Origin of the sequence: Komagataeibacter rhaeticus (assembly GCF_003207855.1) — a bacterium.
GTDB lineage: Bacteria > Pseudomonadota > Alphaproteobacteria > Acetobacterales > Acetobacteraceae > Komagataeibacter > Komagataeibacter rhaeticus.
In genome coordinates this window covers 1-57,671 of record NZ_NKTZ01000014.1, presented here as the reverse complement: position 1 = coordinate 57,671, position 57,671 = coordinate 1, and the positions used below count along the sequence as shown (strand labels likewise).

Genomic DNA, 57,671 nt, shown 5'->3' with positions numbered 1-57,671 from the left:
CACGATTTTCCCGACTATTATCATTTCTTTTCTGAAAAAAGCTTCCGCTACAACAAGATATCGCAGGAAAACCGCAACGTGCTGGTGGTGCGCGGCGTGGCCGATGGGCTCAAGACCGGGCATACCGACGCGGGCGGCTTCGGCCTGTGCGCCAGCGCCGAGCGTGGCGGCAACCGCGTGGTCATGGCGATCAACGGCCTGCCCAGCAGCAATGCCCGCGCACAGGAAGGCGAGCGGCTGTTCGAATGGTCGTTCGTCAATTTCGAGAACGCGACCCTGGTCCATAACGGCGCGGTGGTGGACAACGTGCCCGTATGGCTGGGGCAGGCCGCCACCGTGCCGCTGGTGGCCACCCGTGACATAACACTCACGCTGCCCCATGGCTGGCAGAACCGGGTGCATGTCAGCGTGGACTATACCAGCCCCGTGCCCGCACCGGTTGCGGCCGGGCAGCAGCTGGGGGAAATGGTGATTGCCAATACCGGCCTGGCCGAAATCCGCATCCCGCTCATTGCCGGGGCGGCCGTGGGCAGGCTTGGGCTGGTGGGGCGTGCCTCCGCCGCGCTGGGGCGCAAGCTGGGGCATGGCTAGCGCATGCGCGGGCTGTTCATCACGTTTGAAGGGGGCGAGGGGGCGGGCAAGTCCACCCAGGCCCGGCTGCTGGCCGATCACCTGCGCGCCCATGGCCACGATGTCGACCTGACGCGCGAGCCGGGGGGGACAGAGGCGGCGGAAGCGCTGCGCGACTTCCTGCTGTTTGGCGGCCATGACCTTTCGGCGCGTGCCGAGGTGCTGACCCATTTCGCCGCCCGGGCCGACCATGTGGACCGCCGCATCCTGCCAGCCCTGGCGCAGGGGCGGATCGTGGTCTGTGACCGCTTTGCCGATTCGACCGAGGCCTATCAGGGTTATGGCGTGAGCCATGCCGATACGGGGCTGCTGGACATGATCGGCCAGCTGCGCGCAATGCTGCCCGTGCAGCCAGACCTGACCTTCGTGCTGCAGGTGCCCCCCGACGTGGCCCGTGACCGCCTGCGCCAGCGCGCGGACGGGCGCGCGGACCGGTATGAGGCGGAGGATGCGGCCTTCCACGCCCGCGTGGCCGCCGGGTTCGACGCGATTGCCCGACGCGACGCCGCACGCTGCCACCGTATTGACGCCAGCGGTGATGCCGGGGGCGTGCAGCAGGCCATCCGCGCCGTGCTGGCACCCCGCCTTGCGGGGCGGGGCGGTTGATGGAGGACCCGCGCACCTGTCGCCAGTTGGTGGGGCATGACGCGGCCTGGGCCGAATTCCTGTCTGTCATCCGCAGCGGCAGGCTGCACCATGCCTGGCTGCTGACCGGGCCGGAAGGGGTGGGCAAGGCCACGATGGCCTTCATGATGGCGCGTACGCTGCTGGGCGCGCGGGACCATGCCAGCGCCGTGGGCCGTCGTGTCAGCGCGGGCACCCATGCCGACCTGCTGGTCATTGCCCGGGGCGTGAACGAGAAAAGCCGCAAGAAAAGGAAGAAGGGCGCCCCGCCGCCCCTGCGGCGCGAGATCGTGGCCGATGACATCAGGCCCATCGGCACCTTCCTGCACCGCACGGCGGCGGAAGGCGGGTGGCGCGTGGTGATCGTGGATGGCGCGGACTACATGAACCGCACGGCGGCCAATGCCATTCTCAAGATACTGGAGGAACCGCCCGAGCGCGCGATCCTGATCCTGACCGCCGCCATGCCCGGCCGCCTGCTGCCCACCATCCGCAGCCGCTGCCGGGTGCTGAACCTGGCACCCATGGACAATGCGGCCATGCATGCGGTGCTGTCCGCCATGCCCGACGCCCCGCCCCCCGACCGGTTGGACGCCATCATACCGCTGGCCCATGGCGCGCCGGGCCGGGCGCTTGAACTGCTGCATGGCGGCGGTGCGGTGCTGGCGGGGCTGGTGGAACAGGTCATGGCGGGGCAGGTGACACCGGCCGGGGCCTATGACGTGGCGGCGATGGTACAGGAAGAAAATGGCTTTTCCGTCTTTTTCGATCTGCTCTGCGATGCCATATCTGACAGGGCCTGTGACCTGGCCCGCAATCCGGTCGCGCCGCAGGCGCGTGATCTGCGCCCGGCCCGCATGGCCCTGCTGTGGCAGGACATGGCCCGGCTGCGCGCCGAGACCGAACAATTCAATCTGGACGAACAGCAGGCGATCCTTACGGCGCTTGCACGGGTGAGTGAAACATGACACGGCGCTACTACGTCACAACACCGATCTATTACGTGAATGGGGCGCCACATATCGGCCATGCCTACACGTCCGTCGCGGCGGACGTGATCGCGCGCTTCAAGCGGCTGGCGGGGTTTGATGTCTTTTTCCTGACCGGAACGGATGAGCACGGGCAGAAGGTGGAGCAGGCCGCGCAGGCGGCAGGCATGACCCCCATCGCCTTTGCCGACCGGGTCGCGGCCGATTTCCGTGACATGTATGACACGATGGCCATTTCCTATGATGACTTCATCCGCACCACCGAACCCCGCCATGTGCAGGGCGCGCAGGCGCTGTGGAAGAAGCTGGAGGAAAATGGCCACATCTATCTGGATGCGTATGAAGGCTGGTACGCCACGCGCGATGAGTGCTTCTATGGCGAGGAAGAACTGATCGACGGGCCGGACGGCAAAAAGGTCGCGCCCACGGGGGCCGCCGTGGAATGGGTGAAGGAGCCGTCGTATTTCTTCGACCTGTCCAGATTCGGTGACAGGCTGCTCGAACTGTATGAAACCCGGCCCGGCTTTATCGAACCCGCCAGCCGCCGCAACGAAGTGATCAGTTTCGTAAAGCAGGGCCTGCGCAACCTGTCGGTCAGCCGCACCAGCTTCAGCTGGGGCATTCCGGTACCGGGCGACCCGAAGCATGTGATGTATGTGTGGGTGGACGCGCTGGCCAACTACCTCTCCGCCGTGGGCTATCCCGATGCGGGGGCCGCGCGCTGGGGCTTCTGGCCCGCCAACCTGCATCTGGTGGGCAAGGACATCCTGCGCTTCCATGCCATCTACTGGCCCGCGCTGCTGATGGCGGCCGGGCTGCCGCTGCCCGATCGCGTGTTCTCGCATGGCTGGTGGACCATCGAGGGCCAGAAGATGAGCAAGTCGCTGGGCAACGTGGTGGACCCGCGCGACCTGGTTACGGAGTTCGGCCTTGACCCGATCCGCTTCTTCCTGATGCGTGAGATGCCCTTTGGCGGGGACAGTGACCTCAGCCGCCGGGCCATCATCTCGCGCATGAATGTCGAACTGGCCAATGACCTTGGCAACCTGGCCCAGCGCACGCTGTCCCAGATCGCGCGCAACTGCGACGGAAAGCTGCCGCCGCAGGGCACCCACACGCCGGAAGACACGAAGCTGCTGGCCCCGGCCAGCCTGCTGGTGCAGATCATGCACGAACAGATCGACCGCCAGGCCCTGACCGATGCGCTGGAGGAAGTGTGGAAGCTGATCCGCGCCTGCAACGCCTATATCGACCATCAGGCCCCGTGGAAGCTGAAGAAAACCGATGCCGCCCGCATGGGCGACGTGCTGCGCGTGCTGGCCGATGCGCTGCGCATCATCGCCACAGTGCTCCAGCCCTACATGCCCGGCAGCATGGACAGGATGCTGACCCAGCTTGGCGTGGCGGAAGGCGAGCGTACCTTCGCATCCCTTGATGTCCCGCTGCCTGCGGGCCGCGCGCTGCCGGCCCCCCAGGGCATCTTTCCCCGTTATGTCGAACCGGAGGCTTCATGACCCGCACGGGACTGACCGACTCCCACTGTCATCTCGACCATTTTTCCGCCGGAGAAATGCCCGAAATCCTGGCCCGCACGCGGCAGGCCGGGGTGGATGGCATGGTGACCATCGGCACCCGCCTGTCGCACGCGGACCAGCAGAAGCGGCTGGCGGAACTGGACAGCCCGGAACTCAGGGTCTGGTGCACCATTGGCACCCATCCCGACCATGTGGATGAGGAAGTGCTGCCCGAGGTTACAGAACTGGTGGCGATGGCCGATGACCCGCGCGTGGTGGGCATCGGGGAAAGCGGGCTGGATTATTTTCACGGCCAGCCCGAAATCAGGCCGAAGCAGCACGAAAGCTTCCGCGTGCATATCGATGCAGCCCGCCGTACCGGCCTGCCGCTGGTCATCCACACGCGGGAGGCCGATGACGACACGCTGGCCATTCTGCGGGACGAGACGGAAAGCCGCGGGGCGTTCCCGTTCCTGATCCACTGCTTTTCCTCCGGGCCGGCGCTTGCGGCGGGCGCGCTGGAGCTTGGGGGGTATATCAGCTTTTCGGGCATCGCCACCTTCAACCGCGCGCAGGCGGTGCGGGACGTGGCGCAGGCGGTACCCGCCGACCGCCTGCTGGTCGAGACGGATTCGCCCTATCTTGCCCCCGTGCCCCGGCGCGGCAAGCGCAACGAGCCGGGTTACGTGGCCTATACCGCACGCAGGCTGGCCGAACTGCGCGGGATGGAGGACGCGGCCTTTGCCGAGATGACCACCCGCAATTTCAGCCGCCTGTTCAGCCAGGCGGTCTGACCGGCATGGAGATGATCATCCTTGGCTGTGCCGGTTCGGCTGGCGTGCCCATGCTGGGTGGCCCCGACGGGGCAGGGGACTGGGGTGAGTGCGACCCCGGCGAGCCGCGTAACCGCCGCACCCGCTCATCGGTCGTCATAGATGACGGGCCGGGCCGCCGGCTGCTGGTCGATACCGGGCCGGACCTGCGTGACCAGCTTCTGGCCCAGCGGATCGGCACCGTGGATGCGGTGGTCTATACCCATGCCCATGCCGACCATATTGCCGGACTGGACGAACTGCGGACCATCAACCGCATCATTGGCGGCCCGCTGCCGGTTTATGGAACGGTGGAGGTAATGGACGAGATCAGCGTCCGCTTTGACTACGCCTTCCGTCCCTGGACACCGCCGCGTATTTTCCGCCCCGTGCTGGATGTGCATCACGTTGCCCTGCCGTCCACCCGCACCATGGCCGGGATGACGGTGCAGCTGTTTGCCCAGCGTCACGGCCGGACCGAGACACTGGGCCTGCGTGCCGGCCCCATGGCCTACTGTACCGACGTGGCGGAACTGGATGATACGGCGCTGGAGACGTTGCGCGGCGTGGATACGTGGGTGATCGGCTGCTTCCAGCGCGAGGTCCACCCCTCCCACGGGTGGGTGGCGCAGGTGCTGCGCTGGCGCGACATCATCCAGCCGCGTCGCACCGTGCTGACCCATATGGGGCCGGACATGGACTGGGGCTGGATGCAGGCCAACCTGCCCGAAGGGGTGGAGGCGGCGTATGACGGTTTGCGCCTGCATGCATGAGAACGTGTCTGGACCAGCCAGGCAATAAAAGCTTTTGGGTGCCGCCTTTTTTCAAAAAGGCGGCTTTCTTTGAAGCTTTTTGAAAAAAGCTTCACCAAAAACGCTTTTCTGATTTTAAGGGGGCAGGGGGCATTTTTGCCCCATCCGCACAATAAAGCGCATCGGGCATGCGCGTAAGGCTTGCAAGCGGGCACGCCGCCCCCTAAGAGGGAGCGCCAACGGTCGGTGACCCGAGGCGCGGGGAAGCCGCCATCTGCTGACGAGGCCCCTGCATCATGTCTTCCATACCGAAAAACACATCCGCCCCCCGGATCGAGGATCGCATTCGCGAGGCCCTCGCCTTTGATGACGTGCTGGTCGTTCCCGACGAATCGAACGTCCTGCCCGCGCAGACATCGACAAAAACCCGGCTGACCCGCACGATCACGCTGAACATTCCGCTGATCTCGTCCGCCATGGACACCGTGACCGAGGACAGCATGGCCATCGCCATGGCCCAGAATGGCGGGCTGGGCGTCATCCACAAGAACCTGACCGTTGAACAGCAGGCCGAGCAGGTCCGGCGCGTCAAGCGCTTCGAATCGGGCATGGTGGTCAATCCCGTCACCGTCTATCCCGACCAGACGCTGGCGGAAGTCAACGCCACCATGTCGCGCCACGGCATTAGCGGCCTGCCGGTGGTGGAACGTGAGACCAACCGGCTGGTCGGCATCCTGACCAACCGCGATGTCCGTTTTGCCACCGACCCCGCCCAGCGTGTGTATGAACTGATGACGCGCGAGAACCTGGTGACCGTGCGCAACAATGCCGACCGCGACCAGGCCCGCCAGCTGCTGCACCGCCACCGGATCGAGAAGCTGCTGGTGGTGGATGACGAGGACCGCTGCATCGGCCTGATCACCGTCAAGGACATGGACCGCGCCGTGCAGTACCCGCAGGCCAACAAGGACAGCCTGGGCCGCCTGCTGTGCGCCGCCGCCACCGGCGTGGGTGAGGACGGCGTGGGCCGTGCGCGCGAACTGATCGCGGCCGGCGTGGACGTGGTGGTGATCGACACCGCGCATGGCCATTCCATGGGCGTGCTCAAATCCATCGAGCAGGTGCGGGCGCTGAAGCCCGATATCCAGATCATTGCCGGCAACGTTGCAACGCCGGAGGCCGCACGCGCGCTGATTGCCGCCGGTGCCGACTGCGTGAAGGTGGGCATCGGGCCGGGTTCCATCTGCACCACGCGCATCGTGGCCGGTGTGGGCGTGCCGCAGTTCTCCGCCGTGATGGAAACATCGGCCGCGTGCCATGAACTGGACGTGCCCGCCATTGCCGATGGTGGCGTGCGGACGTCGGGCGATATCGTCAAGGCCATTGGCGCGGGGGCCGACGTGGTGATGATCGGCTCGCTGCTGGCGGGCACGGAAGAAGCGCCGGGCGAGGTGTTCCTGTACCAGGGGCGGACCTACAAGTCCTATCGCGGCATGGGCAGCCTGGGTGCGATGTCACGCGGGTCGGCGGACCGCTACTTCCAGCAGGACATCAAGGACACGCACAAGATGGTGCCCGAAGGCATCGAGGGCCGCGTGGCCTACAAGGGCGCGATGGGTGCGGTTGTGCACCAGCTTGTGGGTGGCCTGCGCGCGGGCATGGGCTATACCGGCTCCGCCACCATTGCCGACCTGCAGCAGCGCGCGCGCTTCCGTCGCATCACGGGGGCGGGCCTGCGTGAAAGCCATGTGCATGACGTGTCCATCACGCGTGAAGCTCCCAACTACCAGCAGGACTGATCCTGCCGGTCTTTCCACAGTAACGGTTCCCTGATCCATGACACCCAGCGCACGGCTTTCCGCCGCCATTGACCTGCTTGCCGCAATGGAGGCCACGCCGCAGCGCCCCGCCGATGCGCTGGCCAACGCCTTCTTCCGTGAACGGCGCTATATTGGCGGCGGCGACCGCCGGGCCATATCGGCGCGCGTGTGGCGCGTGCTGCGCCACTGGCGCAGGCTGCACTGGTGGATCGCGCGCGCGGGCGGGCAGGGCACGCCGCGCACACTGGTGCTGGCCATGATGGCGCTGGAACCCGATGGCCATGAAACCCCGCACACCCTGTTCACCGGGGAGCGGTACGCCCCGCTGGGGCTGATCGGGCATGAAAGCGCGCTGTATGACCGGCTGCGTGGTCAGGGAATGGTGCATGCGGACATGCCGCGCGCGGTCCGGCTGGAGGTACCCGACTGGCTGCTGCCCCGGCTGGAACGCACATTCGGCGACGGGCTGGAGGCCGAACTGGCCGCCATGGATGGCGAGGCCACGCTGGACCTGCGGGTCAACCTGCTCAAGTCCGACCGTGCCACCGCGTGCGCGGCGCTGGACAGGGATGGCATCCGGGCGGAGGAGACAGCCCTTTCACCCTGGGGGCTGCGGGTGGCGGGGCGCCAGCCGGTTACCTCCAGCACCGCATTCCGCAACGGACTGATCGAGATACAGGACGAGGGCAGCCAGCTTGTGGTTGCCGCCGTGGGTGCCCGTCCCGGCATGCGCGTGCTGGATTACTGCGCGGGGGCGGCGGGCAAGACGCTGGGCATGGCCATGACCATGGAGAATCGCGGCCACATCGTGGCGTGCGATGTATCCGAACCCCGGCTGGAGGGGGCCGTGCGCCGCCTGCGCCGCGCGGGCGTTCACAATGCCGAGCGCCACCTGCTGGTGGCGGGGGACCGCTGGGCGCGCAGGCGCAGCGGCAGTTTTGACCGCGTGCTGGTCGATGCGCCATGCACCGGCACCGGCACATGGCGGCGCAATCCCGATGCCCGCCTGCGCCTGCGGGAGCAGGACCTGCTGGAACTGACCGCCAAGCAGGCCGAAATCATCGACCGCGCGGCGGCGCTGGTCCGGCCTGGTGGACGGATGGTCTATGCCACCTGTTCCGTGCTGCGCGAGGAGAACGGGGACCAGATCGCCGCCTTCCTTGCGCGCAATCCCGCCTTTTCGCTGGTGGCCCCCGACGGGGCGCACGATGACCTGCCGCCCGGCCTGAGCACGGACGGACAGGTCAGCCTGACACCACGCCAGCACCATACCGATGGTTTTTTTGCTGCCATCATGCAGCGTGATGGCTGATATACATATCGGTTGAACGGATACGCCATGATCGCATTCCCTGCCCGTGAACGCGCAGCTGGCAGGCGGCTGGGGCGTTTGCAACAATGCGGGATACGGGCATGCAGGCAACCAACCTGGCAATAGGAATTCTGTGCGTTCTGGGCGGCGGGATCGCGGCCCAGTGGGTGGCGTGGCGCTTCAGGCTGCCGGCCATCGTGCTGCTGTTCGCCCTCGGGCTGATCTACGGGCCGGGGCTGGGGCTCCTGCACCCGGCGGCGGCGATCGGGCCATATTTCCACCCGCTTGTGTCCATGGCGGTGGCCTTCATCGTGTTCGAGGGCGGGCTGGCGCTGGACCTGCGGCAATGGCGGGAATCGGGCGAGGGCGTGCTGCGCCTGACGGCGGCGGCCCTGCCCATCAACTGGGTACTCGGTTCGATCGCGGCGCATTATATCGGCCACCTGCCGTGGGGCACGGCGTGGCTGTTCGGCGCGATCGTGGTGGTGACCGGCCCCACGGTGGTGCTGCCGCTGCTGCGCCATACCAAGCTGCGGCCACGGGTGGCGGCGTTCCTGCGGTGGGAGGCGATCGTCAATGACCCGATTGCCGCCATCCTGGCAACGCTGGTGCTGGAGTGCCTGCTGCTGCGCCCGTCGCACACGGCGGGGATGTCGCTTGCGGCGGTCGAGATCGGGCCGCACCTGCTGTTCGCCACCATGTTCTCGATTGCCTGTGGCGTCTTTCCCGCCATGCTGATCAAGTTCCTGTCCGCGCGCGACCTGCTGCCCGAAATCCTGCGCATTCCCATCATCCTGGCCTTTGCCATGGGGGTCGCGGCATTCTGCAACCTGATCATGCAGGGGGCGGGGCTGATGGCCGCCACCGTGTTCGGCATGGCGCTGGCCAACCTGCAGGTCACGGGCATATCGGAACTGCAGCGTATCAAGGAATCGCTGGGCGTGATCGTGGTGTCCTGCCTGTTCGTGCTGCTGACGGCGGACCTGCAGCGCACGCTGCTGGCCCAGCTTTCGCTGCCCATCATGGCCCTGACATTCACGGTCATGTTCGTGGTCCGGCCGCTGGGCATCTTCCTGTCCACCATCGGGGCCAGCATGTCATGGCAGGAGCGGCTGTTCGTGGGCTGGATCGCGCCGCGCGGCATCGTGGCGGCGGCGGTGGCCGGTGTAGTCGGGCTGCAGCTGCGTGAAGCGGGCTATCCCGGCGCCAACCTGATCACGCCCGCCGTGTTCGCACTGATCGCGTCCACCATGATCCTGCACGGTTTTTCGCTGCGGCCGCTGGCGCGCGCGCTGCGGCTGACACTGTCCGATGAACCGGCGCTGGCCATCATGGGGGCCAATGCCTGGTCCACCAACCTTGCGCGCGTGGTGCATGACCAGGGCATACCGGTGCTGCTGGTCGATACCTATGCGCCCGCGCTGAACAAGGCGGCAAAGCTTGGCGTGCCGATCCTGAGTGCCGAACTGCTTTCGGACGCGGGGCAGGAAAGCCTGGAGGAACGCCCGGCGGACTACCTGATCGCGGCAACGCCCGATGCCATCTATAACGGCCTTGTCTGCGCGCGCATGGCGCCCGATCTCGGGCGCCAGCGTGTGTTCCAGGTCAGTCCCGGCATTGCCCGGCTGGACCTGTACCATGGGCTGAGCCGGGATTCACGCGGCAAGGTCCTGGGGGAGCCGGGGTGGAATTTCTCGATGATCGACTCGCTTTACGCGCAGGGCTGGCGTTTCGCCAGCCACACCATGCGCGCCGATATGGGCGAGGAGCAGCTGCTCCAGGGTCCGGCCATGCTGTTCATGATCATCCGCAAGGGTACCGCGATCTGGATCTGCTCGGCCGAGGACGCGATTCCCGCCGAGGCCGCGGCGGGCGATATCATCATCCGCCTCGTGCCGCCCGATGCGGCGGCGGCCCGTCCCCCCGCCGGGCAGCGGGGCGTCATGCCGGCCTGACCTCGATTTCCCCCAGCCCCGCCGCCAGAAGCTGGCGCAGGAGCACTTCGGCCACGGCAACGCAGCCTTCGGTCGGCCGGCCGCCGCGTGGGGGCAGATGAAGGAAAATGGCCGAGCCCCGGCCCGATTGGACGGGATCGTCGTTATAACCAAGAACCACAAGAATGTCATAAACGTGATCATCGCGCCACAGCCGTTCGTGCCGGGCGGGGTGGGGCAGGGTGATGTGGCGGTTGTAGTCGGGATGCGCGGGTTCATCGCACCATCCATCGTGCGGGCCCAGGGGTTCCACCGGCAGATGACAGACAGGTGATGGCACCCGGTCGGCGCGGTAGAAGACCCGCCGCAGCGGCCAGATCCCGGCAGGTGTGGCGTGATCCCCCTCGATCTTGTGGTTTTTTATGCCGCCCGCGCCGATAATCGCGGGCATGTCCGCACCCATGCAATGCAGTCGTGCATCCAGACCTGTATTCGTTTGTAAAATAGCGCGTATCATGAATTCCTCTGGATCGGGTCTTGTGTATGGTATCTGCAGCCTGATTCGACTGCACGCGGCATGATGGCCGTCGGGTCATGGGCCGGACGGGTTGCATGGCGGGGCATGAACGGCAAGACAGAAACCGGCCCGATAATGGGTCGGAACTAAAGTGATAAAGAGGGTTCGATGGCAGGAGCACGTCCCATACTGATAGCGGACGACGATCAGACTTTACGTCAAATGCTCGTTGAACAGCTACAGATTGATGGTGAATTTGAAGCGATCGAGGCAGGCTCCGTCGCCGAAGCGTGGGAAAAACTGCAGGTGCCGGGTGCCCGGTTCGATGCGATCATCCTCGACGTTTCCCTCCCTGACGGGGATGGCCGTGATTTCTGCGCCGATCTGCGGCGCAAGGGCAAGCGCATCCCCATCATCATCCTGACTGGCTCGGATGACGAGACGGATGTGGTGCGCGGGCTGGATGCGGGGGCCAATGACTATGTGGCCAAACCGTTCCGTATTGCCGAACTGCTGGCCCGCCTGCGCGCGCAGATGCGGATTTTCGAGAACAGCGAGGACGCGGTCTTCGCCATCGGGCCATATATCTTCCGCCCGTCCGCCAAGCTTTTGCAGGAAACGGCAAAGAACCGCCGCATCCGGCTGACGGAAAAGGAAGCGGCCATCCTGAAATTCCTGTACCGCGCGGGCACGCGCCCGGTGCCGCGGCAGGTGCTGCTGAACGAGGTCTGGGGCTACAACGCCGCCGTGACCACCCATACGCTTGAGACGCATATCTATCGCCTGCGCCAGAAGATCGAGCCTGATCCCACCAATGCATCCCTGCTGGTGACGGAAGGTGGCGGCTATCGCCTGGACCCCGAAGGGGGCAAGCCCGCCCTGGCCTGATGGCAGGGATGGCGTGACGGCTTTTCATGACGGGCCGCCCGGTTTCGGGCGGCCCGGTCGTGTTTATGGGGCGTGCATCCTGCACACGTCCTGCCCGTCATGCGGACGTGTCCGGTAACGTGTTTTCCAGAACGCTACCGGCATCCGGGAACGTCCATGTTTTCCCATGAATCGTTTTCAGACAATTCCCGCGGGGGCAGGACGCTCAGGCGTCCATATCGACAATGACCGGCACATGGTCGGATGGCTTGTCCCAGTCTCGCGCGGGGCGGAGCACCTGCATGCCGCGCAGCGCGTCCCTCAGGTCGGGCGTGACCCATACATGGTCCAGCCGCCGCCCCCGGTCAGAGGCACTCCAGTCACGGTTGCGATAGGACCACCAAGTGTAAAGCTTCTCCGCCGGGGGTACGAAGTGGCGCATCGCGTCGATAAAGCCGGTCTGCTGCCATGCCAGCAGGCGTTCGGTTTCCGCCGGGGTGTGGCTGACGATCTTCAGCAACTGCTTATGGCTCCACACATCGTGTTCCAGCGGGGCGATGTTCAGATCCCCCACCAGCACCGTACGCCGCATGGCGCGGGCGGAAAACCAGTGGCGTGCCTCTTCCACAAATGCCAGCTTGTGGGCGAATTTGGGGTTTTCATCCGGGTCGGGAATGTCACCCCCGGCGGGCACGTAGAAATCATGCACGTCGATGGCCGTCTCCCCGCTGCCATGGCGTACGGCCAGGTGGCGGCAGTCGCCCCGCGCGCACCAGTCCGGCGTATCCTCCAGCACCTGCACCGGCTGGCGTGACAGGATGGCCACGCCATTATATCCCTTCATGCCGCGATAGGCGACATGGCCGAACCCCAGCGCCCGCACCGCCTCCAGCGGGAACAGGGCATCGGGCACCTTGGTTTCCTGCAGGCAGACCATGTCGGGCGCCGTTTCCGCGCAGAGACGGGCGAGCAGGGGCATCCGCAGGCGGAGGGAATTGATATTCCAGGTTACGATACGCATATCGGGTGCATTGCCGATCCGGGCGGGGCTGACAAGAATATTTTTCCGCCCCCGCCGGGCCGTGCAGGACAAAAACAGGAACGAATTGCAAAAGGCGGCTGATATTTCGTGCAAAAAGGAAACCGGACCCCGCCATCACACTGATGCCACAATTTGTCCACCTGTGGGGTTGACAGGCATGAATCTGGCCAATCAGGGGTGGGATTTTTTTTCCGGCTGCGGGGTTCCCAAATATAATTGTTATAAAACAGTAGGTTATCTTTAGTGATGTTTTTTTGGGCAATCCAGTTGCAGGAAAGGAAAACCGCCATCCGCACGTTTTTTTCTGCTGCTGCTCCACAGACTTATCCACATCATCGGTGGATGAACGGCCACCAACCATGACAACGGCCATTTCAGCCCCCCCGACCCGGCCCGTGGGGGTGGCGGCGATCCACCATGCCCTGCAGACCATGCCGCAATCCCCCGGCGTGTACCGCATGCTGGGGGCAAAGGGTGATGTGCTGTACGTGGGCAAGGCGCTCAACCTGAAGAAGCGCGTGACGTCCTATACCCATGTCAGCCGCCTGACCGAACGGCTGCGGCGCATGGTGTCCGAAACCCACGGCATGGAAATCGTCACGACCCATACCGAGGCCGAGGCCCTGCTGCTGGAGTCCAACTACATCAAGCGCATGCAGCCGCGGTACAACATCCTGCTGCGCGACGATAAGAGCTATCCGTGGATCATGCTGACCGACCGGCATGAATTCCCCCAGATCAGCAAGCACCGGGGCAAGCCGGTGAAGGGGGCAAGCTACTGGGGGCCGTTCGCGTCCGCCTGGTCGGTCAACCAGACGCTCAACCTGCTCCAGCGCACCTTCCTGCTGCGCTCATGCTCCGACAGCGAGATGCAGGGCCGCACGCGCCCGTGCCTTCTGCATCAGATCCACCGCTGCTCGGCCCCCTGCACCGACCGCATAAGCCGCGAGGACTATGCCGGGCTGGCCGCCCAGGCACGCGACTTCCTGGCGGGCCGCAACCCTCATATGCGCGAACAGCTGGGGCGCGAGATGGAGGAGGCGGCAGGCGCGCTGGAGTTCGAGCGCGCGGCGGCGATCCGCGACCGCATACGGGGGCTTTCGGCGTTGCAGCAGGATTCCAGCGTCATCAATCCCTCCACCGTGACGGATGCGGACATCATCGCCATCTGGCAGATCGCGGGGCAGTCCTGCATTCAGGTGTTCTTCATCCGCGCCGGGCGCAACAACGGCAACCGGGCGTTCTTTCCCAGCCATGCGCGTGACGAGAACGCGCCCGACGTGCTCGCCGCCTTCATCGGCCAGTTCTATGACGACAAGCCGCCGCCGGCGCAGGTCCTGGTCAATCAGGACCTGCCGGAACTGGACGTGCTGACCGCGGCGCTGGGCCTGCGGCGGGGGCGGAAGGTGGAGATCATCCACCCCCGGCGTGGCGAAAAGCGCGGCGTGATCGAGCATGCCGAAATCAACGCGCGCGAAGCGCTGGAGCGCAGGATGGCGGAAAGCGCCGGCCAGGCCCGGCTTTTGCAGGGCGTGGCCGACCTGTTCGGGCTGGCGGAACCCCCGCGCCGGATCGAGACCTACGACAACAGCCACATCCAGGGCGCCAATGCCTATGGCGTGATGGTGGTGGGCGGGCCGGAAGGGTTTGACAAGCGGGCCTACCGCAAATTCTCCATCAAGGGGCCGGTCACGCCGGGCGATGACTTCGCCATGATGCGCGAGGTGCTGGAACGCCGCTTCCGCCGCGCGCTGAAGGACCGCGAGGAGGGCGTGCGCCCCGAGGACTGGCCCGACATCCTGCTGATCGATGGCGGTGCCGGGCAGTATACCGCCGTGCGCGGCGTGCTGGACGAACTGGGGGTCACGGGGGTGACGCTGGTGGCCATTGCCAAGGGGCCGGACAGGGATGCCGGGCGCGAATGGTTCCATACCGAAGGCCGCGCCCCCTTCCAGCTCCCGCCGCGTGACCCGGTGCTGTACTACCTCCAGCGCCTGCGGGACGAGGCACACCGCTTTGCCATCACCACCCACCGCGCGGGCCGTTCCAAAACGCTGGTGCGCTCGGAACTGGACGATATTCCGGGCGTTGGACCTGCACGCAAGCGTGCGCTGCTCAAGCATTTCGGCTCGGCCCGCAGCGTGCGCCAGGCGGGTCTGGGGGAACTGGAAAATGCACCCGGTATCAACCGTGACATGGCGCGTGCCATATACGGATATTTCCATCCCGACTGGACAGGGGACTGATCGGCTGTCATGCAGATGTGAGCATAGAACCTGCCTGACAGGCGTTATCAGTATTTCGGCTTTTCCCCATCCTTGGCTATAGCAGTATCAGCATGCTTACCGACCTGCCCAATCTCCTGACCCTGTCCCGCATCATTGTGGTTCCCCTTGTTGTCGGGCTGGTTGTCCTGCACACCCCCCAGACCGACTGCGCTGCCTGCGTGCTGTTCATCCTGGCGGGGATTACCGACTACCTGGATGGCAAGCTGGCGCGGGCCTGGAACCAGAATTCCGACCTGGGCCGCATGCTGGACCCGATTGCCGACAAGCTGCTGGTCGGTGCCTCGCTCATGGTCATGGCGGGGCTGGGGCGGCTGCCGTACGGCTGCCTGTACCCGGCCATCATCATCCTCTCGCGGGAGATCCTGGTCAGTGGCCTGCGGGAATACCTGGCCGCAACCCGCGTGGGGTTGCCGGTAACCCGGCTGGCAAAATGGAAAACCGGATTCCAGATGACCGCCATCGGCTTCCTGCTGGCGGGCGACAGCACGGCGGGGCTGCTGCATATCGGCTGGCTGCCCGTCAACGCGCTGGGGGCCATCATGATGTGGATCGCCGCCGTCCTGACCCTGATTACCGGGTGGGACTACCTGTCCACCGGGCTGCGCCATGTCAGCGGCGCCGGGGCGGGGGCGACAAAATTATCGCCCTGATTACATGAAAAATTAACGCGCGGCGTGGTTGCTCTCTCCTGTGGGCTGACGGGTCCACCTTGTGCCGGACAGGCCGGGAAAGGGGAGAACACGGTGCGTAACGCCATGCTGCTGTCATTGCTGCTATGTCTGGCCGGATGTGGCGGCTTTGGCAAAATCCTGTCCGACAATACGGAACTGCCGGGCAGCCTGCCCAACACCCCGCGCACGGATGTGGAAAACATGCGCCGTGTAGCAGGCAGGGTTGCCCGGGTCCCGCCCATCGTGGCGCAGGAGCATAATATCTGGCCGGTCCTGCCGTCCGGGCAGATGGCGCTGGACGCCATTGGCGCGGGGCCGGACGGCCCGGGCAATGCGGCCGCGCGCTCCCGTCTGGTCGAGCGTGAGGTGGACCTGCCTGCCGGTGGCGAGATGCAGATCGGCAACGATCCGGCACCCGATGGCATGCAGGCGGAGGCACTGCCTGTTTCCGCATTGCCCTTGGCGGGAGAGGCGACGCATAAGGGCGTGTCGGATTCAACCATCATCGTGCCCAATGGCGATGGCACCAGTACCCTGGTTGGCGCCGATGGCACGGTTCACGAACAGCAGGCCCCCTGAGGGGTGGCTCCGGCCATCCGTCAGTCATGGCCCGCAGACAGGGAGATGAAACCGGAATGCTGCGCATTCTCTATTTTGCATGGCTGCGGGACCGGCTTGGCCGCCCCGGTGAGACACTGCCCCTGCCACCGGGCGTGGACTCCGTGGCGGGCCTGATCAGCCAGTTGCACGCCCGTGGCGGCGCGTATGCCGAGATCTTTGGCCGGCCGGAACTGATCCGCGTTGCCGTGAACCAGAGTTTCGCCACAAACGCGGCCACCATTGCCGCCAATGACGAGATTGCCTTCTTCCCCCCCGTTACCGGAGGCTGACCGCGCCATGTCCCGCGTTACGATCCGCGTTCAGGCGGAAGCGTTCGATTCCGCCCACGAGACCACGGCCCTGCTGGCAGGGCAGACGGAAGTGGGGGGAGTGGGCGCGTTTACGGGTTTTGTTCGGGGCGGCGGCGGCCTGGTGGCGCTGGAACTGGAACACTACCCCGGCATGACCGAGACCATGATGCGCCAGATTGCCGAATCCGCCTGTACGCGATTCGGGCTTGTGGGCTGCACCATCATCCACCGTGTGGGCCGACTGGCGGTGGGCATGCCCATCGTGCTGGTGCTGTGTGCCTCGGCCCACAGGGGGGGCGCGCTGGGGGCGACGGAATTCATGATGGACTGGCTCAAGACCCACGCACCTTTCTGGAAACGCGAGGAATTTGCCGATGGAAGCACGGCCTGGGTCGCTCCGCGCGCCTGTGATGACGCGGCAACCGCGCGCTGGGGCACGCTGGGGGCGTGAGGGGCGGGCATGCCGAATTTAAAAAAATAAAAGATGCCTTTTGCATACTTGACGCAAGCTTGCCCGCTGATTCGGCGCAACGGTCCACATTTTGTCCCCACACATTATGTAGTGCAATCGACAGCAGTCTGATCCATATATGGGGTCATATTACAAATGGATGCTCCACCCGCACACAGGACCCGCCCGGTCCTGTGTGCGGCTGTGAGCGGGTTATGGAGAATGCAAATGGTCCTGGACGGTGTATCCGGCGGCATGGTCGATGGTGCTGCCAGCGGCGATGGAATCGTCCAGGGAAAGGACAGTGCCACGATGCCTGAAATGTCTGACATGCTGGACAATGTGGTCCAGTTGCCCGGCCACCATCCCGTGCGCGTGGACCACAGCCGCGACGCGCTGCTGACGGCGTTTGGCAAGGCCACGCTCGATAACCGCTACCTGCTGCCCGGTGAGAGCTACCAGGACCTGTTCGGTCGTGTGGCGTCCTATTACGGTGCGGACGCGGCCCACGCGCAGCGGCTGTATGACTATATCTCACGCCACTGGTTCATGCCCGCCACCCCCGTGCTGTCCAATGGCGGCACCACGCGCGGCCTGCCCATCTCGTGCTTCCTGAACGAGGCGAATGACAGCCTGCGTGGCATCGTGGACCTGTGGAACGAGAATGTCTGGCTGGCGTCCAAGGGTGGCGGCATCGGGTCGTACTGGGGCAACCTGCGCTCGATTGGCGAGAACGTGGGCCGCAATGGCAAGACTTCCGGCGTAATTCCGTTCATCCGCGTGATGGACAGCCTGACGCTGGCCATCAGCCAGGGGTCGCTGCGCCGGGGGTCGGCCGCGGTCTACCTGCCGGTCTGGCACCCCGAGATCGAGGAATTCATCGAACTGCGCCGCCCCACCGGCGGTGACCCCAACCGCAAGGCGCTCAACCTGCACCATGGGGTGCTGGTGCCCGACGCCTTCATGCGCGCGGTGGCGGATGATGATGAATGGGCACTGCTTTCCCCCAAGGACAACACGGTCATCCGCAAGGTCTCGGCACGCGCGCTGTGGATCCGCATCCTGACCGCGCGCATGGAGCAGGGCGAGCCGTACATCATCTTTTCCGACCATGTGAACAATGCCCGCCCCGAACACCACAAGCTGGCGGGGCTGGAGGTCAAGACTTCCAACCTGTGCGCGGAAATCACCCTGCCTACCGGCATGGACCAGCATGGCCGCGAGCGCACGGCGGTGTGCTGCCTGTCCTCGCTCAACCTGGAGACGTGGGAGGAGTGGAAGGACAACCCGCAGTTTATCGAGGACGTGATGCTGTTCCTCGACAACGTGCTGCAGGACTTCATCGACCGCGCGCCGGACGACATGGAACGCGCCCGCTACGCCGCCATGCGCGAGCGTTCGGTGGGGCTGGGGGTGATGGGCTTCCATTCCTTCCTGCAGGCCAACAACGTGCCGTTTGAAAGTGTGGTGGCCAAGGGCTGGAACCGGCGCATTTTCAAGCATATCCGCGCGCAGGCCGATGCGGCATCACGCAAGCTGGCCGAAGAGCGCGGGCCGTGCCCGGATGCGGCGGATTACGGGGTGATGGAGCGGTTTTCCAACAAGATGGCCATCGCGCCCACGGCCTCGATCTCGATCATCGCGGGCAATGCCAGCCCCGGCATCGAGCCGATTGCCGCCAACGTGTTCCTGCAGAAAACCCTGTCCGGCTCGTTCACCGTGCGCAACCGCCACCTTGACCGCCTGCTGACCGAACGCGGGCAGAACACGAGCGAGGTCTGGTCCTCCATCACGCTGAACAAGGGCAGTGTCCAGCATCTGGACTTCCTGACCCGGCAGGAGAAGGACGTGTTCAAGACCGCGTTCGAACTGGACCAGCGCTGGGTGATCGAGCATGCGGCCGACCGCGCGCCCTATGTGTGCCAGGCGCAGTCGATCAACATCTTCCTGCCCGCCAATGTGCACAAGCGCGACCTGCACCAGATCCATTACATGGCGTGGAAGCGCGGGGTGAAGTCATTGTATTACTGCCGCTCGCTGTCCATCCAGCGGGCCGATGCGGTCAGTGACGGGCAGGAGAAGCGCGACCTGTCGCACAGGGAGGGGGAGGACGCCGCCGGCACGGCGGGGCCCGCGACCACGACCGATTACGAGGAATGCCTGGCCTGTCAGTAACAGGCCAGGCAGCCCCATGCTCTCGCGGCCTGACGCGGGAGATTCCGATCATGCTTCCGCTGCCGGGCCTGTGCCTGGCAGCGTCATTTCCGTACAGGACAGCACGGCCATGACCGATACAGCCGCCCCCGTCGCACAGCCCCCCATGGAACAGAGCCTGCTGACGGCCAATCCCGTCTACAAGCCGTTCCGCTATCCATGGGCCTATGATGCCTGGCTGACCCAGCAGCGCGTGCACTGGCTGCCCGAGGAAGTCCCGCTGGCCGATGATGTGAAGGACTGGCACCGCACCCTGACCGAAAGCGAGCGGCATCTGGTGACCCAGATCTTCCGCTTCTTCACCCAGTCGGATGTGGAGGTGAACAACTGCTACATGAAGCACTACAGCCAGGTGTTCAAACCGACTGAAGTGCTGATGATGCTCTCGGCTTTTTCCAATATCGAGACCATCCATATCGCGGCCTACAGTCATCTGCTCGACACTATCGGCATGCCCGAGACCGAGTATTCCGCTTTCCTCAAGTATAAGGAAATGAAGGATAAATATGACTACATGCAGCAGTTCTCGGTCAGTGACAACTACCAGATCGCCCGCACGCTGGCAGCCTTCGGCGCGTTTACCGAAGGGCTGCAGCTTTTCGCGTCCTTTGCCATCCTGCTGAACTTCCCCCGGCACAACAAGCTCAAGGGCATGGGGCAGATCGTGTCGTGGTCGGTGCGGGACGAATCGCTGCACTGTGATTCGATGGCCCGCCTGTTCCGCGTGTTCGTGCAGGAAAACCCCGAAATCTGGACCGATGCCCTGCGCGATGACATCCGCCAGATCTGCCGCGACATTGTCGAGCACGAGGATGCCTTCATCGACCTGTCCTTCGAGATGGGTGCTGTGGAAGGACTGGATGCCGGACAGGTCAAGCGCTACATCCGCTTCGTGGCCAACCGCCGCCTGGGCCAGCTGGGGCTGGACGGGATCTATGACATCGCCACCAACCCGCTGCCGTGGGTGGATGAGATGGTCAATGCGGTCGAGCACGCCAATTTCTTTGAAAACCGGGCAACCGAATACAGCCGTGCCTCCACTACGGGCACATGGGATGAAGCTTTCGGCGACTGAATGACAGGGGGAAGAAAAGGCTTTGGGCGCCGCCTTTTTTCAACAGGGCGGCGTTTCCTGACGCTTTTTGAAAAAAGCGTCACCAAAAACTTTTTCCCGTTGTTTTTCAGGCACGAAGCGCTGCACCATCCTCCAACACCGCACGCGCGGCGGGGGTGAAGCGGCCATCCGTTTCATGCAGGATCAGGCCGGGCAGCATTTCGCTGCCCGCGCGCGTGTTGGCGCGTCCCTGTACCAGAACGATGCGCGCGGCCTGCCCGGCCCGGGGCCAGAACGGGAAAATCCTTATGCCACCCAGCCGCACGGCCTCCATGGCGCTGATGCCCGTCGCCAGCAGGGCAGCGGGCAGGGCCAGCGTCAGCGTGCCATGATGGCGCAGCTGGGCCGCCAGCACGCGCGTCCACTCGCGCAGGGCACCGTCGGGCAGGCGGTGGGCCAGGTCACGCTGCCTGTGGGGCGATGGCGTGGAATCGTGCCCGTGCCAGGGCGGGTTGGCAAAGGCGTGGTCGATCCGGCGCGTGCCGGGGCCGGACAGCAGCGGGTCATCGGGCAGGGCCGGCAGGGTGGCGGCGCGGATCCGCAGGCCGTCGCGCGCATTGATCTGGAAATTATGGGCGGCAAGGCGGCCGGTGGCGGGGTCATGCTCCAGCCCGATTCCGGTCAGGTGTGGCACCCGATTCGCAAGGCAGAGCAGTCCGGCACCCGCGCCGCATCCGGCTTCCAACACCACCTGTCCGGGGCGTGCGGGCACAAAAGCAGCCATCAGGACCGGTTCCAATCCAGTCCGGTTTCCGGTCGGAAACTGGCGATAGAGCACCTTTCCTCCCAGCAGGGTGCCGGTCGTGACCGGGCCGCCATCCGTGGGTGGGGGGGGGAGTACCCGCGCTGTCGCACACCCCATGCCTGCGTGCTCCGGCTTGACCGTTATTCCAGCGCCGCCCATATACTCGTATCCATGTTGATACATTCGGAACCGGGAGAGTAACCTTTTGGCCCTAGCAGTTAGTCTGCCGGAATCCGACCAAACGGCAAGTCAGAAAGACAGAGGGGCTCGCCGCCCGATGGCAGATGGATCAGAAGTCGCCCTGCGCGATCTGGCGGAATATCTCGCGGATGACATGGCGGCGTGCAACCGCGCCATTGTCGAGCGGATGGACAGCCCCGTCGCACTCATTCCCCAGCTTGCGGCCCATCTGGTGGCTGCCGGTGGCAAGCGGCTGCGTCCGCTGCTGACACTGGCCTCCGCCCGGCTGTGCGGCTACCAGCCGGATGCCACGCACCAGCGCCATGTGGGGCTTGCGGCGTGTGTGGAGTTCATCCACACCGCGACCCTGCTGCATGATGACGTGGTGGATGAAAGTTCCCTGCGCCGTGGCATGGCCAGCGCGAATGCGGTGTTCGGCAACAAGGCATCGGTACTGGTGGGGGACTTCCTGTTCGCCCGGTCGTTCCAGCTCATGACGGATGATGGCTCGCTCAAGGTCATGAATATCCTCTCATCCGCTTCCGCCACCATCGCGGAAGGGGAAGTGCTGCAGATGTCCACGCAGAATGACCTTTCCACGCGCATTGATCAGTATCTGGAAGTGATTCATGGCAAAACTGCGGCGCTCTTCGCTGCTGCCTGCCGTGTGGGCGCGGTGGTGGCCGAACGGGACGAAACGGTGGAACGCGCCCTTGAATCCTACGGCACCAACCTTGGCATGGCCTTCCAGCTGGTGGATGACGCGCTGGATTACGCCGCTGATCAGGCCCATCTGGGCAAGACGGTCGGTGATGACTTCCGCGAAGGCAAGATCACCCTGCCGGTGCTGGCCGCCTATGCGGCGGGATCGGAAGAGGACCGTGCATTCTGGCAGCGCGTGATCGAACGCAGCGAGCAGCAGCCCGAGGATCTGGATCACGCCCTGCAGCTGATTGCCCGCACGGATGCCATCCGCATTACCCTGGACCGGGCTACTGAATACGCCGATGCCGCGCGGGAAGCCCTGTCCATCTTCCCGCCCGGCCACCTGCGCCAGCTGTTGCAGGATACGGCCAGCTACACCGTCAGCCGCCTGCGCTAGCGCGGGGCAGGGGCTGGCGTTATCCGTCAGCCCTTAAAGGCTGTCTGGAACAACGCATTGATAAAAGAATAAAAGCTTTTGGGTGCCGCCTTTTTTCAAAAAGGCGGCGTTCTTTGAAGCTTTTTGAAAAAAGCTTCACCAGAAACTTCTTTCAGTTTCCTATCGGGTGTGTGGCAGGGTTCTCCCCTGCCGTGAACACGGACAGGGCATCCGCCCCATAGCCCAGCCAGCCCAGGCCGGGCAGCAGGGCAGGGAAGTCGGGCGGCAATGCGGTAAAACAGACCCGTTCCCCCCCCGTGGCGCATGGTATGGCAGGCGCCTGCTCCGTCAGCACCCGTGCGGCCTGTCGTGCCACGGCGGGCGCAGGGTCCAGCCACGTTACGCCGGCTGGCCCGCTTTCGCGCAGGGCATCAAGCAGAAAGGTGTAGTGCGTGCAGCCAATGCCCACCACATCAATTGCCGCGCCGCCGGGTTGGCCGAACAGTCCGTCAAGCTCGATGGCAAGCTGCGTGCGGTCGGGGGGCAGGCCACGGAAGGCACGTTCCGCCATATCCGCAAGCCCGCGCGCGCCATGGGCCAGCAGGGTGCAGCGCGGGGCGAAACGGGCGTGCAGGTCCTGCAGATAGGGCCTGCGCACCGTGGCGCGCGTGGCCAGCAGGCCGATGGTGCCGGTGCGGGTATGGTCCGCCGCCCATTTGATGGGGGGCACGCAGCCGACAAAGGGTATGCCATAAGTCGCGCGCAGGCTGTCCAGCGCCAGGGTGCTGGCGGTATTGCAGGCAATGACCACCACGCTGGGCCGCAGGCGGGCAATGGCCTGGCCCAGCAGGGTGACGATCCGGTGCCGCAGCAGGGCATCGGGCTGCTCGCCATAGGGATAGACGGCGGTGTCCGCCAGATAGTCGATCGGTACACCGGGCAGCAGGGCACGAAGCTGGGCTACGACCCCCAGCCCGCCAATACCGGAATCGAAGGCAAGGATACGCGCCATCAACCGGCCTGTCGGTCAGGCCCCGGCGTCTCGCCTGGTTTTAAGTGCCAGGGCTTCCTCGGCACTGCCCACGCCGCCATGCTTTGCCGACCAGGCACAAGGATCTTCAAGGAAGCGGCGGACCTCGGCGGCGTCCTTTTCCGCGAAATAGGGCTTGCCCGCGCAGGCTTCCAGTACATCCCACCAGGTGCACAGCGCATGCAGGCTTATGTTCATGTCCGCCAGCGTGCGGTAGGCACCGGGGAACACGCCGTAGAAGAACACGACAAACGTGTGGTCCACGATCGCACCCGCGTTGCGCAGCGCGTTGGCGAACTGCACCTTGGACGAGCCATCGGTGGTCAGGTCCTCCACCAGCAGGGTGCGCATGCCTTCGGGCACATCGCCCTCGATCTGGGCATTGCGGCCAAAGCCCTTGGGCTTCTTGCGCACATAGGCCATGGGCGCCATCATGCGGTCGGCAATCCAGGCGGCGAACGGGATGCCCGCCGTCTCGCCGCCCACAACGGCGTCAATGCTTTCATAACCTACGTGGCGGCCGATCTTTTCCACCGCCAGTTCCATGATCTTCTGCCGCGCGCGGGGGAAGAAGATGATGCGGCGGCAATCGATGTAGACCGGGGATTTCCAGCCCGAGGTCAGGGTATAGGGATCATCGGGGCGGAAGTTGACAGCCTTGATTTCCAGCAGCAGGCGTGCCGTCATCAATGCGGCATCGCGGTCCCATGCGGTTGACCCTGTTGAAAGTCCGGCCCCGTTCCCCGTGGCGTCGTGCATACCCTATCTCCGGCCCAATAATGTCTACTGTCGTGAATGACTGCACAGACGATTAACCGCAACAGAGCCGAAAATCCATCTGTCTACGTCAGCCCGCTGCTGGAATTGCCAAAAAAAAGCCGGTATCGGAAATATAACGTGACCCGTTCAGCAGAGTGTGAGGCCACGCCTCCCTTGCCCCCACGGGGTATTCGCTCTAATATGCCAATACTGATAATCATTCTCACTAATGGATCATCGCATCGTGTCTGTTGAAAACAGTCGCATCTCTCGCAAGTGCGAGCGTGCCGTAATCACCGCCTACCAGGAACTGCGTGGCGTCGGGACCAGCGATGTGTCGGCCTTTCACGCCTGCACCACCCTGTATCGTATCCACCATCCCGAATCCTCGCTTAACGAGGCGCGGCGGCTGGTGTCGGAATGGATCGACCATCATGTCATCCAGCGGCGTCCCGGCCCCACTAACGGCTGCGAGTGCGACTGACCCGGCAGGGCCTTGCCGAAAAACCACCCTGAACAGGAAAAGGGGCAGGTCGCGGGTGCGGCCTGCCCCTTTTTATGTCTGTCCCGTTACGGGCCGTTACGCCCGGCACGGGTCCCGTCACCCGGCCGCGCGGTGCCGCCGGGTGGGGGTGCTGTCGTTATTCAGCCACGCTTGTCAAACGGCGTGAAGTCCCGCTGCGGGGAGCCGGTGTAAAGCTGGCGCGGGCGGCCGATGCGCTGTCCCGGCTCCTCGATCATTTCCTTCCACTGGCTGATCCAGCCGGTGGTGCGGGCCACGGCAAACAGCACGGTGAACATGCTGGTGGGAATGCCCATGGCCTTGAGGATGATGCCCGAATAGAAATCGACATTCGGGTACAGGCTGCGCTTGACGAAATATTCATCATGGATGGCGATCTTTTCCAGCTCGATCGCAAGGTCAAGCAGCGGATCGTCCTTGATCCCCAGTTCACCCAGCACTTCATGGCAGGTGGCCTGCATGATCTTGGCGCGCGGGTCGAAGTTCTTGTACACCCGGTGGCCAAAGCCCATCAGGCGCACGCCGCTGTTCTTGTCCTTCACCTTGGCGATGAATTCGGGAATGTTGTCCTTGTGCCCGATCTCGGCCAGCATTTTCAGCACGGCCTCGTTGGCGCCACCATGGGCGGGACCCCACAGGGCCGCGATGCCTGCGGAAATGCAGGCGAACGGATTGGCGCCGGTCGAACCCGCCAGCCGCACGGTGGAGGTGGAGGCATTCTGCTCGTGGTCGGCATGCAGGATCAGGATGCGGTCCATGGCGCGTGCCAGCACCGGATTGACCTTGTACGGCTCGCTGGGCACCGCGAACATCATGGACAGGAAGTTTTCCGCATAGGACAGGTCGTTGCGCGGATACACGAAGGTCTCGCCCTGGGTGTATTTGTAGGCCCATGCCGCGATGGTCGGGATCTTGGCGATGATGCGCAGCGCCGACTGGTAGCGCGTGGCGGCGTTCGAGACATCCAGCCCTTCGTGATAGAAGGAGGACAGCGCGCCCACCGTGCCGCACAGGATGGCCATGGGATGGGCATCACGGCGGAAACCGTTGAAGAAGTTGCGGATCTGCTCATGCAGCAGCGTGTGGTGCTTGATGGAGTTTACGAACGTGTCGTATTCCGCCTTTGCGGGCAGTTCGCCATTGAGCAGCAGATAGGCCACCTCCATGAAGGTCGCCTGTTCGGCCAGCTGCGCGATGGGGTAGCCGCGATGCAGCAGGATGCCCTTTTCACCGTCGATGAAGGTGATCTTGCTGGAGCATGAAGCCGTTTCGCCATAACCGGGATCATAGGTAAAGACCCCGGCCTGTGCCGGCAGCTTGCGGATGTCAACAACATCCGGGCCAAGCGTGCCCGACAGCACGGGCAGGGCAACATCCTTGCCATTCAGCGAGATTGTGGCGGTTTTCTCGGACTCGCTCATCTACAACACTCCTCTTGGGTGCCCCCGCTGCGTGCCCGTTGGCACGGGGCGGCACGTGTCTCCAACCTCCGGGCGGTCTGCCGTTCGTGCGGCAGTTTGTCAGTGTGCCCAAATTTTTTTACCCGGCTGCCGCTCAGGGCGCGGCTGGCATCGGGCCTCGGGACAGACGATAGGAACGAAACCCCTGCCGTGGCAATCCACCCAGCCCGCCCCGGGCAATGACATTATTGGCAATACAGGTCCCGCAGGTGAATTTCGCCATCCGTGGCGGTATTCCACGGTTTCTGTGTGCCCAGACAGGCAATCGAGGCGGGGGGAAAGCCCTGTTGCAGCGCTGGCTCCAGTGCCGTCGGGCACCGCCCGGCAGCCCAGTGCAGGACCAGTGCATACAGGCCGGGGTTATGGCCTAATATCATGATATTGCTGCATTTATCTGGAACTTCATACAGCATGTCCCGAATGGTTGCGGGCAGTGCGTCGTACAATGCGTTCACATGTCGGATATCAGGTTGCCGATCGCCATAAAATGATCCGATCGCCTCCAGCGTCTGCACCGTGCGCAGTGCGGGACTGACCAGCACCAGGTCGGGTGCGAAGTGGCGCGCCCGCAGCCATGCCCCGCAGCGCGCGGCCATGTGCTGCCCATGGGGGGTCAGGGGGCGGCGCATGTCGGCATCCTGGCCCATCTCGCCAAACGGGGCAGGGGCGGCCTGGGCATGGCGCATCAGCACCAGCTGGCGCGCGGGCAGGGCTTTCGGGTCGGTCATGGGCGGGTTCAGCCTTCCTTACCCGCGGCTATGGCCTCGTGGTGGCGGATCACTTCACGGATGATGAAGGCGAGGAATTTTTCCGCGAAATCCGGATCAAGCCGGGCGGTGGCGGCAAGCTGGCGCAGGCGGGCGACCTGCCGGGCCTCACGCGCGGGGTCGGCGGGGGGCATGTCGTTGGCGGCCTTGAGCCGGCCCACGGCCTGCGTGTGGCGGAAGCGCTCGGCCAGCATGTAGATCAGGGCCGCATCGATATTGTCGATGCTGCGGCGCAGGTCCTCAAGTTTCTGCTGCGCTGCCTCATGCCGGGCCTGGGTGCTGTTCATCGGTGTCGGTTTTCCTTTGCAAGATCGGATAAGGGGCTGGGTTTACAGGAGTGGCGGCAGGTCGATCCATGCCAGGTGGCCACCCTTGCCCGCCCCCGTATCGGTAAAGATGGCGCGGCCCCCCATGCGCCCGTGGCGGACCCATGGCCGCCCGTCGGTCGAACGGCGGTCATGCCCGCAATAGACCGTATAGCCCGCGGGAATATGGTCCACCCAGTTCAGCCTGCGCTCGGGGTAGCCATCCTTCTGCATCCGGCCCGTGGTCTCGCCAAACAGCGCGCGCGAAAGCAGGGGCGTGACCGTGCCCAGTCCCGGCGGTGGCGCCTCGCCCAGCATGCGGACATGAAAGCCCCCATGCACGAACACGGATCGCCCGATCACGATCCAGGCGGGGGCCAGGGCCAGATCGGCCAGGGCGCGCTGGTGCACGTCGGCATTTTCCTCGGCCATGAACTGGGCCAGCGTTTCCATGAGCGGGGGATCACGGCGCATCTTGCGGCCCTGCAGCGCACGGGCCAGCTTGCGGTCATGATTGCCCAGGATGAACAGGCCGCGCCGCTCGTCGATCAGCTGCTGCATGAGCCGGAACGCCCCCGCGCTGTCCGGCCCGTAATCGATCAGGTCGCCCAGCTGTATGACAAAACGGTCCGTGGCCGCTGCATGGCGGAAGGCATGCAGGTCCCCATGCACATCGCCCACCACGCGCAGCTTCCTGCCCGCCAGCAGGTCCGCCAGTGGGTGCGCGGGCGTGATCAGGGGCGCGCGCGGCGGCGCACCCTCGCGCGCCGTGGGGGACGCGGTCGCGCCATCATGCGCCATGACGGGACGGGGAGAGGGAAATCGACGTCTCAAACGAAAATCCTCTCCTGTTGCTGCTGGCCGTGCCGTGTGCGCCGCTGCCCCTTGGCTGGGTCTGGTTTCCTATTATTCACAACATTGGCCGCCATGCACTAGGGGTATGGGCAAGAATGTAGCCCGGATGCCACAAAACGGTTGCATCCGGGGAACGACATTGTACAGGGGCGGCGCGCATGTTGCCAAAAATACATACCTAAAATACCCCGCGCACATGACCGGGACACGATGGAGCAAACGTGAAAGCATGAAGCGGAGTCAGGCCCGGGTGTCACACTCTTTTGTTGTGACGTAACCGGCGGGAGGGAGAACAGATGATGGCGTCATGCTGAAGTGGAACGCACGGTCGCGGCAAGGGGTGCAACGGGAATACCCACATCCGGCGCCGGGATGCGGGCAGGGCGGGCCGGTCCGGTTCATGATAGGGGAGACGCGCCCCGCCCGGGCGGCAGCGGCCAAGGCATACGACATATCCGGCGCAGGCTACGCCGGCTGGACATAACGATAAGAGTTTGAGGGAAAGTTCATGATCGACCACACCCGAATCCGGAATGCGGCGCTCCGGGCCAAGATCACCACCGCCGAGCAGGCGGCGTCCCTTGTCCGCCCCGGCAGCACGGTCGGCACCAGCGGCTTTACGGGCGCAGGCTATCCCAAGGCGGTGCCGCAGGCGCTGGCGGCGCTGATGGAGCGCGAGCATGCCAAGGGGAATGATTACCGCATCCGGCTGCTGACCGGGGCCTCCACCGGGCCGGAACTGGATGGCGCGCTGGCCAAGGTCAACGGCATCTCCTTCCGCATGCCCTATAATTCCGACCCCGGCCTGCGCGCGCGCATCAACAAGGGCGAGACGGAATACCTGGACATGCATCTTAGCCATGTCGCCCCCATGGCCTGGGCCGGATTCTTTGGCGAGATCGATACCGCCATCATCGAGGCCACCGCCATCCGCGAGGACGGCAGCATTGTCCCGTCCTCCTCCGTCGGCAATTCCAAGACATGGCTCGACACCGCTAGGCAGGTGATCATCGAGGTCAACAGCTGGCAGGACGCGGCACTCGAGGGCATGCACGACATCTGGTACGGCGCGGCCCTTCCCCCGCACCGCCAGCCCATCCCGCTGCTGCGCCCCGATGACCGCATTGGCGGCACGTCGCTCAAGGTGGACCCGGCCAAGATCGTGGCGATTGTCGAGACCGACGCGCCCGACCGCAACGCCCCGTTCTCCCCGCCCGACGAGACCGCGCGCGGCATTGCCGGCCACCTGATGGAATTCTTCCGCCATGAAGTGAAGATGGGCCGCCTGCCGCCCTCGCTCCTGCCGCTGCAGTCCGGTGTGGGCAACGTGGCTAACGCCGTGATGGGCGGGCTGGAGGAAGGCCCGTTCGATGACCTGACCGCCTACACGGAAGTCATTCAGGACGGCATGCTGGGCATGCTGGAAAGCGGCAAGATGCGGGTTGCCTCGGCCACTGCCTTCTCGCTCAGCCCGGAAGCCGCGGAATCGCTCAATTCCCGCATGCGTGAGTTCCAGAAGAAGATCATCCTGCGCCCGCAGGACATCAGCAACCATCCCGGCCTGATCCGCCGCCTTGGCTGCATTGCCATGAACGGCCTGATCGAATCGGACATTTACGGCAACGTGAACTCCACCCAGATCATGGGTTCGAAAATCCAGAATGGCATTGGCGGTTCGGGCGATTTTGCGCGCAACGCCTATATTTCGGTGTTCATGACGCCGTCCACCGCCAAGGGTGGCAAGATTTCCGCCATCGTGCCCATGGCGTCCCATGTCGATCACATCACGCAGGATTCGCAGGTGCTGGTGACCGAGCAGGGCCTGGCCGACCTGCGGGGCCTCTCGCCCAAGCAGCGCGCGGAAGTGATCATCGCCAACTGCGCCCATCCCGACTATCGGCCCATGCTGCAGGATTACTACAGGCGCGCCCGTGCGGGTTCGTTTGGCCAGCAGTCCCCGCATCTGCTGACCGAAGCCCTGTCATGGCACCAGCGCTTCATCGAGACCGGCAGCATGATGCCGTAAAGGCAGGGGTATTCCTGTCCCAAAAGGCCCGTGGGCGCGCTGTGCCCACAGGGCCTGGATTATTGAAAAAGTCTCCGGGTGCCGCCTTTTTCCAAAAAGGCGGCAGTCCGTGAGGCATTCCGGACAAGCTTTACCAGAACGTCCCCCGCCTATCGGGCGGGTTCGCTGTCCACCATTTCGGTGGCGCGTTCCAGGTCAACCGACAGCACGCGGCTCACACCGCGTTCCTGCATGGTCACGCCATACAGCCGGTCCATATGCGCCATGGTCAGCTGATGGTGGGTGACAACAAGGAAACGCGTGCCCGCTTCGGCCACCATGTCACCCAGCAGCGCACAGAACCGGCCCACATTGGCATCATCCAGCGGGGCATCCACCTCGTCCAGCACGCAGACGGGGGCGGGATTGCAACGGAACACCGCAAAGATGAGCGATAGCGCCGTCAGTGCCTGCTCCCCGCCCGAAAGCAGCGACAGCGTGGCCAGCTTCTTGCCCGGCGGCTGGGCATAGATTTCCAGCCCGGCCTGAAGCGGGTCGTCACTGCCCACCATGCCCAGATGCGCGCGGCCGCCATTGAACATGCGCGCGAACAGGGCCTGGAAATGCTGGTCAATGCGCGAGAACACGGCCATGAGCCGCTCCCGGCCCTCGCGGTTGAGCTGGCCAATCATGCCGCGCAGGCGGCTTATGGCGGATTGCAGTTCATCGCGTTCGTGCAGGATGGTGTCGATCTTGCCCGATGCGTCCTGCGCCTCGATCTCGGCACGCAGGTTGACGGGGCCAAGCTCTTCGCGCTGGCGCTCAAGGCGGCTGACCTTGCGGCGCAGGCTGGTTTCCGCCCCCACGCTCAGGTCGGTGGGTACCACGCCCGGCGGCGGTTCGGATTCCGCCACAAGCTGGGCCAGCAGGACCTGTGCCTGTTCGCGCCTGCCTTCGGCGCGCAGCAGGGCCTCGCGCGCCGCCGCCAGCGTTTCCTGTGCGGTGCCGCGGGCCTGCTGCAGTTCGGCCAGGCGGTCCTGCGCCGCCTGTAGCGCCCGGGCTGCCGCATCATGCTGGCTGGCATGCTGTTCCAGCTCGGTGGCAATGGCATCGCGCCGCGCGCCCACCGCCACGGGCAGGGGGGCCGCCCGGTCATGCTCGGCCTGCGCATTGGCCAGCCGGGCCTGTGCGGCTTCGGCTTCCAGCCCTGCGGCTTCCACCCGGGCGGTCCACTGGGTCATGTCCTGGGCCGAGGCTTCAAAACGCTGGCGCAGGGCTGCCTCTTCGGCCTGAAGCTGGCTCAGGGCTTCGCGCTGTTCTTCTTCGCGGGCCTGCATGTCCTGCGCCTGCGTACGCAGGGCGGCCAGCGCATCTTCCAGTGCCGCGATGTCGGGCAGGGCGGCCAGATGGGTCCGTGCCTGCTCCTCCTCCGCCGCGGCGTGTTCAAGTGCCACGGTCAGGTCGGCCATGCGGGCGCGGCGTGTTTCAAGCTGCGTGCCGGTCTCGCGCATTTTCTGTTCAAGGGCCGCGCGGGTGGCGCGCGCCTGTTCCAGCCGGGTTGTGGTGGTTTCCACCGCTTCGCGCGCCTGCCGCAGGGCCTGCTCCGCCGCCGTGGCCAGACCTGCGGCCTGCGTGGCGGCTTCCTGCGCGAGGGCGGGGGTGGGCAGGCTGGCCAGGTGGGCCTGCCGGCTGGCCAGTTCCGTGCCCAGCGCATCGCGGTCGGTTTCCAGCCGGGCCAGTTCGGGCTGCATGGCGTGCAGGCGGGTTTCGGCCTCGTTATGGCTGCTTTGGGTGGCGTGCAGCGTCTGGCGGGCCCGTTCCACTGCCGCTTCGGCCTGCTGGCGGGCGGTACGCAGGCGGCTTTCCCCGGCCACGGCCCGGGCGGCGTGCTGCTGTGCATCCTGCTGGGCCTGCGCCAGGCCGGCGGCGTCCGGCAGGGCGGCTTCATGCGCGCGGGCGCGCTCCAGTGCCGATTCGGCCTCGGTTTGCGCGGCCAGTGCCGTCTCATGCCGTACGGACAGGGTATGGATCTGGGCCGCGATGGTGGCATGCTGGCGTGACAGCTCTGCTTCTTCCGTGCGGGCGGCCTGAAGCGCGTTTTCGGCGCTGACGCGGGTTTCGCGCGCCATGTCCAGCCTGCTGGCCGCCTGCTGGCGGGTGGCGGTGGCGGCCCTTGCCGCCTCTTCCAGCGCCGGGATTGCGGCGCGGACCTGTTCCAGCTCCGCCCGCAGCTCACGCAGGCGGCCCAGCTGCTTCAGCCGCAGCGCGGCCCGTCCCGGCAGGTTGGGGGCCTGCACATAGCCATCCCACCGCCACAACGCCCCTTCGCGCGTGACAAGGCACTGCCCCGGCGCAAGGGCGGCCTGAAGGCTGGCCCCGTCCATGCCTTCGGGCAGCAGTCCCGCCGCCGCCAGCGCGCGTGACAGGGCGGGGGGCGCATCCATCAGGGTGGAAAGCGGGCTGATCCCCACTGCCGGGAAGGGGGCGTGGGGAGCGGGCGGCAGGTCGTGCCATTCACGCGGGGCGGGGCCTTTTACCGCGGCTTCCAGCCCGTCGGACAGCACGACGGCCAGCGCGGTTTCAAGCCCTGTGGGCACATGCAGGCTTTCCGCCAGCGTTACGCCACCTGTCGTGGCCTGTTCCGTATCGCTATGCAGTGCGCGGGCCAGCCCGTCGGCTTCCGCCTCAAGGCCGGACAGGTGGGCGCGGGCCTGCGCCAGCTGGGCGGCGTGGGCTTCGTCCGCGCGTGTTGCGGCCATCAGGGCGGATTCGGCGCTTTCCATATCGGCGCGCGCGGTTTCCAGGGCCTCTTCCGCGGCAGTGCGCCGGGCTGTCAGGGCCTGCAATGCGGAATCGGGCACGGCCTGCGCGCGCAGCGTTTCCATGCCGGTGGCAAGGGTTTCCACTTCGTTTGCCGCGCGCATTCGTGCGGCGCTGGCCGCCCGCAGGGCGTCCTCGGCCGCCAGCCGGGTGGCGCGGGCTTCCTTCAGGCGGGCATTGGCCTGTATTTCGGCCTGCGTGGCCTGTGCGCGGGTTTCCTCCGCAGTGGCCAGTTCGGTACGGATCGTGGCAAGGGCCGCATCCGCATCGTGCAGTACCTGTGCCAGACGTGCCCGCTCGGCCTCGGGCACAAGGGCGGCGCGGGCCTGTTCCACCCGTGCGGCCAGACCGGTCACGTCGCGTTCCAGCGCGTCCAGCCGGGTCCGGATGGCGCCGGTATCCTGCGTGGCCTGTGCGTGTACCCGCGCACTTTCGGTGGCGGCATTGCGGGCCAGCCCGGCCTGGAGCACCGCGTCGGAATGGGCGCGGATGGCGTCCTCACGGGCGGCCAGCGCGGCGGTCGCGGCGGCCCGGGCGGCGGTTATGCGGGTATCAAGGTCCGTGATCGCGGCCCCGGTCGGCATGTCGGCCTCAAGGGCTGCGATCTCGGCCGCCAGTTCGCCATGCCGGGCGGCAAGGCGGGCATGGGTGGCCGTGGCGGCTTCCAGCACCGTGCGGGCCTGCGTGGTCTGGAGCTGGGCCTCGCGCAATGTGGTGGTGGCCTGTTCCACACGCGCGGCCAGATCGGCCATATCCGCCGCAAGCGTCGTGCGCTGTGTGTGCAGGCTGTCGCGCAGGGCGGGCAGGGCGGCCAGCCGTTCTGCCATCTGCGTGCGCTCGGCCTCAAGCTGCGTGAGCATGCGGGCGGCGTCCTCACGCCGGGCCAGGGCGGCCTGCTGCACGCCTTCGCATTCGGTCAGGCGGGTGCGGGCCACGGCCAGTGCGGATTCGGCGCTGGCCAGCTCATCGGCAATGGTTTCGGCACGGACCTTGAAGCGTTCAAGTGCCGTGCGGCGGGTATCGAGAACCTCACGCAGGCCCGGCAGGGTCTGGCTGATCTCGAAATCGGCGATGACCGCGCTCTCCGCCAGTTCCTCCGTTGCCTTCAGTTCGGTGCGCGCATGCTCAAGGGCGGCCTGGCTTTCGGCCACGCCCTTGTGCGCGCGGGCGTGCAGCAGGGCGAGGAGTGCGGTTTCCGCCTCCCGCAGTCCCTGTGAGAGTTCACGGTAGCGCCCCGCCTGCTCGGCCTGTTCGCGCAGGTCGCCCAGCCGGGCTTCCAGTTGCAGGCGCAGGTCTTCCGCCCGGGCCAGGTTGGCCTCGGTCGCGCGCAGTTTCAGTTCCGCCTCGTGCCTGCGGCCATGCAGGCCGGTAATGCCGGCGGCTTCCTCCAGAATCGTGCGGCGCTCTTCTGGCCGGGCATTGACCAGCGCGGATACACGCCCCTGGCTGACCATGGCGGACGAGCGCGCGCCCGATGCCAGGTCGGCAAACAGGGTCTGCACGTCGCGCCCGCGCGTGGTGCGCCCGTTGATGCGGTAGCCACTGCCGGCCCCCCGCTCCGCGCGCCTGCAGACCTGAAGCTCGTCCTGCCCCTGAAACGGGGCGGGGGCGACTTCGGCGGCCCCCTCCAGTGTCAGGGTTACGTCCGCCATGTTGCGGGCCGCGCGCGTGGTGGTGCCCGCGAAGATCAGGTCATCCATCTCACCGCCACGCAGGGAGCGGGCATTGGTCTCCCCCATCACCCAGCGCAGGGCTTCGACCACATTGGACTTGCCGCAGCCATTCGGCCCGACAATGCCGGTCAGGCCGGGCAGGATGTCAACGGATACCGGGTCGGCGAAGCTCTTGAAGCCTGCGATGCGCAGCCGGACGAAACGGGCGGTCATGTCGGGCGGGTTCCGGTCAGTTGCTGGCGGCCTCGACCTTCCTGGCGAATTCCGCGTAGGTCAGTTCCTGCGCCACCTGTTCCTTGTCATTGAAGCGGAAGGTGGGGGTGCCATCGATCTTGTACTGCGCCTGCGCGCGGTCTTCCTCGTCCATTATGGCGTGGCGCAGCGTATCGTCATGGATGGTCTGCTGGAACACGTCCGACGACATGCCGGCCAGCGCCGCCATCTTGCGGATTTCTTCCTGTGATTCCTCCGGCGTCTTGCCAAAGGCCCAGTGGTCCTGGCTGGACAGCAGGGCCAGCACGAACGGCTCATAGCGCTCGGGCGGCAGGCTGCGGGCCACCATGGAGGCGGTCAGCGCCACCTGGTCCAGCGGGAAGTCACGGAAGATGTAATAGACCTTGCCGGTATCGATCAGCCTGCTGCGCACTTCGGGAAAGATCTCGGCGGCAAAGCGCGCGCAATGCGTGCAGGTGAGCGAGAACCATTCCTCCACCCGTACCCTGGCCTGCGGGTTGCCGACCGCGCGGATGGACAGGCGCGGATCGGCGGCCTCCGCCATGGCCCTGCCGGAAAGCAGGCTGCCGCCGGTAATCAGTGCCGGGGCAAGGGCAAGCAGGGTGCGGCGTTTGATGGGCATCACGGGTCACTCTCCGGTAAGGGCTGGGGCGGGGCCATGCGCCCCGGTCATGGCATGAGTTTAGAGAGGCGGAGGGCGGGCGTAAATCCACCCCCCGCATTGTGGTGGCAAACCCGGTGCTACGGCCGGCCGGCCTGTACCGCGGGCGGCGGCTGCGGCCCCTCGCGCGGGGGCAGGCGCACGCGCACGCGGCGGATGTGACGGGCATCCGAATCAAGGATGCGGAAGACCATGCCGCCTTCATGCGTCACGACCTCGCCGCGCGTGGGCACGTGGCCCGCCAGGCGGAAGACAAGCCCGCCCACGGTCTCGATCTCGGCCTCGCGCTCTTCGCGTGTCAGCACGGGGCCGACCTTTTCCTCAAACGCCGCGACGGGGGTGCGGGCGTCCACATCCAGCGTGCCGTCGGGGCGGTCGCGCATCATGTTCACGGTCGGCTCGTCATGCTCGTCCGAGATGTCGCCCACGATCGTCTCGATCAGGTCCTCGATGGTGACAAGCCCGTCAATGCCGCCATATTCGTCAATCACCAGGGCAAGATGGACATGGCGCTGGCGCATCTGCAGCAGCAGGTCCAGCACCGGCAGCTGCGGCGCGACCATAAGCGGCTGGCGCAGCAGCGGCTCCATGCGGAAGGCCTCCGACGTGCCGACATAGGCGATCAGGTCCTTTACGTGGATCATGCCGACGATATCATCCAGCTGCGCGCGGTAGACGGGCATGCGGGAATGGTTTTCCCGCCGCATCATGTCCAGTGCCTCGTCCAGGCTGATGTCGACCGGCATCGCCACGATATCGGCGCGCGGGATCATCACGTCATCGGCGGTGATGCCGCGCAGGCGCAGCACGTTGGCCAGCAGGGCGCGTTCCTGCCGGTCCAGTTCGGAAGAACCGGGTTCCCCCTCGCTGCCCGCCGCATCGTCGGCTTCCTTGACCAGCGCGGCAATGGAATGGCGCAGTCCCTGTTCGGCGCGCCTGCGGCTGAACAGTGACAGGAATCCCTTGCCGCGCGACCCGGACGGAGGCTCGGCCCCCCCCGCGCCATCATTGACCGGCCGGCTCATGACCGTGTCCCCCGCGTGGTGGCCATGCGGCCCGCCTTCCACGGGTTGGCAAACCCGAGGGTCGACAGGATGCGGGCCTCCTCCATCTCCATCTCCCGCGCCTCGCCGGGGTGGTGGTGGTCGTACTGCGCCAGATGCAGCACGCCGTGTACCACCAGATGCGCCAGGTGGGCCGCCATGGAGCGGCCCGCCGCACGGGCCTCGCGCGCGAGCGTTTCAAACGCGATGATGATGTCACCACCCCACAGGCCACCCGGGGCGTGCGGGGCCGCGTATTCGAATGTCAGGACATTGGTGGGCCTGTTGCGCCCGCGATGCCGCCAGTTCATGTGCCGGACCGTGCGGTCATCGGCCAGCACGACCGTGACCGGCCCGTAACGGCCCGTGGCCGCCAGTGCGGCATCGACCGCGCGGGTGACAAGGTGGCGTGGCTGGCGGACGGCGCGGTTCCAGCGCCTGTCCGCCACGGTGATGTCGGGTCCGGCCGGCATGGCCGTGGGGGCGGGCATGCCGGCCCGGCCCGGTGCATCCGCGACCCCGCCCGTGCGGGCGGGGCCAGTGCTACTTCGAGGTTTCATTGTTCTCCTGCTGCGACCGGGCGCGATGGGGGCGGTTCTGTGCCCCGGCGCGCTGGTCGTATGCCTCCACTATACGCGCCACCAGCGGGTGGCGCACCACGTCACGCGATTCAAATCGCATCATGCCGATCCCGGGCAGGCCGTCGAGTGTCTCGACCGCCTCCCGCAGGCCGGATGTCACGCCACGCGGCAGGTCGACCTGGCTCAGGTCGCCGGTAATGACCATGCGCGTGCCTTCCCCCATGCGGGTCAGGAACATCTTCATCTGGGCGGGGGTGGTGTTCTGCGCCTCGTCCAGAATGACAAAACAGTGCGCCAGCGTCCGCCCGCGCATGAAGGCCAGGGGTGCGACCTCGATCTCGCCCGTGCCCATGCGGCGGATCACCTGGTCACCCGGCATCATGTCATGCAGCGCATCATAAAGCGGGCGCAGGTAGGGATCGATCTTTTCCTTCATGTCACCGGGCAGGAAGCCCAGCCGCTCGCCTGCCTCCACCGCAGGGCGCGAGAGCACGATGCGGTCCACCTGTCCCGCCTGCAGCATGGCCACCGCCTGGGCCACGGCCAGATAGGTCTTGCCCGTGCCCGCGGGGCCAAGGCCGAACACCATTTCCTGCCGGGCCAGCATGTCCATGTACTGGCCCTGGCCGACCGAGCGCGGGGCAATGGGGCCACGCCGGGTCATGATGGTGGGCAGGTCCGCAAGCGACGGGCGCGGCGGGGCGACAGGTGTGCGGATGTCCTGCATTGTGGCCATGTCCCTTGCGGCTGCGGCGGGGGGGGCGGAGAAGGCATGTGCCGCCATGCGGATGGCGGTATCGACGGCGGCGGTATCCACCGCCTGGCCCGCGCGGGCGCGGCGGTAGAGTTCGGTCAGCGTGCCCTGTGTCAGGGCCACGCGCTGGGCGGCACCCGTAATGGCGATGCGGTTGCCACGGCATGCCAGCCGGACATCAAATCCACGTTCAAGATGCAGGAGATGACGGTCGTGATCCCCCACAAGCTGCGCCAGCAGCGCATTGTCCTCGAACTGCAGGGTCACGGTGCGGTCATTTGCCGCGGCCGTGCCATGGGGGGGAAGGCGCCTGCCGCCGCCACGGCGGGGGGCGTGGAGCGTGGATTGTGTCTGTTCTCTCAAGCCCTGTCTGTCTCCTCTGTCAGGACACCACCAAGGGAATTGGTGTATCTGTGGCGGATATCCACACTGGCGATACGGCCGATCAGGCTTTCCGGGCCTTCCACGTTCACGGCCTGCAACCATGGGCTCTTGCCGGAAATCTGTCCCGGCTTGCGCCCCCGCCCGGTAAACAGCACGGGGGTACCGCGGCCTATGGTGGCATCGTTGAATTCATCCTGCTGCACGCGCAGCAGGGCCTGGAGTTCCTGCAGGCGGGCGTCCTTCGTGCTTTCCGCCACCTGCTGGCCCGCACCGGCCGCCGGTGTGCCGGGGCGGGGGGAATACTTGAAGGAATAGGCCTGCGCAAAGCCGATATCGCGGATCAGGCGCATGGTATCGGCAAAGTCGCCGTCCGTCTCACCGGGGTGGCCCACGATGAAATCCGATGAAAGGGCAAGGTCGGGCCGGGCCGTGCGCAGGCGGTCCACCAGCACGCGGTATTCATCGGCGGTATGCCCCCGGTTCATGGCCGCCAGCACCCGGTCGGAGCCGGACTGCACCGGCAGGTGCAAAAACGGCATGAGCTGCGGCAGGTCACGATGGGCCGCGATCAGGTCATCTTCCATGTCGCGCGGGTGGGATGTGGTGTAGCGGATGCGCGCGACCCCCACTTCATCGGCCAGCACGCGCGCAAGGCGTGCAAGGCCCCATGTGGCGCCGTCCGGCCCTTCACCGTGATAGGCGTTGACGTTCTGGCCCAGCAGCGTGATCTCGCGCGCGCCGGCGGCCACAAGCCGGCGGGCCTCGGCCAGCACGGCCACTGCCGGCCGGCTGCTTTCCGCCCCGCGCGTATAGGGCACGACACAGAAGGAACAGAACTTGTCACACCCTTCCTGTATGGTCAGGAAAGCGGCGCCACCAGCCGGGGCCGCGCGGTCGGCGGGCAGGAAGTCGAATTTCTGCTCAATGGGGAAATCGGTCTCGATCACCGCGCCGGCGGCACGCGCCGCGCGCGCCACCATCTCGGGCAGGCGGTGATAGGTCTGGGGGCCAAGCACGATATCGACATAGGGCGCGCGCGCCAGGATCTCGTGCCCTTCGGCCTGCGCCACGCATCCGGCCACCGCCAGCACCGTGCCCGCGCCGCGTTCGGCGCGCGCTTCCTTGACCTTGCGCAGGCGGCCCAGTTCGGAAAACACCTTTTCCGCCGCACGGTCGCGGATATGGCAGGTATTGAGGATGATCATGTCCGCGTCATCGGGCGTGCCGACCGCCCTGTAGCCCAGCGGGCGCAGCACGTCGGTCATCCGCTCGCTGTCATAAACGTTCATCTGGCAGCCCCACGTTATGACATGCAGCCCGCGCATGGAAACGGTGCGGGTATGTGGCTGCGCCACGCCGGTGGGGGGAGACAGGCTGTTCACGGGTCAGGTATCCTCAGGCAGCAGGGCGGGCCGATGCCCGCATGACGGGCGCAACACATCGTGGTTCGACTGCGCGCGGTCAAGTACCTTGCGACCGATATGCCTGGGAACACAGGGTCCGGCCATCAACGCTCCCGGTAGGTCACGGTGGGCTGCCGGGCGCGGCAACCCTTCCTGCCTGCCCCGATCATGCCCGGCGGAATCGGGGTGCTGTCAAGAAAAGAACGTCACGCTCGCGGTGGTTTGCAACACGGCCGGGCTGATTCCGGGCATCGATCCGCCATATTCGAAACTTATTAAGACCCGGACGTTAATATCGGTTTGATCGTGCATGCCGGGAATGGCAGATATCACACAGTGGGACAATAACCGCACGCGAGACAGGAACAGGGGCGGCACCGTTTGACACGATTGCGTCATCCACGCCGGGCAGGCGCCACCAGCGCGCGGGCCGGGCGCAGTGCCGGTTATGCAAGCCTGTGCGTGATCCTGACCGCCTTCGTGCCATGGGCGGCGGCACGGGCGGCCGACCCGCAGGAATATGTCACCACCCTGCGGCCCACCGGCAATGCCGATCTGGATGCGGCGCTGCGGGCTTCGTCCGACCTGCTTTCGCTGCAGAAGACCCAGGCCGTCAGCCCGTTTGCCCTGACCGGGCGCATCCATAACGACTATTCCCGCCTGATCAGCGCGCTGGAAAGCTATGGCTACTATGCGGGCGGCATAACCATCACCGTCACCGATGTGGACCCGAAGGCCGGCGCGGCAAAAGGTGCGGATACGGGCCATGACGGCCGCGACCCCGACCTGCCGGAATGGTTGCAGTCCATCCCCGCGGGCCGCAGGGCGCAGATCACCATCAGTGCCGCGCCGGGCAGCGTGTTCCGCATTGGCGTCGTGACCCTGCAACCCGATAAGGGCGACCCGCCGGTCCGGCTCAATGCCGACGAGGCCAAGGCCTTCGCGCTGGGCCATGGCGCGCCCGCGCAGGCCGATAACGTGCTGGCGGCCGGGGCCGCCCTGCAGGTGGCCCTGACGGAGGAAGGCTACGCCCTGGCCCATGTCGGTACGCCGCAGGCGTGGCTGCGGCCCGATACCCATACGCTGGACCTGGCCTATACCGTGCATCGTGGCCCGGTGGTCAATCTTGGCGCGTTTGACTTTGCCGGGCTGCAGCGCACGCACCCGGCCTATGTGGCGCGGCGCATGACCATTGCGCCGGGTGAGCTGTACCAGCCTTCGCGCATTGAACGCGCGCGTCAGGACATTGCCGCCACGGGCCTGTTTTCCGACGTGCAGGTCACCCATGGCGATACGCTGGCCAGTGACGGCACCATGCCGCTGGCCTTTGGCTTCCGTGAAGGCAAGCGCCACAGCGTGGGGGCGGAAGGCGGCTATTCCACTGACCTGGGCGGCCGCGCGGGCGTGACATGGACCCATAACAACCTGTTCGGCAATGCCGAGCGGCTGCGGCTTACCGCGCTGATCACCGGGCTGGGCGGCTCGGCGGAGCAGGGGCTGGGCTATGATTTCTATGCCGACCTGATGAAGCCCGATTTCGGCTCCCGCGAACAGAACCTGAGCGCGCGGCTGGAAGGCATCAAGCAGGAACTCTATTCCTACCGGCAGACGGCCCTTCTGGCGCGCATTGGCGTGGTGCGCCATGTCAACCGGCTGTGGAACGTGTCCTTTGGCGGCGAGATCGAGCAGGAACAGATCCAGCAGATGCGCGCCACCAACAGCTATTTCATCGTCTCCCTGCCACTGACCGCCAATTACGAGGGCACCGGGGTGGACAACCCCATCACCCCCGCGACCCACGGGGTGCGCGTGGGGGCCAGCATCACGCCATCGGCCTCACTGACCGACGGGACATCGTTCTTCGCCATCATGCAGGCTACCGTCTCGACCTATTTCGACCTGACCCATCTTGGCCTGTCGCGCCCCGGGCGCAGCGTGCTGGCATGGCGCGGGACCATCGGCAATGTGGAAGGGGCCTCGACCTTCGCCATCCCGCCCGACCAGCGGCTTTACGCCGGTGGGTCGGCTACCGTCCGTGGCTTCCGCTACCAGGGCGTTGGCCCCCAGTTCGCCAATACGCGCTATGCGGTGGGGGGCACGTCCATGGATGCGGGGTCATTTGAATACCGCCAGCGAATCCTGCAGAAATTCGGGGCCGTGGGGTTCATCGATGCAGGCCAGGTCACGGGGAACCATACACCCTTCCAGGGCACGGTACGCGTGGGTGCCGGGGCCGGGGCACGCTACTATACCCCCATCGGGCCGGTGCGGCTGGATGTGGCCGTGCCGATCAACCGCCCGGCAAAGGGCGACAAGTGGGAACTGTACGTGGGGCTGGGGGAGACATTCTGATGCCTGAACACACCCCCGCCACACCCGCGCGCGGGCGGCGCATCCTGCGGGGCGTGGCCCTGGCACTGGGCATTCCGGCCGGACTGGTGGCCGTGGCACTGGGCATGGTGCTGGTGGTGGCCAATACCGGGGCGGGCCAGCGCGCGATCGAACGCCGCCTGCCGGGGCTGACGGGCGGCAGCGTGCACCTGTCGGGGCTGGGGGGGCGCTTTCCCGATGCGCTGCGTGTCGCGCATCTGGAACTGGATGACTACAGGGGGGCGTGGCTGTCGATTGACGGGCTGCAACTGGACTGGTCGCCGCTGCGGCTGCTGGGGCGGCGCGCGGTCATTGGCAACCTGTCCATGACGCGGCTGGCCATCCCGCGCCTGAGCGAGGAGGACCCGGCCCATCCCGCAAAAAAGACGCAGGACCAGGCAACGGGCAGCATCCACATGGGCATCGACATCCGCGCGGTGCATGTCGCAAGGATCGAGGTGGGGGCGGCCCTTGCCCGCGTGCCCGCCGTCTTCCGGCTGGAGGGGCATGCCAGCCTGGCCGACATCGCGCCGGTGCTGGACCATTTTTCCGTCGCCACCCTGCCGCCCGCCAATATCGCGCTGGACCTGACGCGGCTTGACCGCCCCGGCACGCTGGCGCTGGGCACCCGGCTGGAGCGGGGTCGCGTGGCGCTGGACCTGCGGGCGCATGAAGGGGCGGACGGGTTTGTTTCCACACTGAGCCGGATGCCGGCGCTGGCCCCGCTGGACCTGTCACTCAGCCTTGCTGGCCCGCGTGATGATACGCAGCTGGTCCTTGCGCTGGTCACGGGCGCGGTGCGGGCCAGCGCGAAGGGGCGGGTGGGTCTTGTCAGTCACCACGTGGCGCTGGATGTGGCGGCCAGCAGCCCGGCCATGGTACTGGATGACACGACCGGCTGGCAGGGCGCGCGGCTTGCGGCCCATGTGGGTGGCACGATGGAACGCCCCACCGGCAACGGCACGCTGGATGTGGACCGCCTGACCAGCAATGGCGCGGGCTTTGGCGCACTGCATCTGGTGGCCGAAGGGCTGAGCGGGCAGGGGGCGGGCCAGCCGGAACATGCATCCATTCACGCCACCCTTGGCGGCCTGCGCATTCCGGGCAGCCAGCCCGCGCTGTTCGCGGCCGATCCCGTCAGTCTTGACGTAATGTGGCATCCCGATGACCGGGGCGGGCCGGTCGATCTCTCGCTTGCCCACCCGCTGGCGCGGCTGACGGGGCAGGTCCTGACCGCAGGCCCCGTGGCCGCCACCTTCCATGCCGACCTGCCCGCCCTGACCCCGCTTGCGGCGGCCGGGGGCACGGACCTGCATGGCCATGCGGCGCTGGATGGGAGCGCCACGCTGCCCACGGCGGGGCAGGACGGGCGATTCGGTCTGGATGGCCACATCGCGCTGGATGGCGGCCTGCCCATTGCCGTGGGGCTGATAGGGGATACGGGCCACCTGAATGTTGCGGGCACCATCACGCCGGCGGCGGCCCATGGCGCGCGCACGCTGACCTTCACCACCCTGCTGGCGGAGGGAAAGACCCTGCACCTGGAGGCCGTGCCCACCCGGGTCGTGACCGGCGCACCGCTTGTGGTGGACGCCACCGCGCATCTGGCCCTGTCGGACCTGCATGTGCTGGCCCCCACGCTGAAGGGGCACCTGCAGGCCGACCTGCATGCGGCTGGCCCGGTAAATGACCTTGCCGCCAGCCTGGTCACGCAGGCCAGCCTTGCCGCCAGCAACACGGCGGCGGGTGACGTGCAGGCCAGCCTGACCATGGCGCACCTGCCGCAGGTCAGGCAGGGCGCGCTGGCCATTTCCGGCACGGTGGACCGCGCGCCCGTTCAGGTCGCCCTCCATCTGGACAGCAACGCCGATGGCAGCCGCCATCTCACCCTTGAACACCTGAACTGGAAAACCCTCGCCGGTCAGGCGGACATGACGCTGCCCGCGGGCCATCTCGTCCCCTCGGGCACGCTGGACCTGCACATGACCCGGCTGGCCGACCTGCGTGACCTGACCGGGCAGGACATGGCGGGCCACCTGTCCGCCACCCTGCACAGCACCAGCGCAACAGCGGATTCCCCCGCGGCACTTGCGGTGAACGTGGACAGCGCGCTGGCCGCCCCCATCGCACGCATCGACCGGCTGGTGCTCAGGGGCAGGGTGCTGGACCCGGTGGGAACGACCCCCACCAGTGATCTGGACCTGGTGGTGGACAACGCCCGTTTCCGTGACATGAGCGCGCATGCCCATGTCACGGCAAAGGGGTCGACCGCGGCGCTGAACGTGGGTGCACAGGCCGGGCTTGATACGCCATGGACCGGTGCCGCCACCCTTGATACCGCGCTGCAGGCCAACATTCCCGCAGGCAGCATTGCCGTGCACCGGCTGGTGGCCGAGGCCCGGCGTGAACAGATCCGGCTGGATGCGCCGGTCAGCGTGACCTATGGCAAGGAGATCGCCCTTGACCACCTGCGCCTGAGCGTGACCCCGCCCAGCGGGCAGGCGGGCAGCGTGGAGGCGGGCGGGAAGATCCGGCCCGCGCTGGACCTGCATGCAACGCTGGCCCATCTTTCGCCCGATCTGGTGGCGCCGTTCATGCCATCGCTGCACGCGCAGGGCCAGCTTTCGGCGGAGGCCCGGCTGACCGGCACGCTTGACCGCCCTTCGGGCCGGATCAGCGTGAATGGCACGGGTCTGAAATACCATACGGATTATACGGCGGCCCTGGCCCCCGCATCGCTGGACGCAACCGCCACCCTGAATTCGGGTGTGGCGCGGGTGGATGCAAGGCTGGAGGCCGGCACGCAGATCAACCTTGGGTTGCATGGCACGGCGCCAATCAGCAGGGCCGGGCAGATCACGCTGCAGGCGGATGGCAATGTGGACCTTGCCGTGGCCAATGCCTATCTGGGCGCGCAGGGCATGCAGGCGGGCGGCATGCTGCAGATGAACGTGGGCGTGCGGGGCACCCCGGCCCAGCCCCGGCTTGGTGGCACGCTGACGCTGGCCAACGGGCTGTTCCATGATTTTGGGGAGGGGATACAGCTTTCCGCCGTGCACGGCACGGTCAACGCGGTGGGGGACCGGCTGGTCATTGCCGACCTTGTGGCGCAGGCGGGCAAGGGCAGCATCAATGCCTCGGGCAGCTATGGCGTGCTGGAGCCGGGCCAGCCGATTGACCTGCATGTCCATGCCGACAGTGCCCGCCCGCTGGCCAGCGACCTGATCACCACCACCCTGAATGGCGATCTGGACATAAAGGGCCAGCTTGCCAGCCGCATTGACGCCACGGGGACGATCACGCTCAAGCGGGTGGACATCAACATTCCCGACTCCCTGCCCACTTCGGTCGCCCACCTGGACGTGATCCGCCCCGGTGATGAGGCCGCCATGGAAAAGGCCGCCCATGTCTCGCCGCTGGTGGTGGGGCTGGGGCTGGACGTTACCTCGCCGGGGCAGTTCTATGTGCGTGGCCACGGGCTGAATACCGAAATGCATGGCCATATCCACGCCGGCGGCACCGCCACGGCCCCTGTGGTGACGGGCGGCTTCTCGCTGGTCAAGGGCGGGTTTTCACTGGGCGGCATCTCGCTGGATTTCAGCAAGGGGCAGGTCGGCTTCAACGGCGTGGGTGTTACCCACAAGATCGACCCGACGCTGGATTTCGTGGCCGAGCGCAGCACGAATGACGGCACGGCGCGGCTGAACGTGGGCGGTTACGCCAGCGCGCCCAAGATCACCTTTTCTTCCACCCCGCCGCTGTCACAGGACCAGATCCTGGCGATCCTGCTGTTCGGCACGGATACGCAGTCGCTTTCCCCCACGCAGATGGCATCCATCGCGGCGGCGGTCGCGACATTGAGCGGCGGCTCCGCCTTCGATCCGCTGGGCATGGTGCGCAAGACGCTGCATCTGGACCGGTTGCAGATGAGCAGTTCCTCCAACGGGTCGGGGGGGAACGACACGGGTGCGATCGAGGCGGGGAAATACGTCATGCGCCGTGTGTATGTAGGCGCCAAGCAGGCTACATCCGGCTCCGGCACGCAGGCACAGGTGCAGGTGGACCTGACCAGGCGGCTCAAGCTCAACACCACCGTTGGTACAGGCGGCAACGTGACGGGCTTTACCACGCCGGAAAACGATCCGGGGAGCAGTATTGGCCTACTCTACCAGTTCAGATACTGATAGGCCCCGATTCCCGTCCTCCACTGGCCAGAGGCCCCAGGTTTCCATCATGACCGTTCATTCTACGGTGCGCACGACGCGCCTTGTCCCCATCATGCTGGCCATTGCCAGCGGCATGCTTGCCATGGGGCTGGCGCTGCCCGCGCTGCCGCTGGAACTGCAGGCGCGATTCGGCTGCGGGACCACTGTTATCGGCCTGGTGATGGGCCTGCAGTCGGCGGCCACGCTGCTTTCACGCCCCTGGGCGGGGCGGATGGCGGACAGGCGCAGCGGGCGCGATACCCTGCTGGCGGGGCTGGGATGGACCGCGTGTTCGGGGCTGGCCTATGTGGTGGCGCTCCTGCCCGTGCTGCCGCCGCCCGCGCAGCAGGCCATGATCATGCTGGGGCGTGTTGCCATGGGGCTGGGCGAAGGGCTGATGGTGACGGGGGGCGGCATATGGGCGGTTGCCATCGCGGGCCGGGAGCGGGCCGGGGCCGCCATGTCATGGGTCGGGCTTGCCATCTTTGCCGGGCTGGGCGTGGGTACGGCGGTTGGCGGCATGATCCAGGCACAGGCCGGATTCATGGTGCTCTGCCTGGTGGCCATTGCCCTGCCGGTATCGGGCATGGTGCTGACGGTGTGCCAGTCCGCGCCGCCCCGCCTGCATGATGGCAGCCATGCGGGCGTACGGTGGAAGGACCTGATCGGCCATACCTGGGCATGGGGCCTGACGCTGGGCCTGTCCGCCGTGGGGTTTGCCGCCATCTCGTCCTTCCTGGTCATCTGCTACGCCGCGCGGGGGTGGCAGGGCAGTGGCTGGGCGCTGGCCGCCTTCGGCCTTGGCCATGTGGTGGCCCGGCTGGCAGGCAGCCGCCATGTCGACCGCCATGACGTGCGGCCCATGGTGGGCGCGATCATGCTGACGGAAGCGGCGGGGCTGGCCCTGATCTGGCTGGCGCCGGGGCCGGCATGGAGCACGCTGGGCAGTTTCCTGAGCGGGCTGGGGTTCTCGCTCACCTATCCGCTGCTGGCCATGCCGGTGCTGCGGCAGGTGCCGCCTGCGGCGGCGGGTTCGGCCATCGGGCTGTTCGATGTGTTCTTTGATATCGCGGCCGGTTCCGGCGCGGTGCTGTCGGGGCTGCTGGCCGGGGTGGCGGGGCCGGGCAGTCCCTTTGCCATGGCCATGCTGGCGGCGCTGGCGGGCAGTGTGATGATGCTGGTGCTGCGCAATCCGCAGGCGGAGGGGACGACAGCACCCGGCCCATAGCAGAACCGCCGGCACGGGGGCCGGCGGCGGGTATGGGGTGGGAGAAAACCGCGAAAAGGCGCCGTGTCAGGCCGCCTTCATGACTTCGGTCAGCTTTTCCAGCACTTCGGTGGGGTCCTTGCCTTCCAGCACGGCCACCTCGGCCACGAAACGTTCCTGTGCCGCCTCGAACAGCTTGCGCTCGCTGAAGCTGCCGTCAAGACTGTCCACATTGCGGCGCAGGTCGCGCAGCACCTCGGCAATCTGCACCAGGTCGCCCGAATTGATCTTTTCCTGATAGGCCACGGCGCGGCGCGCCCACATGCCACGGCTGACATGGGGCTTGCCCTTGATGATGGCCATGGCCTTGTCCACGATCTCGCGTGAGACGATCTTGCGCAGGCCCGACTTGCGCGCCTTCGACAGCGGGATGCGCAGGGTCATCTGGTTGCCGGGGAAGGAGATCTGGATCATCTCCAGCTTCGTCCCGGCGATTTCGTCAACCCCGATCCGGTCGACACGCCCGACGCCATGCGCCGCATACACGATGGCGTCGCCCTCGCGGAAGGGGTCCTCGTCCTTTACAGCCTTGCTGGACTTTGCCTCGGCTGCCGTGGTCGCTGCGGCCGTGCGCGCCATTGCATCGGTCACAGTGCCTTTCTGGGTGGTTCTGAACATGCTCATGCCACCCGTATAGCACGGATTCCCGCTGCTGTCTTGGCCCCTTGCGGCGCTGGCGGGTTCAGCCCTGTATGCCTTTTACCGGGGCCAGCGGCGGCGGGGCGGGCAGCCCGCAGGACTGGAGCAGGTCGATCTCGATCGTGCGCGAGATAGTGAGCATGGGCATGCCATGCGGCGTTGCGCCAAAGGGGTCCTGCAGGTCGCTGCCGATCTTGTCCAGCGCCACGAACAGAAGCCCCACCAGCGATGATCCCAGCGGGGTGATCCACCCCAGCGTCTGCACCATGGAAAGCGGCAGGATGATGCAGAACACGGCCGCCACCACTTTTGGCAGGACCGAGAACTGGATGGCAAGCGGCGTGTTGCGGATGCGCTCAAGCCCGCCCTGTGCGTTGCTCATGTCCGACAGGATGCGGTCGATCTGGCCCTGCAGCGCGCCGTCTATGCCCAGCCTGCGGGCTTCCGCGTCCACCCGCAGCCCGATCTGGAACAGGATGGCGGCGGGAATGTTGGCCTTGCCTGCCACGCCCGGCTTCATGGAATCGGGCAGCAGGCGGTTGATGTCGGCACTGGCGTCCAGCCGCCCCAGCGCGCCGCGCAGGGCATAAGGATAGGCCGCCATGGCACGCGCAAGGTCGGGGCAGCCACGCAGGATCGTGCCCGCCTGCCGGGCGAAGGAGCGGCTGTTGTTGGTCACCGCCCCCCACAGGGTGCGGCCTTCCCACCAGCGGTTATAGGCGGTGTTGTTGCGGAAACTCATGAACAGCACCAGCGCCGAGCCGATGAGCGAGACGGGCAGGGTGGGCTGTTCCATCCATTCCTGATGGAAGACCTGGAACATGACCACCACCACGATGTCCCACGCGCACAGCAGCACCAGCGACAGCAGGCTCTCGCGCATCAGGATCCACAAACCAATTCTGCGATTGATGACCATATGGGCTTCCCGGCATGGTTGAAGACTGCGGGGTGCTCCAGGCATCCCCACTGCCCGCGCTTAACACATACGGGGGTGCCTGCGGCACCACGGTGTGGCGCGTGGCATCTTTTGTCACTGAAATGTTCCCGAAGGGTAAAGCCGCACGCAACATTGACGCCGTGGCCGATGATGCCCTTAATCGTTTCAGATTGGATACGGGCTTCATGCCCGCAACCGGATGCAAGGAAAAGAACTGGTCATGGATGTAAGGGCAGCCGTTGCCTTCGAGGCAGGCAAACCGCTGGAAATCGAAACCGTGCAGCTTGAAGGCCCGCGTGAGGGCGAGGTGCTGGTGGAAATCAAGGCAACCGGCCTGTGTCATACGGACAAATTCACCCTGTCCGGCGCCGACCCGGAGGGACTGTTTCCCGCCATTCTGGGCCATGAGGGCGCGGGTGTGGTGGTGGAAGTGGGCGCGGGTGTCAGGCATCTCAGGCCCGGTGATCACGTGATTCCGCTCTACACGCCGGAATGCCGGGAGTGTAAGTCCTGCCTGTCACGCAAGACCAACCTGTGCACGGCCATCCGCTCGACACAGGGCAGGGGGGTGATGCCCGATGGCACGTCGCGCTTTTCGTTCAGGGGGCAGCCGATCCATCACTACATGGGCTGCTCGACATTCGCCAACTACACGGTCCTGCCCGAAATCGCGCTGGCCAAGATCCGGCCCGACGCACCGTTTGACAAGGTGTTCTACATCGGCTGCGGCGTGACCACCGGCATCGGCGCCGTGCTGTTCACCGCCAAGGTCGAGGCGGGCAGCACGGTGGCCGTGTTCGGGCTGGGGGGCATCGGGCTGAATGTCATACAGGGGGCGAAGATGGTCGGCGCCGAGCGGATCATCGGCGTGGACATCAATCCCGCGCGTGAGGGCATTGCCCGCCAGTTCGGCATGACCGATTTCGTCAACCCCAGAGACCTTGGCCCCGATGGCGACCTGGTCGGCCACCTGGTGGAGATGACCGGCGGCGGCGTTGACTATTCGTTCGAATGCGTGGGCAATCCCACCCTCATGCGCCAGGCGCTGGAATGCGCGCATCGCGGCTGGGGGGTCTCCACCATTATCGGTGTGGCAGGTGCCGGGCAGGAAATCAGCACGCGCCCGTTCCAGTTGGTAACCGGGCGGCGGTGGATCGGCTCGGCCTTCGGTGGCGCGCGCGGGCGCACGGATGTGCCGCGCATCGTGGACTGGTTCATGGAAAACCGCATCGACATCGACAGCCTGATCACCCACAAGCTGCCGCTTGAGCGCATCAACGAAGGCTTCGACATGATGGCGAAAGGCGAGAGCATCCGCACGGTTGTCGAGTTCTGACCATGGGCAGGATCACGACCCTTGAGGAACATGCCTGCTGTGGCGGCCGCATAGGCTTCTACAGCCATGCTTCCGACAGTCTGGGGCTGGAGGCGCGGTTTGGCGTGTTCCTGCCCCCCCGGGCGCTGGCGGGGGAGCGCGTGCCCGTCGTGCATGTGCTGGCGGGGCTGACCTGCACGCAGGAAACCTTCCTGATCAAGTCAAATGCCGTGCGTTTTGCCGCCCGCCACGGCCTTGCGCTGGTTGCGCCCGATACCTCGCCACGCGGGGCCGGTGTGGCGGGCGAGGATGATGCCTATGACCTGGGCACGGGGGCCGGTTTCTATCTGGACGCCACGACCCCCGCATGGCGCAGGCATTATCGCATGGGCACCTATGTCAGCCAGGAACTGCCGGAGCTGACACAGGCGCATTTTGCCATTGATGGCGCGCGGCGGGGCATCATGGGGCATTCCATGGGCGGGCACGGGGCGCTGGTGCATGCCCTGCGCGCGCCGCAGGCGTGGAAGTCGGTCTCGGCCTTTGCGCCCATCTGCCACCCCGCCACCGTGCCGTGGGGGGAGAAGGCGTTTGCGGCCTATCTGGGGTCCGATCGCGCCACATGGGCACGGCATGATGCGACCCTGCTGCTGGAAGCGGGCCATACCCACCCCACCGAAATTCTGGTGGATCAGGGGGAGAGCGACAAGTTCCTGCATGACCAGCTCAAGCCCGAACTGCTGGCGGCGGCAGCCCGGCAGGCGGAACAGGAATTGCGCCTGCGCCTGCATGCGGGCTATGACCATTCCTACTGGTTCATCCAGTCGTTCATTGCCGATCATATCGACCATCACAGCGCCGTGCTCAACGCGCTGTAAGAAAAGCAGAAGGTTTTCCTGAAGCTTTTTGCAAAGAGCTTCAGGGAATGCCGCCTTTTTGGGAAAAGGCGGCACCCAAAAACTTTTGTTATTTTTTATCAGCCTGTCATGTGCCGATCAGATGCAGCACGATCTCGCGCCGGTGGGGGCGGCTGCGGTGTTCAAACAGGTAAAGCCCCTGCCACAGGCCCAGCACCGGGCGGCCGCCCGATACCGGGATGGAGAGCTGGGTATTGGTCAGCATGGCGCGCAGGTGGGCGGGCATGTCGTCCGGGCCTTCATCGTCATGGATGTAGCGGCCGGGCTGTTCGGGCACCAAGGTTTCAAAATAGCGTTCTATGTCCACCCGCACCGTGGGGTCGGCATTTTCCTGCACGCATAGCGATGCGGAAGTGTGACGGCACCACAGGGTCAGCAGGCCGGTTTCAATCCCGGTGCCTGCCACCCAGTCCAGTACGGCCCGGTCGATCGGGACCAGCCCCTTGCCCCGGGTACTGACATGCAGGCTGTGCAGTTCCTGGCGCATGGGGCTGTCCTTTCGTGGTTTATTTCAGGAAGCCGATCAGCGCTTCCGCTTCCGATACAATGGGTTCGGCAATGGTGCGGGCACGGCTGGCACCCGCGCGCAGCGTGTCGCACAGGAAGCCCGGCTCGCGCAGCAGGCGCTCGGTCTCGGCGGCAATCGGGGCGACCGTGCCCACCAGTACCGCTGTCAGCGCTTCCTTGAACGGGCCAAAACCCTGCCCGCCAAACTCGGACAGCACCTGGGCCACCGTGCGCCCCGACAGCGTGGCGTATATGGTCACCAGATTGCGGGCCTCGGGCCGGTTTTCAAGCCCTGCCTCTTCAGAGGGCAGCGGTTCGGAATCGGTCTTGGCACGGCGGATCTTGCTGGCGATGGCATCGGCATCATCCGTCATCTCGATCCGGCTCTGGGCGGAGGGATCGGATTTGGACATCTTCTTGCCGCCATCGCGCAGGCTCATGATGCGCGCGCCCTGCGGCGGGATCAGGGCCTCGACCTGCGGGAAGAATTCGGTCCCGTAATCATGGTTGAATTTCTGGGCGATGTCGTTGGTCAGTTCCAGATGCTGCTTCTGGTCATCGCCCACCGGAACCACCGTGGCCTTGTAGGCCAGGATATCGGCCGCCATCAGGTCGGGATAGACGTACAGGCCCGCAGAATGCTTCTCCCGGTCCTTGCCTGCCTTGTCCTTGAACTGGGTCATGCGGTTGAGCCAGCCAAGGCGGGCGACGCAGTTGAAGATCCACCCCAGCCGCGCATGCGCGCTGACGGCGGACTGGTTGAACAGGATATGCCGCTCGACATCAATGCCCGATGCCAGCAGGACGGCGGTCTGCGCCAGGGTCTGCTGGCGCAGGGTGGCGGGTTCCTGCCATGTGGTGATGGCGTGCATGTCCACCAGGCAGAAAATGCATTCATGGTCACGCTGCAGCGCGACCCAGTTGCGTATCGCACCCAGGTAATTGCCAAGCTGGGGGATACCGGTCGGCTGAATGCCGGAAAACAGGCGTTGCATGGAAGTATTTTCCGTTTTTTTACCCCGGCAGGTCAAGCTGCCGGGTGGTCGGGGCAAGGTGATCAGGGCAGGGGATGGGCCGCATCAAGGCGGCGGCGTTCCTCCGCCACCATGGAGGTGGTCAGCGGATGGGCGCGTTCGGCTGCGATTTCCCCGGCTGTAAAGACCGGGACGGGACGCGTGTCCCCCCGTGTGGCGAGATAGCTCAGGATGGAGGCGATTTCCTCATCCGACAGATGGGCGCGGAAGGGCGGCATGGAGAAGTTGTAGTGCACGCCATCGATTTCCAGCGGCCCGTTCAGCCCGTTCAGCAGCACATGCATGAGGTAGCGCTTGCCCTCGGGCGTTGCGGCAATCCGGTCCACTCGGCCCGATATGGGGGGGATCTCGCCCTTCATGCCTTCGCCGCCATGATGGCAGATGCCGCAATTGGTGCGGTAGCGCGCATAGCCATGCTGCCCGTAGCGCGTGCAGGCGGCCAGCAGGACCGCGGCGCTGGCCATGCAGGTCAGGCGTAGTGCGGACGCCATGCGCCCGGTCACAATTTTCATGTCCGTTTTCGCTTCCCGTGTGCCTGAATGGTAAAAAAGCCATTCACCCGGCGGATGAATGGCTTTTTTCCAGGTCCTAGTGGCCGCTGGGGGAAACACCCAGAAGCTGTATCTTGAAAATGAGCGGGCTGTCGGGCTGGATGATGCCCATGGATTTATGCCCGTAACCCAGTTCGGGCGGCACGTACAGCATCCACGTATCGCCCACATGCATCATGGGCACGGCTTCCTGCCAGCCCTTGATCACCATTTCCAGTGGCATCTGCATATACGCGCCATGGCCATGCTGGTCGGAGCTGTCAAAGATGCCACCATCGGGCAGGCGGCCTTCATAAATCACCATCACGCTGTCGTTGATGGTAGGCTGCGCGCCATCCTTGGGGCCGGATTTCAGCACCTTGTAGGCCAGCCCGTCGGGCAGCGTCTGGACCCCGGGCTGCTTGCGCACGTTGTCCATGAACTGGGCCGGGGTCAGTTCCGGCTGGTCATCCTTGTTTCCCCCGCATGCCACAAGCGGCAGTGCCACCGCGGTTGCGGCAAGAAGGGGAATGACACGGGAAAAGCGTTTCATGACACCTCGGCAGGTTGTTGCAAAAGTATGAAGGACCACAGCTTGAAGGTCAGAGCGCACCACCACGGCGGCCAATCTTGGCCCCCAGCCGCAGGCGCAGCGCATTCAGGTTGATGAAGCCCTGCGCATCGGCCTGGTTGTAGGCCCCTTCGTCATCCTCGAACGTCACGACGCGGGTATCATACAGGCTGTTGGGGCTTTCACGGCCAACGCAGATCACATTGCCCTTGTACAGCTTCAGCCGCACGCGGCCGGTTACCGAATGCTGGCTCTGGTCGATCAGGGCCTGCAGCATGCGGCGCTCGGGGGAGAACCACAGGCCGTTATAGATGATCTCGGCATAGCGCGGCATCAGGCTGTCCTTGAGATGCATGGCCTCGCGGTCAAGCGTGATGCTCTCGATGCTGCGGTGCGCGGTCAGCAGGATCGTGCCGCCCGGCGTTTCGTAAATGCCGCGCGACTTCATGCCCACAAAGCGGTTTTCCACCAGGTCCAGACGCCCGATGCCGTTGTCGCGGCCCAGTTCGTTCAGGCGGGTAAGCAGTGTTGCGGGCGACATGGCCACGCCATTGATCGCCACCGGGTCGCCCGATACGAAATCGATGGTGATTTCGGTGGCCTTGTCCGGTGCTGCTTCGGGCGAGATGGTGCGCTGGAACACGATTTCCTCGGGGCCGACTGCCGGGTCTTCCAGCAGCTTGCCTTCGGAGGAGGAGTGCAGCAGGTTCGCGTCAACCGAGAACGGGGCTTCCCCGCGCTTGTCCTTCGCGATGGGGATCTGGTGTTCCTCGGCAAAGGCCAGCAGGCGGGTGCGCGATGTCAGGTCCCATTCACGCCAGGGCGCGATGACCGTGATATCGGGCTTGAGCGCGTAATAGGCCAGTTCAAAACGCACCTGGTCATTGCCCTTGCCGGTGGCGCCGTGGGCCACGGCGTCGGCGCCGACCTGTTCGGCAATCTCGATCTGGCGCTGGGCGATCAGGGGGCGCGCGATGGACGTGCCCAGCAGGTACTGCCCCTCGTACAGCGCGTTGGCGCGGAACATGGGGAAGACGAAGTCCTTGACGAAGGTCTCGCGCAGGTCCTCGACAAAGATTTCCTTTACGCCGAACATCTCGGCCTTGCGGCGGGCGGGTTCCAGTTCCTCGCCCTGACCGAGATCGGCCGTAAACGTCACGACCTCGCAATTATAGGTGGTCTGCAACCAGCGCAGAATCACTGAAGTATCAAGACCGCCCGAATATGCGAGCACGACCTTCTTGACATCCCTGGCGGCCATGGGAGAACGCTCCTGTCGATAAAACTTTTGACGCGACTTTGCCGGGTCAACCGGCGGCCTGTCCTCCTAGCATCCCACGGCGCGGGCGACCAGAAGTGATGGGCGGAATTTTAAGCTCACTCCACGGCATCGGCCGGCGCATCGGGGCGGCTGGCGCGGCGCAGGCGCTGGCTTTCGGTGCGCAGCTGCCCGCACGCGGCCAGGATGTCGCGCCCGCGCGGCATGCGGATGGGGGAGGCAAAGCCCGCATCCATCACGATATTCGCAAACCGTTCAAGCTGTTCGCGCGTTGATGGCCGGTAGCTGCTGCCCGGCCACGGGTTGAACGGGATCAGGTTGACCTTGGCCGGTATGCCCGAAATCAGGCGCACCAGTTCACGCGCATCGGCCTCGCTGTCATTGATGCCGCGCAGCATGATGTATTCAAACGTGATGCGGCGGGCATTGCTGGCGGCAGGGTAGCGGCGGCAGGCGGCAATGACGTCCCTGATGGGGTATTTGCGGTTCAGCGGCACGATCTCGTCACGCAGGTCATCGCGCACCGCGTGCAGCGACACCGCCAGGTTGATGCCAAGCTCCGCCCCGCACTGGTCCATCATCGGCACCACGCCGGAGGTGGAGAGCGTGATGCGCCGGCGCGAAAGCCCGATGCCCTCGCCATCCATGATGATGCGCATGGCCTTGGCCACGTTGTCGTAATTGTACAGCGGCTCCCCCATGCCCATCAGCACGATGGTGGACAGAAGGCGCGGCGTGTCGCCCTTGGGGCTGGGCCATTCGCCATAGCTGTCGCGCGCGGCCATGAACTGGCCCACGATTTCGGCAGCCCCCAGGTTGCGCACCAGAGCCTGCGTACCGGTATGGCAGAAGGTGCAGGACAGCGTGCACCCCACCTGTGAGGATATGCACACCGCCCCCCGGTCTTCCTGCCGGTCGGGGATGTAGACGGTCTCCGCCTCCTGCCCGTCACGGAAGCGGAAGAGGAATTTGCGCGTGGAATCCTGTGATGTCTGTTCGGTCACCACGCCGGGTCGACCCACCACGAAACGCTCGGCCAGCTTTTCCTGCAACGGGCGCGCGATCGAACTCATGCGTGAGAAGTCGGTGGCGCCCTGATGGTAGATCCAGTGCCACAACTGCTTGGTGCGGAATGGCTTTTCGCCAATCTCGACCATGATGTCCGTCAGTTCCTCACGCGACAGGCCAACCAGGTCACGCCTGCCATCGGGCATGGCGGCCGTGGGGGGCGCGAACTGGGCCGACTTGGCCCGGATGCGCGCGCGTTCCTCATCATTAAGGAGGGTGGCCGCCGTCCCGTCACGTGAGCGGGAAGGGGAGGGGGCTGCGGAGGACATACCGGTGCTGCCTATGTTCTTCATGTCGTTCAAAGGGGGGAAGGGGCGTTGCCAGCCGCTCCGTCCTGCCTGTGTATCACAGCGCGGGCAGGGGATGCGACTGCCGATCACCCGTCCCTGCGGGCGGCGATCAGGAATTCCCGGTTGCCTTCCGGCCCGGTGATGGGGCTGGGGTCGATACCTAGCACGGTCCAGCCGGGCAGCTCCGCCCACCATTGGCGGATCATCTCGCACACGGCCCCATGCACCGCCGGGTCGCGTACCACGCCCTTCGCACCCACGGCGTCACGCCCGGCCTCGAACTGCGGCTTGATCAGCGCGATGGCCCACGCGCCCGGTACGCACAGGTCCAGCCCTGCGGGCAGGACGGTACGCAGGCCGATGAAGCTTGCGTCACAGACCAGCGCGCCGATCGGGTCGGGGATGAGGGTGGCGTCCAGCGCGCGCGCATTGCACTTTTCCAGCACCACGACCTGTTCGGTATTACTGCGCAGCTTCCAGGCAAGCTGGCCGTGGCCCACATCCACCGCATAGACCTTCGCGGCGCCTTCATGCAGCAGCACATCGGTAAACCCGCCGGTCGAGGCCCCGACATCAAGACAGGTCAGGCCCGCTGGCGAGAGGCCGAAATGCTCCAGCCCATGCGCCAGCTTGATCCCCCCGCGTGAGACCCACGGATGGTCCTGCCCCTTGAGCGTAAGCGGCGTGTCCTCGGCAATCTGTTCGCCCGCCTTGGCAATGCGCCGGTCCGGTGTGTGGACCAGCCCCGCCATGATAAGCGCCTGTGCCCGGGTGCGGGTTTCCACCAGCCCCCGGTCCACCAGCATCTGGTCAACGCGACGTTTTGCCATGAGCGCTACCGGCCCCGGATGTGCTCAGGCCATCTGCCGCGACTGCGGCAGGCCAAGGGCGGACAGGGCCGTCTTTACGATCGATGCCGCATCCAGCCCTGCCTCGATATACTGGGCATCCTGGGTGTTATGATCGATGAAGCGGTCGGGCAGGGTCATGGGGCGGAAGCGCACGCGGTCGAGC

General features: G+C 65.8%; 49 protein-coding genes (1 of these 49 running past the window's edge). 25 read left to right on the top strand and 24 right to left on the bottom strand.

Annotated features, from left to right (window positions below; genetic code table 11):
- From CFR78_RS12240 to CFR78_RS12200, 9 genes are all read left to right on the top strand, one after another.
- Positions 1–591, top strand: the final stretch of a protein-coding gene (locus CFR78_RS12240) for a D-alanyl-D-alanine carboxypeptidase family protein (RefSeq protein ID WP_034933743.1). Its footprint begins 693 nt before the window's first position; the window shows 591 of its 1,284 coding nt (coding positions 694–1,284); the start codon falls outside the window, past its left edge; it ends in the stop codon at positions 589–591.
- Positions 592–594: 3 nt separating this feature from the next.
- Positions 595–1,236 (top strand): dTMP kinase, encoded by a 642-nt coding sequence (gene tmk / locus CFR78_RS12235; protein ID WP_007400375.1) that lies wholly within the window; start codon positions 595–597, stop codon positions 1,234–1,236.
- Positions 1,236–2,222 carry a DNA polymerase III subunit delta' gene (locus CFR78_RS12230; RefSeq protein WP_034933740.1) on the top strand — a complete coding sequence of 329 codons (987 nt, stop codon included), beginning with the start codon at positions 1,236–1,238 and terminating at the stop codon, positions 2,220–2,222. Before tmk ends, CFR78_RS12230 begins: the two co-directional genes overlap by 1 nt.
- A complete protein-coding gene (gene metG, locus CFR78_RS12225) occupies positions 2,219–3,757 on the top strand; it encodes a methionine--tRNA ligase (RefSeq protein ID WP_007400377.1) in 1,539 nt (512 codons plus the stop codon). Before CFR78_RS12230 ends, metG begins: the two co-directional genes overlap by 4 nt.
- Entirely contained in the window at positions 3,754–4,551 is a 798-nt protein-coding gene (locus CFR78_RS12220) for a TatD family hydrolase (RefSeq protein ID WP_007400378.1), read from the top strand. Before metG ends, CFR78_RS12220 begins: the two co-directional genes overlap by 4 nt.
- Before the next feature lie 5 nt (positions 4,552–4,556).
- Positions 4,557–5,342 (top strand): MBL fold metallo-hydrolase, encoded by a 786-nt coding sequence (locus CFR78_RS12215; protein WP_034933738.1) that lies wholly within the window; start codon positions 4,557–4,559, stop codon positions 5,340–5,342.
- Positions 5,343–5,617: 275 nt separating this feature from the next.
- Positions 5,618–7,120, top strand: coding sequence for an IMP dehydrogenase (guaB, locus tag CFR78_RS12210; protein ID WP_034933735.1), 1,503 nt, complete (start codon positions 5,618–5,620; stop codon positions 7,118–7,120).
- 37 nt (positions 7,121–7,157) lie between these two features.
- Positions 7,158–8,453, top strand: coding sequence for an RsmB/NOP family class I SAM-dependent RNA methyltransferase (locus CFR78_RS12205; protein ID WP_034933731.1), 1,296 nt, complete (start codon positions 7,158–7,160; stop codon positions 8,451–8,453).
- 101 nt (positions 8,454–8,554) lie between these two features.
- A complete protein-coding gene (locus CFR78_RS12200) occupies positions 8,555–10,408 on the top strand; it encodes a cation:proton antiporter (protein WP_110581198.1) in 1,854 nt (617 codons plus the stop codon).
- Here CFR78_RS12200 and CFR78_RS12195 read toward each other — a convergent pair.
- On the bottom strand, positions 10,395–10,850 hold the full coding sequence (locus CFR78_RS12195; RefSeq protein ID WP_084149833.1) for a L,D-transpeptidase family protein: 456 nt from the start codon (positions 10,848–10,850) through the stop codon (positions 10,395–10,397). The two genes, CFR78_RS12200 and CFR78_RS12195, sit on opposite strands and share 14 nt — an antisense overlap.
- Before the next feature lie 222 nt (positions 10,851–11,072).
- Here CFR78_RS12195 and CFR78_RS12190 point away from each other — a divergent pair, with 222 nt between their 5' ends.
- Positions 11,073–11,792, top strand: a complete 720-nt coding sequence (locus CFR78_RS12190; protein WP_034933727.1) for a response regulator transcription factor — start codon at positions 11,073–11,075, stop codon at positions 11,790–11,792.
- A gap of 205 nt (positions 11,793–11,997) precedes the next feature.
- On the opposite strand, the gene CFR78_RS12185 is transcribed toward CFR78_RS12190, so the two are convergent.
- A complete protein-coding gene (locus CFR78_RS12185) occupies positions 11,998–12,792 on the bottom strand; it encodes an exodeoxyribonuclease III (protein ID WP_040000041.1) in 795 nt (264 codons plus the stop codon).
- Between the two features lie 380 nt (positions 12,793–13,172).
- On the opposite strand from CFR78_RS12185, the gene uvrC reads away from it, so the two are divergent.
- From uvrC to CFR78_RS12150, 7 genes are all read left to right on the top strand, one after another.
- Positions 13,173–15,059 carry an excinuclease ABC subunit UvrC gene (uvrC, locus tag CFR78_RS12180; RefSeq protein WP_034933724.1) on the top strand — a complete coding sequence of 629 codons (1,887 nt, stop codon included), beginning with the start codon at positions 13,173–13,175 and terminating at the stop codon, positions 15,057–15,059.
- Between the two features lie 92 nt (positions 15,060–15,151).
- Positions 15,152–15,751, top strand: a complete 600-nt coding sequence (gene pgsA, locus CFR78_RS12175; protein ID WP_034933722.1) for a CDP-diacylglycerol--glycerol-3-phosphate 3-phosphatidyltransferase — start codon at positions 15,152–15,154, stop codon at positions 15,749–15,751.
- Between the two features lie 93 nt (positions 15,752–15,844).
- On the top strand, positions 15,845–16,351 hold the full coding sequence (locus tag CFR78_RS12170) for a hypothetical protein (protein ID WP_240471504.1): 507 nt from the start codon (positions 15,845–15,847) through the stop codon (positions 16,349–16,351).
- Between the two features lie 56 nt (positions 16,352–16,407).
- Positions 16,408–16,662: a molybdopterin converting factor subunit 1 gene (gene moaD / locus CFR78_RS12165; protein ID WP_034933718.1), complete on the top strand. Its 255-nt coding sequence runs from the start codon at positions 16,408–16,410 to the stop codon at positions 16,660–16,662.
- A gap of 7 nt (positions 16,663–16,669) precedes the next feature.
- Entirely contained in the window at positions 16,670–17,134 is a 465-nt protein-coding gene (locus CFR78_RS12160) for a molybdenum cofactor biosynthesis protein MoaE (RefSeq protein WP_007400393.1), read from the top strand.
- Positions 17,135–17,455: 321 nt separating this feature from the next.
- Positions 17,456–19,309 carry a ribonucleoside-diphosphate reductase subunit alpha gene (locus tag CFR78_RS12155; RefSeq protein WP_263626869.1) on the top strand — a complete coding sequence of 618 codons (1,854 nt, stop codon included), beginning with the start codon at positions 17,456–17,458 and terminating at the stop codon, positions 19,307–19,309.
- Positions 19,310–19,418: 109 nt separating this feature from the next.
- Positions 19,419–20,423, top strand: a complete 1,005-nt coding sequence (locus tag CFR78_RS12150) for a ribonucleotide-diphosphate reductase subunit beta (RefSeq protein WP_034933714.1) — start codon at positions 19,419–19,421, stop codon at positions 20,421–20,423.
- A gap of 106 nt (positions 20,424–20,529) precedes the next feature.
- Here CFR78_RS12150 and CFR78_RS12145 read toward each other — a convergent pair whose 3' ends face one another.
- Positions 20,530–21,324 carry a tRNA1(Val) (adenine(37)-N6)-methyltransferase gene (locus CFR78_RS12145; protein WP_084149829.1) on the bottom strand — a complete coding sequence of 265 codons (795 nt, stop codon included), beginning with the start codon at positions 21,322–21,324 and terminating at the stop codon, positions 20,530–20,532.
- A gap of 160 nt (positions 21,325–21,484) precedes the next feature.
- Here CFR78_RS12145 and CFR78_RS12140 point away from each other — a divergent pair, with 160 nt between their 5' ends.
- A complete protein-coding gene (locus CFR78_RS12140; protein WP_034933709.1) occupies positions 21,485–22,489 on the top strand; it encodes a polyprenyl synthetase family protein in 1,005 nt (334 codons plus the stop codon).
- Between the two features lie 151 nt (positions 22,490–22,640).
- Here CFR78_RS12140 and CFR78_RS12135 read toward each other — a convergent pair whose 3' ends face one another.
- Complete coding sequence (locus tag CFR78_RS12135; protein WP_034933706.1) at positions 22,641–23,480, bottom strand: glutamate racemase; 840 nt, start codon at positions 23,478–23,480, stop codon at positions 22,641–22,643.
- A gap of 15 nt (positions 23,481–23,495) precedes the next feature.
- Entirely contained in the window at positions 23,496–24,257 is a 762-nt protein-coding gene (locus tag CFR78_RS12130) for an orotate phosphoribosyltransferase (RefSeq protein ID WP_034933703.1), read from the bottom strand.
- Between the two features lie 229 nt (positions 24,258–24,486).
- Between CFR78_RS12130 and CFR78_RS12125 the strand changes: the two genes are divergently transcribed.
- A complete protein-coding gene (locus tag CFR78_RS12125) occupies positions 24,487–24,741 on the top strand; it encodes a hypothetical protein (RefSeq protein ID WP_034933701.1) in 255 nt (84 codons plus the stop codon).
- Between the two features lie 161 nt (positions 24,742–24,902).
- On the opposite strand, the gene gltA is transcribed toward CFR78_RS12125, so the two are convergent.
- The 4 genes from gltA to CFR78_RS12105 form a co-directional block, all read right to left on the bottom strand.
- Positions 24,903–26,201: a citrate synthase gene (gene gltA, locus CFR78_RS12120; RefSeq protein WP_007400403.1), complete on the bottom strand. Its 1,299-nt coding sequence runs from the start codon at positions 26,199–26,201 to the stop codon at positions 24,903–24,905.
- Positions 26,202–26,425: 224 nt separating this feature from the next.
- Positions 26,426–26,968, bottom strand: coding sequence for a SixA phosphatase family protein (locus tag CFR78_RS12115; RefSeq protein WP_034933698.1), 543 nt, complete (start codon positions 26,966–26,968; stop codon positions 26,426–26,428).
- 8 nt (positions 26,969–26,976) lie between these two features.
- Positions 26,977–27,294: a chorismate mutase gene (locus CFR78_RS12110; protein WP_007400405.1), complete on the bottom strand. Its 318-nt coding sequence runs from the start codon at positions 27,292–27,294 to the stop codon at positions 26,977–26,979.
- 42 nt (positions 27,295–27,336) lie between these two features.
- Entirely contained in the window at positions 27,337–28,113 is a 777-nt protein-coding gene (locus CFR78_RS12105) for a metallophosphoesterase (protein ID WP_007400406.1), read from the bottom strand.
- Between the two features lie 562 nt (positions 28,114–28,675).
- Here CFR78_RS12105 and CFR78_RS12100 point away from each other — a divergent pair.
- Positions 28,676–30,193, top strand: coding sequence for an acetyl-CoA hydrolase/transferase family protein (locus CFR78_RS12100; protein WP_007400410.1), 1,518 nt, complete (start codon positions 28,676–28,678; stop codon positions 30,191–30,193).
- Between the two features lie 149 nt (positions 30,194–30,342).
- Here the strand turns inward: CFR78_RS12100 and CFR78_RS12095 are convergent, their stop codons facing one another.
- From CFR78_RS12095 to miaB, 6 genes are all read right to left on the bottom strand, one after another.
- Complete coding sequence (locus tag CFR78_RS12095) at positions 30,343–34,878, bottom strand: AAA family ATPase (RefSeq protein ID WP_034933696.1); 4,536 nt, start codon at positions 34,876–34,878, stop codon at positions 30,343–30,345.
- Between the two features lie 16 nt (positions 34,879–34,894).
- Positions 34,895–35,521 carry a thioredoxin domain-containing protein gene (locus CFR78_RS12090; RefSeq protein ID WP_034933694.1) on the bottom strand — a complete coding sequence of 209 codons (627 nt, stop codon included), beginning with the start codon at positions 35,519–35,521 and terminating at the stop codon, positions 34,895–34,897.
- 119 nt (positions 35,522–35,640) lie between these two features.
- Positions 35,641–36,585, bottom strand: a complete 945-nt coding sequence (locus tag CFR78_RS12085) for a hemolysin family protein (RefSeq protein ID WP_034933691.1) — start codon at positions 36,583–36,585, stop codon at positions 35,641–35,643.
- Entirely contained in the window at positions 36,582–37,094 is a 513-nt protein-coding gene (gene ybeY, locus CFR78_RS12080) for an rRNA maturation RNase YbeY (RefSeq protein ID WP_007400414.1), read from the bottom strand. Before ybeY ends, CFR78_RS12085 begins: the two co-directional genes overlap by 4 nt.
- Positions 37,095–37,146: 52 nt before the next feature.
- Positions 37,147–38,205, bottom strand: coding sequence for a PhoH family protein (locus CFR78_RS12075; RefSeq protein WP_034933785.1), 1,059 nt, complete (start codon positions 38,203–38,205; stop codon positions 37,147–37,149).
- A gap of 92 nt (positions 38,206–38,297) precedes the next feature.
- Positions 38,298–39,647 (bottom strand): tRNA (N6-isopentenyl adenosine(37)-C2)-methylthiotransferase MiaB, encoded by a 1,350-nt coding sequence (gene miaB, locus CFR78_RS12070; RefSeq protein ID WP_181417539.1) that lies wholly within the window; start codon positions 39,645–39,647, stop codon positions 38,298–38,300.
- Between the two features lie 459 nt (positions 39,648–40,106).
- Between miaB and CFR78_RS12065 the strand changes: the two genes are divergently transcribed.
- The 3 genes from CFR78_RS12065 to CFR78_RS12055 are packed head-to-tail and all read left to right on the top strand — an operon-like array spanning position 40,107 to position 47,528.
- Entirely contained in the window at positions 40,107–42,077 is a 1,971-nt protein-coding gene (locus tag CFR78_RS12065) for an autotransporter assembly complex protein TamA (RefSeq protein ID WP_172459718.1), read from the top strand.
- Positions 42,077–46,279, top strand: a complete 4,203-nt coding sequence (locus CFR78_RS12060) for a translocation/assembly module TamB domain-containing protein (protein WP_034933684.1) — start codon at positions 42,077–42,079, stop codon at positions 46,277–46,279. The genes CFR78_RS12065 and CFR78_RS12060 overlap by 1 nt, the downstream gene beginning before the upstream one ends.
- 49 nt (positions 46,280–46,328) lie before the next feature.
- Positions 46,329–47,528 carry an MFS transporter gene (locus CFR78_RS12055; protein ID WP_007400422.1) on the top strand — a complete coding sequence of 400 codons (1,200 nt, stop codon included), beginning with the start codon at positions 46,329–46,331 and terminating at the stop codon, positions 47,526–47,528.
- Positions 47,529–47,594: 66 nt separating this feature from the next.
- On the opposite strand, the gene CFR78_RS12050 is transcribed toward CFR78_RS12055, so the two are convergent.
- On the bottom strand, positions 47,595–48,191 hold the full coding sequence (locus CFR78_RS12050) for a CarD family transcriptional regulator (RefSeq protein WP_034933682.1): 597 nt from the start codon (positions 48,189–48,191) through the stop codon (positions 47,595–47,597).
- A gap of 58 nt (positions 48,192–48,249) precedes the next feature.
- Positions 48,250–49,125, bottom strand: a complete 876-nt coding sequence (locus tag CFR78_RS12045) for a bestrophin family protein (RefSeq protein WP_007400424.1) — start codon at positions 49,123–49,125, stop codon at positions 48,250–48,252.
- 241 nt (positions 49,126–49,366) lie between these two features.
- Between CFR78_RS12045 and CFR78_RS12035 the strand changes: the two genes are divergently transcribed.
- Entirely contained in the window at positions 49,367–50,482 is a 1,116-nt protein-coding gene (locus CFR78_RS12035; RefSeq protein WP_034933677.1) for an S-(hydroxymethyl)glutathione dehydrogenase/class III alcohol dehydrogenase, read from the top strand.
- Positions 50,483–50,484: 2 nt separating this feature from the next.
- Positions 50,485–51,339: an S-formylglutathione hydrolase gene (gene fghA / locus CFR78_RS12030; protein WP_034933675.1), complete on the top strand. Its 855-nt coding sequence runs from the start codon at positions 50,485–50,487 to the stop codon at positions 51,337–51,339.
- Between the two features lie 106 nt (positions 51,340–51,445).
- On the opposite strand, the gene CFR78_RS12025 is transcribed toward fghA, so the two are convergent.
- The 7 genes from CFR78_RS12025 to CFR78_RS11995 form a co-directional block, all read right to left on the bottom strand.
- Positions 51,446–51,865 carry a secondary thiamine-phosphate synthase enzyme YjbQ gene (locus CFR78_RS12025; RefSeq protein ID WP_034933672.1) on the bottom strand — a complete coding sequence of 140 codons (420 nt, stop codon included), beginning with the start codon at positions 51,863–51,865 and terminating at the stop codon, positions 51,446–51,448.
- 19 nt (positions 51,866–51,884) lie between these two features.
- Entirely contained in the window at positions 51,885–52,880 is a 996-nt protein-coding gene (trpS, locus tag CFR78_RS12020; protein ID WP_007400429.1) for a tryptophan--tRNA ligase, read from the bottom strand.
- 62 nt (positions 52,881–52,942) lie between these two features.
- Entirely contained in the window at positions 52,943–53,431 is a 489-nt protein-coding gene (locus CFR78_RS12015; RefSeq protein WP_034933670.1) for a c-type cytochrome, read from the bottom strand.
- Between the two features lie 76 nt (positions 53,432–53,507).
- A complete protein-coding gene (locus CFR78_RS12010; protein ID WP_007400431.1) occupies positions 53,508–54,002 on the bottom strand; it encodes an FKBP-type peptidyl-prolyl cis-trans isomerase in 495 nt (164 codons plus the stop codon).
- A 49-nt stretch (positions 54,003–54,051) separates the two neighbouring features.
- A complete protein-coding gene (locus tag CFR78_RS12005) occupies positions 54,052–55,281 on the bottom strand; it encodes an argininosuccinate synthase (RefSeq protein ID WP_007400432.1) in 1,230 nt (409 codons plus the stop codon).
- Between the two features lie 116 nt (positions 55,282–55,397).
- Positions 55,398–56,636 (bottom strand): 23S rRNA (adenine(2503)-C(2))-methyltransferase RlmN, encoded by a 1,239-nt coding sequence (gene rlmN / locus CFR78_RS12000; RefSeq protein ID WP_007400433.1) that lies wholly within the window; start codon positions 56,634–56,636, stop codon positions 55,398–55,400.
- Between the two features lie 107 nt (positions 56,637–56,743).
- A complete protein-coding gene (locus CFR78_RS11995; RefSeq protein ID WP_034933667.1) occupies positions 56,744–57,487 on the bottom strand; it encodes a TlyA family RNA methyltransferase in 744 nt (247 codons plus the stop codon).
- Positions 57,488–57,671 lie beyond the last annotated feature (184 nt).

Bases quoted from the DNA above. Each gene is read 5' to 3' on its own strand.
- tmk (WP_007400375.1), top strand. From the start codon at position 595: ATGCGCGGGCTGTTCATCACGTTTGAAGGGGGCGAGGGGGCGGGCAAG.
- CFR78_RS12230 (WP_034933740.1), top strand. From the start codon at position 1,236: ATGGAGGACCCGCGCACCTGTCGCCAGTTGGTGGGGCATGACGCGGCC.
- metG (WP_007400377.1), top strand. From the start codon at position 2,219: ATGACACGGCGCTACTACGTCACAACACCGATCTATTACGTGAATGGG.
- CFR78_RS12220 (WP_007400378.1), top strand. From the start codon at position 3,754: ATGACCCGCACGGGACTGACCGACTCCCACTGTCATCTCGACCATTTT.
- CFR78_RS12215 (WP_034933738.1), top strand. From the start codon at position 4,557: ATGGAGATGATCATCCTTGGCTGTGCCGGTTCGGCTGGCGTGCCCATG.
- guaB (WP_034933735.1), top strand. From the start codon at position 5,618: ATGTCTTCCATACCGAAAAACACATCCGCCCCCCGGATCGAGGATCGC.
- CFR78_RS12205 (WP_034933731.1), top strand. From the start codon at position 7,158: ATGACACCCAGCGCACGGCTTTCCGCCGCCATTGACCTGCTTGCCGCA.
- CFR78_RS12200 (WP_110581198.1), top strand. From the start codon at position 8,555: ATGCAGGCAACCAACCTGGCAATAGGAATTCTGTGCGTTCTGGGCGGC.
- CFR78_RS12195 (WP_084149833.1), bottom strand. From the start codon at position 10,850: ATGGGTGCGGACATGCCCGCGATTATCGGCGCGGGCGGCATAAAAAAC.
- CFR78_RS12190 (WP_034933727.1), top strand. From the start codon at position 11,073: ATGGCAGGAGCACGTCCCATACTGATAGCGGACGACGATCAGACTTTA.
- CFR78_RS12185 (WP_040000041.1), bottom strand. From the start codon at position 12,792: ATGCGTATCGTAACCTGGAATATCAATTCCCTCCGCCTGCGGATGCCC.
- uvrC (WP_034933724.1), top strand. From the start codon at position 13,173: ATGACAACGGCCATTTCAGCCCCCCCGACCCGGCCCGTGGGGGTGGCG.
- pgsA (WP_034933722.1), top strand. From the start codon at position 15,152: ATGCTTACCGACCTGCCCAATCTCCTGACCCTGTCCCGCATCATTGTG.
- moaD (WP_034933718.1), top strand. From the start codon at position 16,408: ATGCTGCGCATTCTCTATTTTGCATGGCTGCGGGACCGGCTTGGCCGC.
- CFR78_RS12160 (WP_007400393.1), top strand. From the start codon at position 16,670: ATGTCCCGCGTTACGATCCGCGTTCAGGCGGAAGCGTTCGATTCCGCC.
- CFR78_RS12155 (WP_263626869.1), top strand. From the start codon at position 17,456: ATGTCTGACATGCTGGACAATGTGGTCCAGTTGCCCGGCCACCATCCC.
- CFR78_RS12150 (WP_034933714.1), top strand. From the start codon at position 19,419: ATGACCGATACAGCCGCCCCCGTCGCACAGCCCCCCATGGAACAGAGC.
- CFR78_RS12145 (WP_084149829.1), bottom strand. From the start codon at position 21,324: ATGGGGTGTGCGACAGCGCGGGTACTCCCCCCCCCACCCACGGATGGC.
- CFR78_RS12140 (WP_034933709.1), top strand. From the start codon at position 21,485: ATGGCAGATGGATCAGAAGTCGCCCTGCGCGATCTGGCGGAATATCTC.
- CFR78_RS12135 (WP_034933706.1), bottom strand. From the start codon at position 23,480: ATGGCGCGTATCCTTGCCTTCGATTCCGGTATTGGCGGGCTGGGGGTC.
- CFR78_RS12130 (WP_034933703.1), bottom strand. From the start codon at position 24,257: ATGCACGACGCCACGGGGAACGGGGCCGGACTTTCAACAGGGTCAACC.
- CFR78_RS12125 (WP_034933701.1), top strand. From the start codon at position 24,487: ATGGATCATCGCATCGTGTCTGTTGAAAACAGTCGCATCTCTCGCAAG.
- gltA (WP_007400403.1), bottom strand. From the start codon at position 26,201: ATGAGCGAGTCCGAGAAAACCGCCACAATCTCGCTGAATGGCAAGGAT.
- CFR78_RS12115 (WP_034933698.1), bottom strand. From the start codon at position 26,968: ATGACCGACCCGAAAGCCCTGCCCGCGCGCCAGCTGGTGCTGATGCGC.
- CFR78_RS12110 (WP_007400405.1), bottom strand. From the start codon at position 27,294: ATGAACAGCACCCAGGCCCGGCATGAGGCAGCGCAGCAGAAACTTGAG.
- CFR78_RS12105 (WP_007400406.1), bottom strand. From the start codon at position 28,113: ATGGCGCATGATGGCGCGACCGCGTCCCCCACGGCGCGCGAGGGTGCG.
- CFR78_RS12100 (WP_007400410.1), top strand. From the start codon at position 28,676: ATGATCGACCACACCCGAATCCGGAATGCGGCGCTCCGGGCCAAGATC.
- CFR78_RS12095 (WP_034933696.1), bottom strand. From the start codon at position 34,878: ATGACCGCCCGTTTCGTCCGGCTGCGCATCGCAGGCTTCAAGAGCTTC.
- CFR78_RS12090 (WP_034933694.1), bottom strand. From the start codon at position 35,521: ATGCCCATCAAACGCCGCACCCTGCTTGCCCTTGCCCCGGCACTGATT.
- CFR78_RS12085 (WP_034933691.1), bottom strand. From the start codon at position 36,585: ATGAGCCGGCCGGTCAATGATGGCGCGGGGGGGGCCGAGCCTCCGTCC.
- ybeY (WP_007400414.1), bottom strand. From the start codon at position 37,094: ATGCCCGCCCCCACGGCCATGCCGGCCGGACCCGACATCACCGTGGCG.
- miaB (WP_181417539.1), bottom strand. From the start codon at position 39,647: ATGCGCGGGCTGCATGTCATAACGTGGGGCTGCCAGATGAACGTTTAT.
- CFR78_RS12060 (WP_034933684.1), top strand. From the start codon at position 42,077: ATGCCTGAACACACCCCCGCCACACCCGCGCGCGGGCGGCGCATCCTG.
- CFR78_RS12055 (WP_007400422.1), top strand. From the start codon at position 46,329: ATGACCGTTCATTCTACGGTGCGCACGACGCGCCTTGTCCCCATCATG.
- CFR78_RS12050 (WP_034933682.1), bottom strand. From the start codon at position 48,191: ATGAGCATGTTCAGAACCACCCAGAAAGGCACTGTGACCGATGCAATG.
- CFR78_RS12045 (WP_007400424.1), bottom strand. From the start codon at position 49,125: ATGGTCATCAATCGCAGAATTGGTTTGTGGATCCTGATGCGCGAGAGC.
- CFR78_RS12035 (WP_034933677.1), top strand. From the start codon at position 49,367: ATGGATGTAAGGGCAGCCGTTGCCTTCGAGGCAGGCAAACCGCTGGAA.
- fghA (WP_034933675.1), top strand. From the start codon at position 50,485: ATGGGCAGGATCACGACCCTTGAGGAACATGCCTGCTGTGGCGGCCGC.
- CFR78_RS12025 (WP_034933672.1), bottom strand. From the start codon at position 51,865: ATGCGCCAGGAACTGCACAGCCTGCATGTCAGTACCCGGGGCAAGGGG.
- trpS (WP_007400429.1), bottom strand. From the start codon at position 52,880: ATGCAACGCCTGTTTTCCGGCATTCAGCCGACCGGTATCCCCCAGCTT.
- CFR78_RS12015 (WP_034933670.1), bottom strand. From the start codon at position 53,431: ATGAAAATTGTGACCGGGCGCATGGCGTCCGCACTACGCCTGACCTGC.
- CFR78_RS12010 (WP_007400431.1), bottom strand. From the start codon at position 54,002: ATGAAACGCTTTTCCCGTGTCATTCCCCTTCTTGCCGCAACCGCGGTG.
- CFR78_RS12005 (WP_007400432.1), bottom strand. From the start codon at position 55,281: ATGGCCGCCAGGGATGTCAAGAAGGTCGTGCTCGCATATTCGGGCGGT.
- rlmN (WP_007400433.1), bottom strand. From the start codon at position 56,636: ATGTCCTCCGCAGCCCCCTCCCCTTCCCGCTCACGTGACGGGACGGCG.
- CFR78_RS11995 (WP_034933667.1), bottom strand. From the start codon at position 57,487: ATGGCAAAACGTCGCGTTGACCAGATGCTGGTGGACCGGGGGCTGGTG.